This window comes from Streptomyces sp. NPDC048142, assembly GCF_043202835.1.
In the GTDB taxonomy this organism is placed as follows: domain Bacteria; phylum Actinomycetota; class Actinomycetes; order Streptomycetales; family Streptomycetaceae; genus Streptomyces.
The window spans coordinates 1-57,671 of the sequence record NZ_JBIDBC010000007.1; the positions used below are offsets into that span (position 1 = coordinate 1).

The 57,671-nt window shown below is 71.4% G+C and carries 39 protein-coding genes (1 of these 39 running past the window's edge); 20 read left to right on the plus strand and 19 right to left on the minus strand.

Features of this window, described 5'->3' with window-relative positions; genetic code table 11:
• Positions 1-156 precede the first annotated feature (156 nt).
• Together ACGF2Y_RS11605 and ACGF2Y_RS11610 are read right to left on the minus strand one after the other, a co-directional pair.
• The gene (locus tag ACGF2Y_RS11605) at positions 157-1,401 is read right to left on the minus strand and encodes an Ig-like domain-containing protein (protein ID WP_392945359.1); all 1,245 of its coding nucleotides are present in this window, start codon (positions 1,399-1,401) and stop codon (positions 157-159) included.
• Between the two features lie 237 nt (positions 1,402-1,638).
• A complete protein-coding gene (locus tag ACGF2Y_RS11610; RefSeq protein ID WP_392945363.1) occupies positions 1,639-2,880 on the minus strand; it encodes an Ig-like domain-containing protein in 1,242 nt (413 codons plus the stop codon).
• A 153-nt stretch (positions 2,881-3,033) separates the two neighbouring features.
• Here ACGF2Y_RS11610 and glgX point away from each other — a divergent pair, with 153 nt between their 5' ends.
• The 3 genes from glgX (at position 3,034) to ACGF2Y_RS11625 (ending at position 9,284) form a co-directional block, all read left to right on the plus strand.
• Positions 3,034-5,313, plus strand: a complete 2,280-nt coding sequence (glgX, locus tag ACGF2Y_RS11615) for a glycogen debranching protein GlgX (protein ID WP_392945365.1) — start codon at positions 3,034-3,036, stop codon at positions 5,311-5,313.
• A 159-nt stretch (positions 5,314-5,472) separates the two neighbouring features.
• The gene (locus tag ACGF2Y_RS11620) at positions 5,473-7,407 is read left to right on the plus strand and encodes an ABC transporter ATP-binding protein (RefSeq protein WP_392945367.1); all 1,935 of its coding nucleotides are present in this window, start codon (positions 5,473-5,475) and stop codon (positions 7,405-7,407) included.
• Complete coding sequence (locus ACGF2Y_RS11625) at positions 7,404-9,284, plus strand: ABC transporter ATP-binding protein (RefSeq protein WP_392945369.1); 1,881 nt, start codon at positions 7,404-7,406, stop codon at positions 9,282-9,284. Before ACGF2Y_RS11620 ends, ACGF2Y_RS11625 begins: the two co-directional genes overlap by 4 nt.
• A gap of 112 nt (positions 9,285-9,396) precedes the next feature.
• On the opposite strand, the gene ACGF2Y_RS11630 is transcribed toward ACGF2Y_RS11625, so the two are convergent.
• Complete coding sequence (locus tag ACGF2Y_RS11630; RefSeq protein ID WP_392945757.1) at positions 9,397-10,632, minus strand: IS701 family transposase; 1,236 nt, start codon at positions 10,630-10,632, stop codon at positions 9,397-9,399.
• A gap of 593 nt (positions 10,633-11,225) precedes the next feature.
• On the opposite strand from ACGF2Y_RS11630, the gene ACGF2Y_RS11635 reads away from it, so the two are divergent.
• Positions 11,226-12,197, plus strand: a complete 972-nt coding sequence (locus tag ACGF2Y_RS11635) for an alpha/beta hydrolase (RefSeq protein ID WP_392945371.1) — start codon at positions 11,226-11,228, stop codon at positions 12,195-12,197.
• 233 nt (positions 12,198-12,430) lie between these two features.
• Here ACGF2Y_RS11635 and ACGF2Y_RS11640 read toward each other — a convergent pair whose 3' ends face one another.
• A complete protein-coding gene (locus tag ACGF2Y_RS11640; protein WP_392945373.1) occupies positions 12,431-12,838 on the minus strand; it encodes a hypothetical protein in 408 nt (135 codons plus the stop codon).
• A 270-nt stretch (positions 12,839-13,108) separates the two neighbouring features.
• Here ACGF2Y_RS11640 and ACGF2Y_RS11645 point away from each other — a divergent pair, with 270 nt between their 5' ends.
• On the plus strand, positions 13,109-13,318 hold the full coding sequence (locus tag ACGF2Y_RS11645) for a helix-turn-helix domain-containing protein (RefSeq protein WP_392945375.1): 210 nt from the start codon (positions 13,109-13,111) through the stop codon (positions 13,316-13,318).
• 135 nt (positions 13,319-13,453) lie between these two features.
• Here ACGF2Y_RS11645 and ACGF2Y_RS11650 read toward each other — a convergent pair whose 3' ends face one another.
• Positions 13,454-14,083, minus strand: a complete 630-nt coding sequence (locus tag ACGF2Y_RS11650; protein ID WP_392945376.1) for a TetR/AcrR family transcriptional regulator — start codon at positions 14,081-14,083, stop codon at positions 13,454-13,456.
• 104 nt (positions 14,084-14,187) lie between these two features.
• Between ACGF2Y_RS11650 and ACGF2Y_RS11655 the strand changes: the two genes are divergently transcribed.
• Together ACGF2Y_RS11655 and ACGF2Y_RS11660 are read left to right on the plus strand one after the other, a co-directional pair.
• Positions 14,188-14,553: a hypothetical protein gene (locus tag ACGF2Y_RS11655; protein WP_392945378.1), complete on the plus strand. Its 366-nt coding sequence runs from the start codon at positions 14,188-14,190 to the stop codon at positions 14,551-14,553.
• A gap of 441 nt (positions 14,554-14,994) precedes the next feature.
• A complete protein-coding gene (locus ACGF2Y_RS11660) occupies positions 14,995-17,040 on the plus strand; it encodes a M4 family metallopeptidase (protein WP_392945380.1) in 2,046 nt (681 codons plus the stop codon).
• Between the two features lie 310 nt (positions 17,041-17,350).
• On the opposite strand, the gene glgP is transcribed toward ACGF2Y_RS11660, so the two are convergent.
• Complete coding sequence (gene glgP, locus ACGF2Y_RS11665; RefSeq protein WP_392945381.1) at positions 17,351-20,020, minus strand: alpha-glucan family phosphorylase; 2,670 nt, start codon at positions 20,018-20,020, stop codon at positions 17,351-17,353.
• A 770-nt stretch (positions 20,021-20,790) separates the two neighbouring features.
• Between glgP and ACGF2Y_RS11670 the strand changes: the two genes are divergently transcribed.
• The 4 genes from ACGF2Y_RS11670 (at position 20,791) to glgB (ending at position 28,762) form a co-directional block, all read left to right on the plus strand.
• Positions 20,791-22,809 (plus strand): alpha-1,4-glucan--maltose-1-phosphate maltosyltransferase, encoded by a 2,019-nt coding sequence (locus ACGF2Y_RS11670; protein WP_392945383.1) that lies wholly within the window; start codon positions 20,791-20,793, stop codon positions 22,807-22,809.
• Entirely contained in the window at positions 22,806-24,512 is a 1,707-nt protein-coding gene (gene treS, locus ACGF2Y_RS11675) for a maltose alpha-D-glucosyltransferase (RefSeq protein ID WP_392945386.1), read from the plus strand. Before ACGF2Y_RS11670 ends, treS begins: the two co-directional genes overlap by 4 nt.
• A 221-nt stretch (positions 24,513-24,733) precedes the next feature.
• On the plus strand, positions 24,734-26,176 hold the full coding sequence (locus tag ACGF2Y_RS11680) for a maltokinase (RefSeq protein WP_392945388.1): 1,443 nt from the start codon (positions 24,734-24,736) through the stop codon (positions 26,174-26,176).
• 168 nt (positions 26,177-26,344) lie between these two features.
• Complete coding sequence (glgB, locus tag ACGF2Y_RS11685) at positions 26,345-28,762, plus strand: 1,4-alpha-glucan branching enzyme (protein ID WP_392945390.1); 2,418 nt, start codon at positions 26,345-26,347, stop codon at positions 28,760-28,762.
• Between the two features lie 161 nt (positions 28,763-28,923).
• Here the strand turns inward: glgB and ACGF2Y_RS11690 are convergent, their stop codons facing one another.
• Positions 28,924-29,814, minus strand: coding sequence for an NAD(P)-dependent oxidoreductase (locus ACGF2Y_RS11690; RefSeq protein WP_392945392.1), 891 nt, complete (start codon positions 29,812-29,814; stop codon positions 28,924-28,926).
• A 374-nt stretch (positions 29,815-30,188) separates the two neighbouring features.
• A complete protein-coding gene (locus ACGF2Y_RS11695; protein WP_392945394.1) occupies positions 30,189-31,568 on the minus strand; it encodes a cation:dicarboxylate symporter family transporter in 1,380 nt (459 codons plus the stop codon).
• A gap of 155 nt (positions 31,569-31,723) precedes the next feature.
• Here ACGF2Y_RS11695 and ACGF2Y_RS11700 point away from each other — a divergent pair, with 155 nt between their 5' ends.
• The 3 genes from ACGF2Y_RS11700 to ACGF2Y_RS11710 all read left to right on the plus strand — a co-directional run bounded on the left by ACGF2Y_RS11700 (position 31,724) and on the right by ACGF2Y_RS11710 (position 35,067).
• The gene (locus ACGF2Y_RS11700; RefSeq protein WP_392945396.1) at positions 31,724-33,499 is read left to right on the plus strand and encodes an ATP-binding protein; all 1,776 of its coding nucleotides are present in this window, start codon (positions 31,724-31,726) and stop codon (positions 33,497-33,499) included.
• On the plus strand, positions 33,496-34,170 hold the full coding sequence (locus tag ACGF2Y_RS11705) for a response regulator (protein ID WP_030079200.1): 675 nt from the start codon (positions 33,496-33,498) through the stop codon (positions 34,168-34,170). Before ACGF2Y_RS11700 ends, ACGF2Y_RS11705 begins: the two co-directional genes overlap by 4 nt.
• A gap of 273 nt (positions 34,171-34,443) precedes the next feature.
• Positions 34,444-35,067: a helix-turn-helix domain-containing protein gene (locus ACGF2Y_RS11710; RefSeq protein ID WP_392945759.1), complete on the plus strand. Its 624-nt coding sequence runs from the start codon at positions 34,444-34,446 to the stop codon at positions 35,065-35,067.
• 51 nt (positions 35,068-35,118) lie between these two features.
• Here ACGF2Y_RS11710 and ACGF2Y_RS11715 read toward each other — a convergent pair whose 3' ends face one another.
• Positions 35,119-36,144, minus strand: coding sequence for an ATP-dependent 6-phosphofructokinase (locus ACGF2Y_RS11715; RefSeq protein WP_392945399.1), 1,026 nt, complete (start codon positions 36,142-36,144; stop codon positions 35,119-35,121).
• 519 nt (positions 36,145-36,663) lie between these two features.
• On the opposite strand from ACGF2Y_RS11715, the gene pta reads away from it, so the two are divergent.
• The 3 genes from pta to pyk all read left to right on the plus strand — a co-directional run bounded on the left by pta (position 36,664) and on the right by pyk (position 41,546).
• The gene (gene pta, locus ACGF2Y_RS11720) at positions 36,664-38,745 is read left to right on the plus strand and encodes a phosphate acetyltransferase (RefSeq protein ID WP_392945401.1); all 2,082 of its coding nucleotides are present in this window, start codon (positions 36,664-36,666) and stop codon (positions 38,743-38,745) included.
• Positions 38,742-39,992: an acetate kinase gene (locus tag ACGF2Y_RS11725; RefSeq protein WP_392945403.1), complete on the plus strand. Its 1,251-nt coding sequence runs from the start codon at positions 38,742-38,744 to the stop codon at positions 39,990-39,992. Before pta ends, ACGF2Y_RS11725 begins: the two co-directional genes overlap by 4 nt.
• Before the next feature lie 123 nt (positions 39,993-40,115).
• Entirely contained in the window at positions 40,116-41,546 is a 1,431-nt protein-coding gene (gene pyk, locus ACGF2Y_RS11730) for a pyruvate kinase (RefSeq protein ID WP_392945405.1), read from the plus strand.
• Positions 41,547-41,606: 60 nt separating this feature from the next.
• On the opposite strand, the gene ACGF2Y_RS11735 is transcribed toward pyk, so the two are convergent.
• From ACGF2Y_RS11735 to ACGF2Y_RS11765, 7 genes are all read right to left on the minus strand, one after another.
• Positions 41,607-41,840 (minus strand): hypothetical protein, encoded by a 234-nt coding sequence (locus ACGF2Y_RS11735; protein WP_392945407.1) that lies wholly within the window; start codon positions 41,838-41,840, stop codon positions 41,607-41,609.
• A gap of 5 nt (positions 41,841-41,845) precedes the next feature.
• Positions 41,846-43,135, minus strand: coding sequence for a hypothetical protein (locus ACGF2Y_RS11740; protein WP_392945409.1), 1,290 nt, complete (start codon positions 43,133-43,135; stop codon positions 41,846-41,848).
• Positions 43,136-45,556, minus strand: a complete 2,421-nt coding sequence (locus tag ACGF2Y_RS11745) for a hypothetical protein (protein WP_392945411.1) — start codon at positions 45,554-45,556, stop codon at positions 43,136-43,138.
• A gap of 361 nt (positions 45,557-45,917) precedes the next feature.
• Positions 45,918-47,267, minus strand: a complete 1,350-nt coding sequence (locus ACGF2Y_RS11750) for a hypothetical protein (RefSeq protein ID WP_392945413.1) — start codon at positions 47,265-47,267, stop codon at positions 45,918-45,920.
• Positions 47,257-47,811 carry a DUF6114 domain-containing protein gene (locus ACGF2Y_RS11755; protein ID WP_392945415.1) on the minus strand — a complete coding sequence of 185 codons (555 nt, stop codon included), beginning with the start codon at positions 47,809-47,811 and terminating at the stop codon, positions 47,257-47,259. Before ACGF2Y_RS11755 ends, ACGF2Y_RS11750 begins: the two co-directional genes overlap by 11 nt.
• A 94-nt stretch (positions 47,812-47,905) precedes the next feature.
• The gene (locus ACGF2Y_RS11760; RefSeq protein WP_392945416.1) at positions 47,906-48,559 is read right to left on the minus strand and encodes a DUF6230 family protein; all 654 of its coding nucleotides are present in this window, start codon (positions 48,557-48,559) and stop codon (positions 47,906-47,908) included.
• A gap of 653 nt (positions 48,560-49,212) precedes the next feature.
• On the minus strand, positions 49,213-50,184 hold the full coding sequence (locus ACGF2Y_RS11765) for a tetratricopeptide repeat protein (RefSeq protein ID WP_392945418.1): 972 nt from the start codon (positions 50,182-50,184) through the stop codon (positions 49,213-49,215).
• 390 nt (positions 50,185-50,574) lie between these two features.
• Here ACGF2Y_RS11765 and ACGF2Y_RS11770 point away from each other — a divergent pair, with 390 nt between their 5' ends.
• Positions 50,575-51,201, plus strand: a complete 627-nt coding sequence (locus ACGF2Y_RS11770) for a TetR/AcrR family transcriptional regulator (RefSeq protein WP_392945420.1) — start codon at positions 50,575-50,577, stop codon at positions 51,199-51,201.
• Between the two features lie 66 nt (positions 51,202-51,267).
• Here ACGF2Y_RS11770 and ACGF2Y_RS11775 read toward each other — a convergent pair whose 3' ends face one another.
• Positions 51,268-52,287 carry a GDP-mannose 4,6-dehydratase gene (locus ACGF2Y_RS11775; RefSeq protein WP_392945422.1) on the minus strand — a complete coding sequence of 340 codons (1,020 nt, stop codon included), beginning with the start codon at positions 52,285-52,287 and terminating at the stop codon, positions 51,268-51,270.
• Positions 52,284-53,618: a glycosyltransferase gene (locus ACGF2Y_RS11780; protein ID WP_392945424.1), complete on the minus strand. Its 1,335-nt coding sequence runs from the start codon at positions 53,616-53,618 to the stop codon at positions 52,284-52,286. The genes ACGF2Y_RS11775 and ACGF2Y_RS11780 overlap by 4 nt, the downstream gene beginning before the upstream one ends.
• 63 nt (positions 53,619-53,681) lie before the next feature.
• Here ACGF2Y_RS11780 and ACGF2Y_RS11785 point away from each other — a divergent pair, with 63 nt between their 5' ends.
• Positions 53,682-54,404: a response regulator transcription factor gene (locus ACGF2Y_RS11785; RefSeq protein ID WP_392945426.1), complete on the plus strand. Its 723-nt coding sequence runs from the start codon at positions 53,682-53,684 to the stop codon at positions 54,402-54,404.
• Positions 54,401-55,942: a sensor histidine kinase gene (locus tag ACGF2Y_RS11790; protein WP_392945428.1), complete on the plus strand. Its 1,542-nt coding sequence runs from the start codon at positions 54,401-54,403 to the stop codon at positions 55,940-55,942. The genes ACGF2Y_RS11785 and ACGF2Y_RS11790 overlap by 4 nt, the downstream gene beginning before the upstream one ends.
• Before the next feature lie 52 nt (positions 55,943-55,994).
• Here ACGF2Y_RS11790 and ACGF2Y_RS11795 read toward each other — a convergent pair whose 3' ends face one another.
• Positions 55,995-57,671, minus strand: the 3' portion of a protein-coding gene (locus ACGF2Y_RS11795; RefSeq protein ID WP_392945430.1) for a methylmalonyl-CoA mutase. Its footprint extends 24 nt past the window's final position; 1,677 of the gene's 1,701 nt are visible here — the last part of the coding sequence; its start codon lies off the right edge, out of view; its stop codon occupies positions 55,995-55,997.

Genomic DNA, 57,671 nt, shown 5'->3' on the forward strand with positions numbered 1-57,671 from the left:
CCGTGCCGCGTGTGCCCCGGATACTCGGGCCCCACCGAATTGCTATGTGTTTTGGGCGCCCCCCCCCCCCGGGGGGGGCCCCCGCCGGGGGGGGGGCGGGGGGCGGGGGGCCCCCCCCCGGCCCCCGCCGGGTCGATCGGGGAGCGGAGGGAAGTCCTACTTCTTCCACTCCTCCCAGTCCATGTTCCAGCCGTTGAGGCCGTTGTCCGGCTGGATCTGCTTGTCCTGGGAGTTCTTCACGACGACCACGTCGCCGATCATCGACCTGTTGTAGAACCACGCCGCCGGCGTCTGGTTGTCGTAGCCGCCGCGCACATCGCGCAGACCGACACAGCCGTGGCTGGTGTTGGTGTTGCCGAAGATGGAGGACGCGCCCCAGTAGTTGCCGTGCAGGAAGGTGCCCGAGGTGGACAGCCGCATGGCGTGCGGCACGTCCTTGATGTCGTACTCGCCGCCGAAGCCGACGGTGTCGCCGTTCATCCGGGTCACCTTGAGCTTCTCGCTGATGACCATCTGACCGTTGTACGTGGTCGTCGCCGGGGCGCCCGCGGAGATCGGGATGTCCTTGATCTGCTTGCCGTCGCGGACCACCGTCATCCGCTTCGCGTCCGCGTCGACGGTGGAGACCTGGCTGCGGCCGATGGTGAACGTCACCGTCTTGGCCTGCTTGCCGTAGACGCCCGGCCGGCCCTCGACGCCGTCGAGGTTGAGGTCGACGGTCACCTTGGTGCCCGCCGCCCAGTACTTCTCCGGGCGGAAGTCGAGGCGGTCGTTGCCGAACCAGTGGCCCTCGATCTCGACGGCCGGTTCGGCCGTCACCTTGATCGCCCGCTCCACCGCGTCCGGATCGGTGATGCCCCGGGTGAAGTTGAGGGAGACCGGCATGCCGACCCCGACGGTGGAGCCGTCCTCCGGCGTGTAGTGCCCGATGAAGGTGTTCGCCGGCACGAGCGTGGTGAAGGTGGTGTCCTTCGCCGACTCACGGCCCTTGGCGTCCTTGGCTACCGCGTGCACCGTGTACTTGGTGGCGGCGGCGAGGTGCCGCTCCGGTGTCCAGCTCGCGCCGTCCGCCGCGATCTCGCCCTCGACCTCGTTGCCCTTGGGGTCGGCGACCTTCACCGTGGTGAGCTTGCCCTGCTCGGCGCCGATCTTCAGCGCGCCGCTGGTCGCCACGGAATCCGCACCGTCCTTCGGCGCGATGGTCACCACCGCCTGCGAGGCTGTCGTGTCCTCTTTCTTCGTACTGCCCGCCGGGTCCTTCTTCTCCCCCGCGTCGGCGCTGCCGCCGCACGCCGTCACCAGCAACAGCATTGCTCCCAGAACCAGGGCCAGGAGCCCCGGTCCGCCGCGCCGCTTCCCGCTCGCCCCGGCCGATGCCCCCGATATCGGCTGCCCGTTCACTGTGGTCGTCTCCCCTCACACGGCCTGGCCCCGCCAAGGCCCGCACCCCCACGCGCCGAATCATGCGCGCCACTGCAAGATAATCACATCGCGAGCGGGGTGAACTCCCCCCGGAATGTCACTGTTCGGTCCCAAGTGGTCCGGGGAGCTGTGCAGGTGGCGCGGGGGGCAGGGGCATACCCGGGGGGACGACGACCGGAGGCCCGGATACCCGGACAGGCGGGGCGTCCGGGGGCCTCAGCGCAGGGCGGAGCCGGCCTTCCACTTCTTCCAGCCGAGGTTCCAGCCGCTGAGCCCGTTGTCCGGCGCGACCTTCTTGTCCTGGGAGTTGACCACCTCGACCACGTCGCCGATCAGGGTCCGGTCGAAGAACCAGCCGCCGGGGGTGGTGGTGCCGCCGCCCTTGGCGTCGCGCAGTCCGATGCAGCCGTGACTGACGTTCTCCTCGCCGAAGACGGACTCGTCGGCCCAGTAGTTGCCGTGCAGGAAGGTGCCGGACTCGGTGAGCCGGATCGCGTGCGGAACGTCCTTGATGTCGTACTCGCCCTTGCCCTTCTCGTCCGTGAAGCCGACGGTCGCCCCGTTCATCCGGGTCACCTCGTGCATCTCGGTGACCACCATCTTCCCGTTGTACGTGGTCGTCTTCGGGGCCCCCGCGGTGATCGGGACCGTCACGACGGGGTCTCCCCCGCGGCGCACCTCCATCGTCTTGTCCTCCGCGTCGACCCGGGAGACCTGGGAGCGGCCGACCGTGAAGACGACGGTCTTGTCCTGGCTGCCGTAGACGCCCGGGGCGCCCTCGACGTCCCGCAGCCCGATGTCCACGGTGACCTCGGTGCCGGGCTTCCAGTACGCCTTCGGGCGGAAGTCGAGCCGGTCCTCGCCGAACCAGTGGCCGGCGACCTCCACCACCGGATCGGACGTCACCCGGATGGCCTTCTCCACCGCGGCGCGGTCGGCGACCGGGCGGTTGAAGGAGAAGGAGACGATCATGCCGGTGCCCACGGTGGACCGGTTCTCCGGTTTGAAGTAGCCGATGAAGCGGTGCTCGGGGACGAGCGTGGTGAAGGTGGCGTGCCGGGCGGAGCGGCGCCCGGCCCCGTCCACGGCCACCGCGTCGATGCTGTACTTCGCGGCGAGGGCGAGCCGGGCCACCCGGGACTCCGGGGCCCAGGAGCGCCCGTCCTCGGCGATGCGCCCCGCCACCGTCTGCTGCTGCGCGTCCTCGATCCGCATGACCTTCACGCTCTCCAGCCGCCCGTCGGGGACCTTCACCGCGATGCGGGTCTCCTCGTCGACGTCCTCGGCGCCGTCCTCGGGGAAGACGCTGATCGCGTCGCCGGGGGATCGCGCCTTGCCGTTGAGCAGGGCCCCCCGGGTGTCGGTGCAGCCGGTCAGAAGGGCCAGCACGGTCAGCAGTCCTGCCCAGGTCAGCACGGCGGCCGAGCCGGCCCGTGCGCTCTTCGCTGTGTGGTTCACGCTCCCCCAACGACCAGGGCCGGTCGGGGGAAACGTGAGTGTGGGCCCACCGGTGGGCAGAACAGAGGGGAGGACTACTGCGACAGGGGCCGCGGCCGGGACGCCGCGCGCCTCTTCTCCGGTGCCCGTCCCACGAGCCGCGGGAGGCTACACATGTCGAGCGCAGCCGAGCAGGAGGCAGTACAGGATCCGGCGGGGATCGGGGTGGAGACCGGGGAACCACCGGGCCGGGCCGGGCCCGGCACCCGTGGGGACGTCACGGAAGCCCTGCGTGCCGGGCCCCGCTTCCCCGGCGCCTGGCCCGGGGCCCCGATGCCGCTGGGGGCCCGCTTCCGGGTCGGCCCGGACGGGGTGGCGGGGACCAATTTCGCGCTGTGGGCGGGCGGGGCCGAGGCCGTCGAGCTGTGCCTGTTCGACGAGCGGGGCGCGGAGACCCGCTGCCCGCTGACCGAGCTGACCCATGAGATCTGGCACGGCTTCGTGCCCGGGGTGCGGCCCGGTCAGCGTTACGGCTACCGGGTGCACGGCCGCTGGGACCCGTGGACGGGGGCCCGGTGGAACGCGGCGAAGCTGCTGCTGGACCCGTACGCCCGTGCGGTCGACGGGACCTTCACCCTGCCGCCCGAGGTCTACGGGCATGTACGGGACTGGCCGGACCAGCAGGTCGCCGACACCGTGCGCGACGACCGGGACTCGGCGCCCTTCGTGCCCAAGGGCGTGGTCGTCCACGATGACGACGACTGGGTGGAGGACCGCCGGCCCAAGACCCCGTGGGCCGACTCCGTCATCTACGAGCTGCACGTGCGCGGCTTCACCAGGCTCCACCCGGGCATCCCGCCCGAGCTGCGCGGCACGTACGCGGGGCTCGCGCACCCGGCCGCGGTCGAACACCTCACCCGGCTCGGGGTGACCGCCGTCGAACTGCTCCCGGTGCACCAGTTCGCCCACGAGGACCACCTCCTGCGGCGCGGGCTGCACAACCACTGGGGCTACAACTCCATCGGCTACTTCGCCCCGCACGCCGGCTACTCCGCCTCCGGCACGGCCGGCCAGCAGGTCGGCGAGTTCAAGCGGATGGTGCACGCGCTGCACGACGCCGGGATCGAGGTGATCCTCGACGTCGTCTACAACCACACCGCGGAGGCGGGCGAGCTGGGCCCGATGCTGTCGCTGCGCGGCATCGACAACCGGGGCTACTACCGGCTGCGGGACGACCCGCGCCGCTACGCCGACTACACCGGCTGCGGCAACACCCTGCACGTGGTGCAGCCCCAGGTGCTGCGGCTCATCACCGACTCGCTGCGCTACTGGGTCACCGAGATGGGCGTCGACGGGTTCCGCTTCGACCTGGCGGCGGCGCTCGCCCGCTCGATGCACGATGTCGACATGCTCTCCCCGTTCCTCGCGGTGATCGCCCAGGACCCGGTGCTGCGCCGGGTCAAGCTCATCGCCGAGCCGTGGGACGTCGGCAACGGCGGCTATCAGGTGGGGGCCTTCCCTCCTCTGTGGACCGAGTGGAACGACCGCTACCGCGACGCGGTGCGCGACTTCTGGCGCGGCGCACTCCCCGACGTACGGGATCTCGGCTACCGGCTGACCGGCTCCAGCGACCTGTACGCCTGGGGCGGCCGCCGCCCGTACGCCTCGGTCAACTTCGTCACAGCGCACGACGGTTTCACCCTCCGCGACCTGGTCAGTTACGAGCAGAAGCACAACGAGGCGAACGGGGAGGGCAACCGGGACGGGACGAACGACAACCGGGCGTGGAACTGCGGGGCGGAGGGCGAGAGCGACGATCCGGAGATCAACGCGCTGCGCCGCCGCCAGCTCCGTAACCTGCTGACCACCCTGCTGCTGTCCACCGGGGTGCCGATGCTGGTGGCGGGCGACGAGATGGGCCGGACGCAGGGCGGCAACAACAACGCCTACTGCCAGGACAACGAGACCGGCTGGCTGGACTGGTCGCTGCTCGACCAGCCGGAGTGGCGGGAGCTGACCGAACTGACGGCCCGGGTGCTGACGCTGCGGCGGACCCATCCGGTGCTGCGGCGCCGCGCGTTCTTCTCTGGCCGGGCGCAGGCCCCGGACGGGCTGCGGGACCTGGCATGGTTCGCCCGGGACGGCCGGGAGATGACGGAGGGCGACTGGTACGCCCCCGCCGCCACGCTCGGCCTCTACCTCTCGGGCCGGGACATCCCGGGGCGGGACGCGCGGGGCGAGCCGGTGACCGACGACAGCTTCCTGGCGGTGCTGCACGCGGGCGCGGAGCCGACGGCCTTCGCGCTGCCGGGAGCGCCGTGGGCGAACGCCTACGAACTGGTCCTGGACACCTCGCGGGAGGAGCAGGCGGAGGCCCCCGGCACGGTCGTCGACGGCGGTACGGAGGTGACGGTGCCGGCCCGCTCGGTGCTGCTGCTGCGGGTGACGGCCTGAGAAGGGGGAGTACGGATCGGCCGGGGCTGCCCCGGTCGTAGCCGACGGCGACGGCCGCGGCCCGGTCCCCGGCGGCCGGGGCGGCGGCCGGCGAAGGCGGCGGGGTCCGGCCGAAATAGGGAGGACCGATGTCAGTGGTGAACCGTAGGGTCGGCCCTGATGCCCGCGAAGCCTGCAGAGCCCACGGACCGGTCCGCCGTGCGCTCCCTCCTGCGTCTGAGGCCCTACGTCCGACCCGTGCGGGTGCGCCTGTTCACCGCCGCCTTCGTGGCGATCCTGGCGTCCTGTCTGGGGCTGGTGATCCCCTTGGTCCTGAAGTGGATGGTGGACGGTCCCGTCGCCGACCGCGATCCGGGCGGGGTGTGGCTGGGGGCGCTGTATCTGCTGCTGCTCGGCATCGCGGAGGCGCTGCTGTTCGGGTTCCGGCGGTGGCTGGTGGCGCGCCCGCTGGCCGGGGTCGAGGCGTCGATGCGGGCGGACCTGTACCGCCATCTGCAACGGCTCCCGGTCGCGTTCCACGACCGCTGGGCCTCGGGTCAGCTGCTGTCGCGCGGGACGACGGACCTGATGCTGCTGCGGATGTTCCTGGCGTTCCCGCTGACCTTCCTGGTCGTGAACGCGACGACGATCCTGGTCGGGTTCGTCCTCCTGTTCGCCCAGGACTGGGCGCTCGGGCTGGTGCTGCTGGCCCCCGCCGTGCCGCTGATGGTCCTGTGCTCGCTGTTCGAGACGAAGTACTCGGTGGTCGCGCGCCGGGCCCAGGACCAGGTCGGCGACCTCACCACGGTCGTCGAGGAGAGCGTGCTCGGCATCCGCATCGTCAAGGGCTTCGGCCGGCACCGCAGCCAGGCGCAGGCGTTCCGGGCGCTGTCGCACCGGCTGCGCACCGTGGAGCTGGGCAAGGCCCGGCTGCTCGCCGGGATCTGGGCGCTGATCACCGCCATCCCGGAGCTGGCGATCGGCGCGGCGCTGGTGCTCGGCACGGTCCAGGTGGCGGACGGATCGCTGTCCGCGGGCACGCTGGTGGCGTTCCTCGCCACGGCGCTCGCCCTGCGCTGGCCGGTGGAGTCGATCGGCTTCCTGCTGGCGATGAGCCAGGAGTCGGCGACCGCCACCGACCGGTACTTCGAGGTGATGGACGTGGCGGAGGAACCCGGGGCCGCCGCCGTCGCCGTACGCGAGGACGCGCCGGCCACCGCCGCCGGGATGGTGTTCGAGGGCGTCGAGTTCCGCTACCCGGACGCGGATCCGGAGGCTCCGCCGGTCCTCGCCGGGATCGACCTGCACATCCGGCCCGGCGAGACACTGGCCCTCGTCGGGGGTACGGGATCGGGCAAGACGACGCTCACCGCTCTGGTGCCCCGGCTGCACGAGGTGACCGGCGGGCGGATCACGCTGGACGGCGAGGACATCGCCACGATGGAGCGCTCGGGGCTGCGGGAGCTGGTGTCGGTGGCGTTCGAGGAGCCGACGCTGTTCTCCGCGACGGTCGGCGAGAACGTGACGATGGGCGCGGCGGACGCGGACGGACGGCAGGTGCGCCGGGCGCTGTCGGTGGCCCAGGCCGACTTCGTGCACGAGCTGCCGCAGGGGCTGGACACCGAGGTCGGCGAGCAGGGGCTGAGCCTCTCCGGCGGCCAGCGCCAGCGCCTGGCGCTGGCCCGCGCGGTGGTCGGGGAGCCGCGCTTCCTGGTGCTGGACGACCCGCTCTCCGCACTGGACGTGCACACGGAGACGCTGGTGGAGGCCGCGCTGCGGCAGGTCCTGGAGCGGACGACGGCGGTGGTCGTGGCGCACCGGCCCTCCACGGTGATGCTGGCCGACCGGGTGGCGCTGCTGTCCGGGGGCCGGATCACCGCGGTCGGCACCCATCAGGAGCTGATGCGCGACAACGCGGAGTACGCCTGGCTGATGTCGGGCGCCGAGCGCGGCGATCCGGCCCGTACGGGTCGGGGGCACGGGAGCGCCGGGTCCGCCGGCACCGAGCACGAGCACGAGCACAAGGACGAGCACGGCACCGGGCACAGCACCGGGCACGAGGACGACCGGGGCGCCGTCCGGCAGGTCCCCGCCGAGGAGGGCAGTGCCCGATGACCACGACCACCGACGACGCCTCGCTCCCGGCGGCCGGGGACGAGGTCCGGCCGCAGAGTCCGGCCGCGCCCGGACGACAGCTCTCCGACGACCCGTTCGACCAGGACGACCTGCCCGCGCCGCCCGGGGCGACGAGGGCGCTGCTGTTCTCGCTGCTGGCCCCGATGCGCGGCCGGGTCGCGGTGGCGGCCCTGCTCCTGCTGGTCCAGCAGCTCGCGATGCAGGCGGGCCCGCTGCTGGTCGCGTACGCGATCGACAGCGGGGTTCCGGCGTTCCGGGACCACGACTACGGGCCGCTGATGGCGGTCGCGGTCGGCTACGCGCTGTGTTCCGTCGGCGCGGGCGTCCTCCAGTACGGCTTCATCCGGGCCTCCGCACGGATCAACCAGGACGCGCTGCTCGATCTGCGCGGCCGGATCTTCCGGCACGCGCAGGCGCTCAGTGTCGACTTCCACGAGCGCTACACCTCGGGCCGGCTGATCTCGCGCTCCACGACGGATGTGGAGTCGCTTCAGGAGCTGCTGAGCGAGGGGCTCCAGGAACTGATCGGCGTGGTCCTGTCGTTCGTGTCGATCTCGCTGGTGCTGCTCTGGCTGGACCTGGGGATCGGCGCGATCGCCACGCTCTCCTTCGTACCGCTGTATCTGATGGTCCGGATGTACCGGCGGCGGGCGTCCGTCGCGTTCACGGCGCGGTCGACGGCCATCGCGGCGGTGATCGTGAAGTTCGCGGAGACGATGAACGGCATCCGCCCGGTCCAGGCGTTCCGCCGGGAGCGGAGCAACGACGCGGTGTTCGGCGCGCTGAACAGCCACCACGAGCGGAGGAACGGCGACGCGATCCTGGAGATGGCGCGCTATGTCGTCGGCTCGCGGCTGATCGCGAACACGGCGGTGGCCGGCATGGTGCTGTGGGGCGCCTACCGGGTGGCGGACGGCACGCTGGCGCTCGGGGTGCTGGCGGCGGCGGTGCTGTATCTGCGCCGGCTGTACGACCCGATCGACCGGCTGGGGATGTTCCTCAACTCCTACGAGTCGGCGGCCGCCTCGCTGACGAAGATCGCCGGCCTGCTGGCCCAGACGCCGAACGTCCCGGAGACCGACCGCCCCAGGCAGCTGCCGCCGCGCTCCGGCCGGCTCCCGGGCCGGGACGTCACGTTCGAGGGGGTGCGGTTCGCCTACCGTACGGGCGGCGAAGTCCTGCCCGCCCTCGACCTGCACATCCCGGCGGGCCGGACGGTGGCGGTCGTCGGCTCGACGGGCGCGGGCAAGTCGACGCTCGCCAAGCTGCTGGCCCGCTTCTACGACCCGACCGAGGGCCGGGTCCTGCTGGACGGCACGGACCTGCGCGACCTGGACACCGCGGAGCTGCGCCGGGGCGTGGTGATGGTGACGCAGGAGGCGTTCCTGTTCTCCGGGACGGTCGCGGAGAACATCGCGATCGGCCGCCCGGACGCCACCCGTGAGGAGATCGAGCACGCCGCGAAGGCGATCGGCGCGCACGACTTCATCGCCTCCCTGCCCGACGGCTACGACACCGACGTACGCAAACGGGGCGGACGGATCTCGGCGGGCCAGCGGCAGTTGGTGGCCTTCGCCCGGGCCCTGCTGGCAAACCCGGCGGTACTGATCCTGGACGAGGCGACCAGTTCCCTGGACATCCCCGGCGAGCGGGCCGTGCAGCGGGCCATGGACACGGTGCTGCACGGCCGCACGGCGGTGGTGATCGCGCATCGGCTCTCCACGGTGGAGATCGCGGACCGGGTACTGGTGATGGAACACGGCCGGATCGTGGAGGACGGCGCGCCCGCCGAACTGATCGGCGGGACGGGGAGGTTCGCGGGTCTGCACCGGACGTGGAAGGACAGCCTGGCCTGAGCGGAGGGGCTTGCAGGTTCCGCAGTTGGGTGCGCACCGAATGCGCAATTCCAAGAATCTGTGCGCACTGACTTCGTAGGGTAACTAATACTCCAGCTGTAGATCGCAATCTTCATGTCTGGGCGGCTTGTCGCTGATAGTGGCTGGCCTGGGATCGGGCCTGGTGGCGGCGTCGCCAATGGGACCAGTCGAGCCGGTGGGTCGCGTCGTGGACGGGCCGGACGGCGAGCGCGGTGAACAGGTGCTGGATCTCGTTGCAGGTGAGCGGTATCAGCCCGTCCGGCTTCGAGTGGCGGGCGTGTTCGTCGGCGCGGACGACGGTGAGGAAGGCGTGGGCGAGCATCGCGAGGGTGACCCAGCGGTGCCAGGACGTCCAGCGTCTGACCTGGTGCTCGTCCAGTCCGGCCAGGCCCTTGCCGGACTGGAAGGTCTCCTCGACCGTCCATCTGCGCCCGGCGACCCGCACCAGGGTGGACAGCGGAACCCGGACTGCTGAGTAGCAGCGGTAGAAGGCAAGTTCACGGGTGCGCCGGTTGCGGCGGACGAGCAGCTGACGGTGGCCCGGCCGGTCGTCGGCGATGTCGGCCAGGGCCCAGTCGTAGAAGCGGTGCCCCTTGGCGCCGTCGCTGGCGGAGAGTTTCTGCCAGGCCCGCTTCGGCAGCATCTTGACCAGGACGTCGGCCCGGAAGTTGCCAGCTCGGGTGGTGATCTGGTGGTCACGGGCCACGGCGAGCACGTAGCCGGTCTCGCGTCTCTCCAGCTCGGTCCGCAGGTGCGGGTTGCCTCCGTAGACCTCATCGCCCGCCACCCAGGATGCGGCAACGCCGGCGTCCAGGGCGCGGCCGATCATGCGGGCGGCGAGGGCGGGTTTCGTGGCGAAGCCGACGGCGTCGGGTATCCCGGCGGCCCGGCAGCGGGCCGGGTCCTCGGTCCAGGAGCGCGGAACATACAGCTCCCGGTCGATCGCCGCGTGCCCGAGCGGGGTTGAGTAGGCGAGGTAGACGGCGACCTGGCTGTTCTCGATGCGGCCTGCGGTGCCGGTGTACTGGCGCTGCACGCCCACCGTGCCGGTGCCCTTCTTCAGGTCGCCGGTCTCGTCCACGACCAGCACCGCGTCCTCGTGGTGCAGGTGCTCAACGACGAAGCCCCGGATGTCATCGCGTACCGCGTCGGCGTCCCATCTGGCCCTCGACAGCAGGTGCTGCAGACCATGCGGATTCGCGTCCCCGGCATGCTCGGCGAGCGTCCAGCAGTTCTTGCGCGGCAGGCCCGACAACAACCCGAGGACGAACGCCCTCGCCCGGCGACGGGGTTCCACCCGGACGAACCGTCCCGCGATACGGCCCATCAAGGCCTCGAACGCCTCCTGCCAGCGAGCAGGATCTATACTGTGACCCGCGGCCACCGTCTGATCTTCTGTCTTCACACACCGATGATCACCGGTGGCCGCACCCGTTCCCGGACCAGCCCCGCCCAGCAAGATCGCGATCTACAGCTGGAGTACTAATTCGCCATCTCGGCAAAGTCAAAGCCGCCCGCTGGTTCGCCAGCGTGGCGGCTTTGGCCGCCGTCATCATCGCAGGCCTCTTCCTATACCAGCCCCACGAGCGTCAAACCGATGCCGAGAAGTCGACAACGCCGAAACCGTCGACGCCCCGGGCATGCGCCGGTAAAACTGTTCGTTGCCACCTACTCTCCACAGGAATATGGGCGGTCATTTACGCGCCACTTCAGGGCGCGGAGGAATCGCAAGCCTCGGCCGGTCCGATACCTGAACAACGAGCTGGATTGGTCTTTTGGGACCCTGGAGGCCCCGGACTAAGCCCGCTCGACGTAGGACTCACGAGGTCGCTGCTCCCTTCTTGGCTGAAGAATGCGACCGTAGCGATGCTCGTAGAGCCTTGGGCCGTACACGAGGTCAGCCCAGGCTGCCTCAAAAGCTTGGCGAGCGTATCCGCAGGCGGCGAGCTTTCCGACCAGCAGGTAAAGGAATGGCCTGATCAGTTCAAGGACTCTTGTGATGCTGACCTATACCGTCTCGATCGCACGGAGTATGTAAAGTCCTTCAAGGAGCTGGGCAGGAAAGAAGGAAGTATTTCAGGCATCTATGCACAGTCGTTCGGCGCAGTCCGGGCGAGTGCTGTAATACCGGAGCTGAAGCGAACTGGCGGCTGGGCAGTTATGGACGCACCTGCCCCACCACCGGGCACGCACGCAACCATCTTGATGTCCGAGCGAAGCCTTGCACTGGAAGAAGGCTTGCAAGACATAATGGGGTGCACAAGCAGCGATGCGTCCACCGATTGCCAGAAAGACCTTCACCGGAAGCTACGAGAGATGGGGAGCGATATTACGACTCCGACCGGCCTCGCCGGCGGTGCCGAAGAGTACGAGCGGATGACCGCCCTCTTCTCGCTGTCCAATAACATGGAGAGCAACGAGAAGCCGCTTCGCGGAATCTTGACTAACTGGCCGAAGCTCAGCACCATCGACCAAGAAGTCATAAATTCAGGAAGTTACGCGTTCACTCGACGCCACGGCGACAATCAGGTTCTGCCAGATTTCGCCGGGTACATTGCCAATCTCTGCCCAGCGTATAACGGATGGGGAGCCGGGGCGGGTTCGCAGGAGAAAAACCCTCTCGGGGCGGCACTGTCCCGCATGCACTATGCGTGCTCGGTAATGCCAGGCGATGAAGACTCTTCGTGGACGCTACCGGAAGCAAAGGATGCGCCGAGCCTGCTTCTGCTGGAAAACTCTCGTGACCCGGTCACTCCGCCGAGCGCGGCAAGCGCCTGGGCGAAGAAGTATCCCGACGCTGATCATTTGAAGTACGAGTACTTGGGACATACCAAAGCACCCGAGAAGCTCAGCGAAGATATTTCCGCTTGGGTTGCAGGAGCGAGCAGCTAGGAGCGGACCGATTGGGGCGCTTTCGGTCATGCGACCTTGGGCGCCCCTCGTCGGATTCCCCTGGCAGCCAACTTTGAGAACCCGGGATACCACCGCCCGCGACACGAACGCGGTTCGGTTACGCGCTGGAGGTGGGCGCACATGCGGCAGGTGTCATGCGGATGGAGAGGGCCCCAGTTTCGCCAAGTAGGGATCAGGGAGAGCGAATCGACAGGCACGGGGCCTCGATATGATCAGCTTGCGTTGACACCCTGGGGAACACCCATTTTGCGACAGTACGAGAGGTATACCCGAAGTCGTTCCTCCCGGGTGCCGGTGCAGCGGGTCTGCGAGTGGTGCCTCCCAGCCTCCAGCTGGTGGTATTCATGCCAGGCGTCCCGGATGTCGGGGCCGGCTTCCTCGATCATCACCAGGACCCAGGCCAAGAGGGCCTCCATGGTGTCGTCGGCGATGCGGGGGGTCTTGTTCTCCCGCTCAGTTCCTGCCGGTGCCCCGACGACCTCTTTGGCGGTCCGGCCGGCCCAGGGGAAGTCCCAGTCGAGGCGGCACTGGGCGGGCATGCGCTCGCTGAAGAGCCACAGGACGCGCAAGGCGGTGATCAGGTCCGACTTTCGCCGCCCGTTGCGGTCCAGGCCCAACACGTAGATGCGGAAGGTCTCCAGGTCGGCGTCGCGTAGCCGCGCTCGGAGGCCCTTAAGCCCGGTGTGGGTGTACAGCGGCGTGTCGGTGGTGTGGTCACTGCTGGCCGCACAGGCGTACGCACGGGGCCTGACGGTGCCGAACTGCGGCTGCTTCGGGATCTACCTCACGCAGCGTCTGAACTGGTTCGTACTGCTCCAGGCCGGCCTGTTGCTGCTGTACGCCGTCGTGCTGATCCGCCGCCGGCCGGCGGCGGGGGCGTCGGCCGACGCGTGGCTGATCACCGCCCCGGACGCCTGGCCGATGCCGGCGCGCACCTGGACGCCGCCCCGGCCGTACTGGACGCGGCCCGCGCCGCCGGCACCTCCCGCGAAACCTGCACCAAAGTCCTGCACGACTACGCCGACCACGGCCTGCTCCGCCTGGCCCGCGGCCGCATCACCGTCCTGGACCCCGAACGGCTCAAGGACGCCGCGAGCTGACGTCACCAGCCGTAAGGCCCCGGCCTGCCGCCTGCCGCCTGCCGCCTACTGCCCGCCCGAGCCGCCGCTCGCGAAGTCACGCTTCCTACAGTCAGTGCTGAGGGTTCCCGGGTACACGGCGGTCGAGGCCGCGCGTCAGGGTTGACGAACGGCCGCGGCCTCCGCCCGGATGCCGGCCAGCAACAGCCGCAGCCCGAACCGGAACTGTTCGTCACCCCCGACGACGAACAGTTCGTCCCCGGCGGCCTCGGCGCCGGGCAACGCGTTGACCATGTCCCGCACCTGGTCCCAGCGGCGGTCCCGTGACCCTGCCTGTACAGCCATCGCCAGGGAGGAGGCCAGGTGGGCGACGAGCGCCTGGAAACTCCGTACGGCGGCGGCGGGCGGCAGTCCAGCGGCGACGAGCGCGCCCAGCATCCCCGCGGCGAGCCGCCGCCCGTGCTCCCCCAGGGGCGGGCGTGCGGCCATGTGCGCGGTGATCCCGGGGTGTTGAACGGCGGCGCCCCGGAAGGCTGCTGCCGTGGCCTCGATCCGCTGGTCCCAGGGGAGGGACGCGTCGGGGTCCGCGACTTCCGAGAGGGCCAGATCGGCGACGGCGTCGAGCAGTGCGTCGCGGTTGGAGAAGTGGCGATAGAGCGCCATGGGATCACAGCCGAGCTCACCGGCGATCCGGCGCATCGTCATGGCGTCGGCGCCGTCACGGTCCCCCATGTCCAGAGCGGTGCGGACGATCAGTCCGGGATTGAGGAAGCGCGTCTTGCCCATGCCTGGCATTCTGCCACGCCCCACGTCTACGCTGTAGACATGGCGCTGTCTACAGCGTAGACATAGTGACCGCCACTCTCTCCCCACCCGAAAGAGGCAGGACCGTGCGCATCACCACCCTCACCTCCGCCGCCCGCTGCACAGCCGCTTTCATCGCCCTCGGGACCTTGCTGAACCTCTTCGTACGCGGCGTGGACACGGCCTTCATCGGCCCCGACATCCTGGTGACGGCCGCCCTCACCGCGACAGCGGCCCTGCCGGAGCGGCACGCGGGCCCGGCGCTGATGTCGGCGTTCGGCCTGGCGTCAGGGGTCTTCACCGTGGCGTTCTTCGCGTACATCGCCAGGGGCGGGTTCGGGGCGGGAGTCCTGGTCTTCGACCTCGTCTGCCTGACCATGACGGTCCTGCTGTCCTGGCGCCCCGGCCCGCTCCCCCGGCACGACAGGCAGGCCGCCGGGACGCACGCCTGAGCCCCGACGGCGCACGGACTCCGGACCGGCGACGTCGGGACACGCCGCGCCGACCTGAGCCCTCCACCCGCCCTCTGTCCGCGTTCTGACGGACCGACACATTCCGGCGTGCGGATCTGGCCAGAACCCGACGCCGTCTCATCAGGCGGTCATCACACCCCTCCCGCCCTCGGCGGCGCGGCGTCCGTGGCGCACGAAACCTGTGACCACCCTGTGAGTACAGGGCTCCGCAACGCCAGGTAACACCGCGGCAATGACCGGTGAAACGTCCGCTTAACGAACATGACCTTTCTGGCAACGAACGAAAATCGGCCAAGTTCTTGACGCGCCCCTGACAGGCACGGTCTTCTCCTGACACTCTTCACCCGTTCTGCGCACCGCCTGCATTGTCCGGACGGCCCGTCAAGCGCCGCCGGTACCCCCCTCGCAGAAGGAGACCGCGTGAGATCCACGCCCAGCCGTCGCGCCACCGCGACCGGCGCTCTGATAGCCGCAGCAGCCCTCATAGCCGTCGCCGTCCCTTCCGGCGCCGCGACCGCCACCTCCGCCCCCGCCTCGGCCCCGCTCGGCGGCATCACCGCCGGTACGAAGGCCGACCCGGGCGCCCTGCCCGCGAAGCTCTCCCCCGCCCAGCGCGCCGAGCTGCTCAGCGAGGCGAACGCCACCAGGGCGGCCACCGCCAAGGAACTCGGCCTCGGGTCCACGGAGAAGCTCGTGGTCCGCGATGTCACCCTGGACCGCGACGGCACGACGCACACCCGCTACGAGCGCACCCTGAACGGGCTCCCCGTCCTCGGCGGCGACCTCGTGGTCAAGGAGTCCGCGTCCGGGGCGGCCGAGGGCGTCAGCAAGGCGTCGAAGGCGACCAGTGCGCAGCTGAAGGCCGTAGGCCTCACCGCCGACGTGGCCCCGGCCGCAGCCGAGAAGCAGGCGCTCGGCGCGGCGAAGGCCGAGGGCTCGAAGGCGACGAAGGCCGACGAGGCCCCGCGCAAGGTGGTGTGGCTGGGCAGTGGCTCGCCGCAGCTCGCGTACGAGACCGTGGTCGGCGGACTCCAGCACGACGGAACCCCGAACGAGCTCCACGTGATCACCGACGCCACCTCCGGTGAGAAGCTCTACGAGTGGCAGGCCGTCCACAACGGCACCGGCAACACCCAGTACAGCGGCCAGGTGACGCTGGGCACCGCGCCCTCGTACACCCTGACCGACACCACGCGCGGCAACCACAAGACGTACAACCTCAACCGGGGCAGCTCCGGCACCGGGACCCTGTTCTCCGGGCCGGACGACATCTGGGGCAACGGCACCCCGCAGAACGCCGAGACCGCGGGCGCCGACGCCCACTACGGGGCCGCGCTCACCTGGGACTACTTCAAGAACGTGCACGGCCGCAGCGGCATCCGGGGCGACGGCGTCGGTGCGTACTCCCGCGTCCACTACGGCAACAACTACGTCAACGCCTTCTGGCAGGACAGCTGCTTCTGCATGACGTACGGCGACGGCGAGGGCAACGCCAAGCCGCTGACCTCCATCGACGTGGCCGCCCACGAGATGACCCACGGCCTCACCTCGAACACGGCGGGCCTCCGCTACAGCGGTGAGTCCGGCGGCCTCAACGAGGCGACGTCCGACATCTTCGCCGCCGCCGTCGAGTTCCACGCGAACAACTCCGAGGACCAGGGCGACTACCTGGTCGGCGAGAAGATCGACATCCGTGGCAACGGCACCCCGCTGCGCTACATGGACAAGCCGAGCAGGGACGGCAACTCCAAGGACTACTGGTACTCGGGCATCGGCAACGTCGACGTCCACTACTCCTCGGGCCCGGCCAACCACTGGTACTACCTGCTCTCCGAGGGCAGCGGCGCCAAGACGATCAACGGTGTCAGCTACGACTCCCCGACCTCCGACGGGCTGCCGGTCACCGGCATCGGCCGGGACAAGGCGTCGCTGATCTGGTTCAAGGCGCTCACCACCAAGTTCACCTCGACCACGAACTACGCGGCGGCCCGCACCGGCACGCTGGCGGTCGCCAGTGAGCTGTACGGGGCAACCAGCCCCGAGTACGCGGCCGTGGCGCACGCCTGGGCCGGGATCAACGTGGGCGACCGCCCCGGCGGCGGCGACCCCGACCCGGGCGACAAGGTCTTCGAGAACGACACCGTCGTGAACATCCCGGACGCCGGTGCGGCCGTCACCAGCTCGATCACCGTCTCCGGTGTGGCCGGCAACGCGCCGAGCGACCTCAAGGTCGGCGTGGACATCACGCACACCTGGCGCGGTGACCTGGTCATCGACCTGGTGGCCCCGGACGGCAGCGCCTACCGGCTGAAGAACTCCTCCGGCGGCGACTCCGCGGACGACGTGGTGGAGACCTACACGGTCAACGCCTCGTCCGAGGTGGCCAACGGAGTCTGGAAGCTGAAGGTCCAGGACCGCGCGCGGTACGACATCGGGCGGATCAACAGCTTCAAGCTCACCTTCTGATCCCACCGGGCCCCCGGCCCGGAGGGAGCGCACGAGGGAGCACATACGGAACGGCCCGGGAGGAGTACGCCCCCTCCCGGGCCGTTCGCCATGGCGTGTACGGGCTCCGCCGGGCCAGTCGCTCGGGCCGGGGGGAACCAGAATCCGCACTCGTCAGGTGCAGGTACAGGTACAGGTCAGGGAGGCGTACGCGCTTCCCGCCGTCCGGCCGTGGGCACGCGCGACGCCCCGCCCGCGCACAGGGTCCGGCACGCGCAGGGACCCGGCACCGCGCGGGTGCCGGGTCCCTCGGGTCCGCCGTGGCGCGCGCTCAGCGCATCAGCACGCCCGCGCCCTCCCCCGTCGCCTCGGTCGGCAGCGCGACCAGGCCCAGTTCGGCGCTGGTGGCCAGCAGCTTGTGGGCGGGCAGGACGCGCACGGTGTAGCCGTACGGTCCCGTCCGGTCCAGGGCGAGCGGCCCCTCGTACAGCCAGCGGTCCTCCAGGTCCTGGCCGCCCGCCGGCTTCAGCGGGAAGGTCTGGGCGTCCGCGATGGCGTCGCCGGAGTCGACCCGGCCCGCCACCACCTGGACCTCCACGTCGTCCGGGTCCAGGCCGCCGAGCGCGACCCGCACCCGCAGCGCCAGGGTGGCGCCGAGCTCCGCCGAACCGCCCGCCGCGGTGTCGGTCACCGACTCCACATGGTCGACGGAGACCCCCGGCCAGGCCGCCCGGACCTTGGCCTTCCACCGGGCGAGATCCCGCGCGGCCCCGGGCTCCAGGGCCCGCCGGGACCGCGCGGCCGGAGCGTACAGGCGCTCGGTGTACTCGCGCACCATCCGCCCCGCGAGCACCCGTGGCCCCAGGGTGACCAGGGTGGAGCGGACCATCTCGATCCAGCGGTCGGGCAGTCCCCCGGCCCCCCGGTCGTAGAAGCGCGGGGCGACCCGGTCCTCGATCAGGGCGTACAGGGCGTTCGACTCCAGCTCGTCGCGGCGGTCCTCGTCGACCGCCGAGCCGTCCGCGGTGGGGATCTCCCAGCCGAAGTCCGGGTCGAACCACTCGTCCCACCAGCCGTCGCGCACGGACAGGTTGAGGCAGCCGTTCAGCGCCGCCTTCATCCCGCTCGTACCGCACGCCTCCAGCGGGCGCAGCGGGTTGTTGAGCCAGACGTCACAGCCCGGGTAGAGCTTCTGCGCCATGCCCATGCCGTAGTCCGGGAGGAAAACGATGCGGTGGCGCACCCGTGGGTCGTCCGCGAACCGCACCAGCTCCTGCACCAGCCGCTTGCCGCCGTCGTCGGCGGGGTGGGCCTTGCCCGCGACGACGATCTGGATCGGGTGCGTCGGGTGCAGCAGCAGCGCCCGCAGCCGGTCGCGGTCGCGCAGCATCAGCGTGAGCCGTTTGTACGAGGGGACCCGCCGGGCGAAGCCGATCGTCAGGACGTCCGGGTCGAGGACGCCGTCGATCCAGCCAAGCTCGGCGGTGCCCGCACCGCGCCGCCGCCAGGAGGCGTAGAGCCGGCGGCGGACCTCGGTGACCAGCTGCCCGCGCAGCTCCCGGCGCAGGTCCCAGATCTCCTGGTCGCCGATGCCGGTCACCGCGTCCCAGCGGCGGGGGGTGCCGCTCCCCGTGGCGGCCTCGTCGGCCACCGGGCCGCCCGCCAGCACCTGGTGGGCGCGGTCCTCGCCGACCCGGCCCGCGCCGAGCCGGAACACCTCGGGGGCCACCCAGGTCGGCGCGTGGACGCCGTTGGTGACGGAGGTGATGGGCACCTCGGCGGGGTCGAAGCCCGGCCAGAGCCCGGCGAACATCTCCCGGCTGACGGCCCCGTGCAGGGTGGAGACGCCGTTGGCGCGCTGGGCGAGCCGGAGGCCCATCACCGCCATGTTGAACAGCTCCGGCTCGCCGCCGGGGTAGGTCTCGGTGCCCAGCCGCAGGATCTTCTCGACGGGCACGCCGGGCAGCTCGCCGTCGTCGCCGAAGTGGCGGGCGATCAGCTGCCGCTCGAAACGGTCTATTCCGGCGGGCACCGGGGTGTGGGTGGTGAAGACGGTCCCGGCCCGGACCACTTCGAGGGCGGCGTCGAAGTCGAGTCCGGCGGCGCCCAGTTCACGGATGCGCTCCAGACCGAGGAAGCCGGCGTGGCCCTCGTTGGTGTGGAACACCTCCGGCTCCGGGGTGCCGGTCAGCCGGCACCAGGTGCGCACGGCGCGCACCCCGCCGATGCCGAGCAGCATCTCCTGGAGCAGCCGGTGGTCGCTGCCGCCGCCGTACAGCCGGTCGGTGACGTCGCGTTCGCCGGGGGCGTTCTCCTCGACGTCGGAGTCGAGCAGGAGCAGCGGCACACGGCCGACCCGGGCCAGCCAGACGCAGGCGTGCAGCGAGCGTCCGCCGGGCAGGGCGAGCACCACCCGGGCGGGGGTGCCGTCGGCCTCGCGGACCAGGTCGAGCGGGAGCTCGTTGGGGTCGAGGACGGGGTAGTGCTCCTGCTGCCAGCCGTCGCGCGAGAGGGTCTGGCGGAAGTAGCCGTGCCGGTAGAGCAGGCCGACGCCGATGAGCGGGACGCCGAGGTCGCTGGCGGCCTTGAGGTGGTCGCCGGCCAGGATGCCTAGGCCGCCGCTGTACTGGGGCAGCGCCGCGGTGACGCCGAATTCGGGTGAGAAGTAGGCGATGGCGGAGGGGAGTTCGGCTCCGGCCGCGCGCTGTTCCTGATACCAGCGGGGGCCGTCCAGATACTCGGCCAGGTCGGCGGACGCCTCGGCGAGGCGGGCGAGGTATTCCTCGTTCCCGGCCAGTTCGGCCAGCCGCCCGGCGGACAGCGAGCCGAGCAGGCGTACGGGGTCGGCGTCCGCGGGCCGCCAGCCCTCGGGGTCGGCGGCCCGGAAGAGCTCACGGGTCTCGGTGTGCCAGGACCAGCGCAGGTTGCGCGCGAGGTCGTGGAGGGGTCGGAGGGGTTCGGGGAGGACAGGACGCACGGTGAATCGACGAATGGCCTTCACGTACTCCACCTTTACAGGGGACTTGCGCATCCGGGCGGACGCACCACGGTGTGCGTCCCTTCCGTCACCCCTGACGGTAGCGGCCGTCCGTGGCGGGCTGCCACGGCGCGCGGACGGCTCACCGGGGCCGGGGGCGGCCGCCGCACGCCACCCCACAGGCGCTCCACGAGCGCTCCACGGACGGCCACAGGCGCTCCACGGGTGCCCCACAGCCGCTCCACGGGCGCCCCACGGGCGTCCCACGGGTGCCCCACCCGCCTCGCCCGTGACCCTCCGTCACTCCGTTCACCTGGGGGTTTGGCCGATTTCCCTCCCGTACGCAGCCTTGTGGACCTCCCTGCCACAGGGAAGGCTGCCGTGTGGCGCCGCAGAACGGGTCTCCGGATCCCGTCGGGGCGCCTCGAGTCCCCGCGCCCACCGGAGCGTGCGCGCCGCGCCCGGCGGTTCCCGAGCGGCCCGCTACGACCGAGTAGTTAACACAGCGTCGGATTTCCCACCCGCGGACGCGGGGAAGGCTTCCCCGGTACGCGGCACGACCCGGCCCGCACACGTCTCCCCGCCCCCCGAAACATGCGCGAAACCCCCGCGACCCACCCATTCGAGTGCCATTCGAGTGAACGCGGACAGGAGCGGCCATGCCCACAGCCCGTCAGCAGACAGCTGAGCAGCTACAAAGGACAGATCCCCGTCTTCGCGGTACACGCGGTCGGTCCTCCGCGCCCGTGCCGTCCCCCGTGCACCCCGAGCTCCTCCAGCCCTCAGGTGATTCCATGATCGGTCGTATTCCCGTCCTGGACGTCCGTCCTCTCGTCGACTGCGGCAGACGAGCGGCGAAGGCCGTCACCGGTGAGACCTTCCAGGTCACCGCCACCGTCTTCCGCGAAGGCCACGACGCGGTGGCCGCCAATGTCGTGCTGCGCGACCCGAGCGGACGGGTCGGACCGTGGACCCCGATGCGCGAGCTGGCCCCGGGGACGGACCGGTGGGGGGCGGAGGTCACCCCCTCGTCCGAGGGCCGCTGGACGTACACGGTCGAGGCCTGGAGCGATCCGGTCACCACCTGGCGGCACCACGCCGCGATCAAGATTCCGGCGGGCATCGACACGGACCTGGTGCTGGCGGAGGGCGCGGCCCTGCTGGAGCGCGCCGCCGCGGGCGTACCGAAGAAGCACGGCCGCGAGGCGGTGCTGGCGGCGGTGGACGCGCTGCGCGACACCGCTTACCCGCCGGCCGCCCGGCTGGCCGCCGCCCTGACCCCGGCCGCCGAAGCCGTCCTGGCCCGGTATCCGCTGCGCGAGCTGGTCACCCGCGCCAAGCCGCTGGCGGTGCGGGTGGAACGCGAACGGGCGCTGTTCGGGTCGTGGTACGAGCTGTTCCCGCGCTCGGAGGGGGCGCGCCGGGAGCCGGTGGACCCGGCCGACACCTCGCCGGACGCGGCGACCCGGCTGGTCAGCGGCACCTTCCGGACGGCCGCCGAGCGGCTGCCCGCGGTCGCCGCCATGGGGTTCGACGTCGTGTATCTGCCCCCGGTCCACCCGATCGGAACGACCCACCGCAAGGGCCCGGACAACAGCCTGACGCCCGGGGAGCACGATCCGGGCGTGCCGTGGGCGATCGGCTCGCCGGACGGCGGGCACGACGCGGTCCACCCGGAGCTGGGCACGCTGGAGGACTTCGACCACTTCGTGTCGGTGGCCCGCAATCTGCGGATGGAGATCGCGCTGGACTTCGCGCTCCAGTGCTCACCGGACCACCCGTGGGTCAAGGAGCACCCGGACTGGTTCCACCACCGCCCCGACGGTTCGATCGCGTACGCCGAGAACCCGCCGAAGAAGTACCAGGACATCTATCCGATCGCCTTCGACAAGGACATGCGCGGTCTGGTGGCGGAGACGTCACGGATCCTGCGCTTCTGGATGGAACGCGGCGTGCGGATCTTCCGGGTCGACAACCCGCACACCAAGCCGGTGGTCTTCTGGGAGAAGGTCATCGCCGAGATCAACGGCACCGACCCCGATGTGATCTTCCTGGCGGAGGCGTTCACCCGCCCGGCGATGATGCACACCCTGGGCGCGGTCGGCTTCCAGCAGTCGTACACGTACTTCACCTGGCGCAACACCAAGCAGGAGCTGACGGAGTACGTCACGGAGCTGTCCGGCGAGGCCGCCTCGTACATGCGGCCCAACTTCTTCGTGAACACCCCCGACATCCTTCCCGGCCACCTCCAGGAGGGCGGCCGCCCGGCGTTCGAGACCCGGGCGGTCCTGGCCGCGACGCTCGCCCCGTCCTGGGGCGTGTACGCGGGATTCGAGCTGTGCGAGAACACTCCGGCCAAGCCGGGGAGCGAGGAGTACCTGCACTCGGAGAAGTACGAACTGCGCCCGAGGGACTGGGAGTCGGCGGAACGCGAAGGCCGCACGCTGAGCCCCCTGATCACCTCGCTGAACCGGATCCGCCGGCGTAACCCCGCTCTGCGGCAGCTGCGCGACGTCCACTTCCACCACACCGACAACGAAGCGCTGATCGCCTACAGCAAGCGCTCCGGAGCGAACACCGTTCTGGTGGTCGTGAACCTCGACCCGCACCACACCCAGGAGGCCACGGTCTCGTTGGACATGGAGCGGCTCGGCCTCTCATGGCACGAGCGCGTACCGGTGCGCGACGAGCTCACCGGCGATACCTATCACTGGGGCAGGGCCTTCTATGTGCGCCTAGAGCCGGGCATCACGCCCGCGCACATCGCCGTCCTGCGACCGTCCCCGCCGACCGGAGGGTCACCCACACCATGATCGTCAATGAGCCTGTCCACGACACGTTCGAGGACACTCCCGCCAAGGACCGCGATCCCGACTGGTTCAAGCGCGCCGTCTTCTACGAGGTGCTCGTCCGGTCCTTCCAGGACTCCAACGGCGACGGAATCGGCGACCTCAAGGGCATCACCGCCAAACTGGACTACCTCCAGTGGCTCGGCGTCGACTGCCTCTGGCTGCCGCCGTTCTTCAAGTCGCCGCTGCGCGACGGGGGCTACGACGTCTCCGACTACACCGCGGTCCTGCCGGAGTTCGGCGACCTCGCCGACTTCGTGGAGTTCGTGGACGCCTCGCACCAGCGGGGCATGCGCGTCATCATCGACTTCGTCATGAACCACACGAGCGATCAGCACGAGTGGTTCCAGCAGTCCCGCACCGACCCGGACGGGCCGTACGGCGACTACTACATCTGGGCGGACGACGACAAGCAGTTCCAGGACGCCCGGATCATCTTCGTCGACACCGAGACGTCCAACTGGACGTTCGACCCGGTGCGCAAGCAGTACTACTGGCACCGCTTCTTCTCGCACCAGCCGGACCTCAACTACGAGAACCCGGCGGTGCAGGAGGAGATCCTCGCGGCCCTGCGCTTCTGGCTGGACCTGGGCATCGACGGCTTCCGGGTCGACGCGGTGCCCTACCTCTACCAGCGCGAGGGCACCAACTGCGAGAACCTCCCCGAGACCCACCACTTCCTCAAGCGGGTCCGCAAGGAGATCGACGCCAACTACCCGGACACCGTGCTCCTCGCCGAGGCCAACCAGTGGCCGGAGGACGTCGTCGACTACTTCGGCGACTACGAGCAGGGCGGCGACGAGTGCCACATGGCGTTCCACTTCCCCGTGATGCCGCGGATCTTCATGGCGGTGCGCCGCGAGAGCCGCTACCCGGTCTCCGAAATCCTGGCGAAGACCCCGGCGATCCCGAAGAACTGCCAGTGGGGCATCTTCCTGCGCAACCACGACGAGCTGACCCTCGAGATGGTCACGGACGAAGAGCGCGACTACATGTACGCGGAGTACGCCAAGGACCCGCGGATGCGCGCCAACATCGGCATCCGCCGGCGCCTGGCCCCGCTGCTGGACAACGACCGCAACCAGATCGAGCTGTTCACCGCGCTGCTGCTGTCGCTGCCCGGCTCCCCGATCCTCTACTACGGGGACGAGATCGGGATGGGCGACAACATCTGGCTGGGCGACCGGGACGCGGTCCGCACCCCGATGCAGTGGACGCCCGACCGCAACGCCGGGTTCTCCTCCAGTGATCCGGGGCGGCTCTACCTCCCCACGATCATGGACCCGGTCTACGGCTACCAGGTCACCAACGTCGAGGCGTCGATGGCCTCGCCGTCCTCGCTGCTGCACTGGACCCGCCGGATGATCGAGATCCGCAAGCAGAATCCGGCCTTCGGTCTCGGCGAGTACACCGAACTGCCCTCCTCCAACCCGGCGGTGCTGGCGTTCACCCGCGAGTACGGCGACGACCTCGTCCTGTGCGTGCACAACTTCTCGCGGTTCGCGCAGCCGACGGAGCTGGACCTGCGGTCGTTCGGCGGACGTCATCCGGTGGAGCTGATCGGTGGGGTGCGCTTCCCGGCCATCGGCCAGTGGCCCTACCTGCTGACCCTCGCGGGACACGGCTTCTACTGGTTCCGGCTGCGCAAGGACGCGCCGCCGGCCTGATGCCGGACCCGCCCCGTGCGGGACGGTTTCCGCCGTCCCGCACGGGGCACTCTGACCCACATCGGGCCTTCGCGGCTCACCGTTCGAGGCTTCACGGTTCCGCCGTTCGAGTCCGTAAGGACCCTCCTCTCCCGACACGTCCCGCACAGCCGGACAGCCGTTGCCGCAATCCGGGACACTCTTCGCATCCTGTGGTGTGCCCGGGGAAAGGACGCGATGCCATGTCGGAGGCTGCATCCACTCACGTCGCCCTGGCGAAGAGCACGAGGAACAGCGCACCACCCAGCAGTACGAGCGCACCACCGGGCAGTACGTCGGACGGGGCCCTGCTCCCGTCCCTCGCCCCACTGCTCCACGCATGGCTGCCCCGGCAGCGGTGGTTCGCCGGCAAGGGCCGGCCGGTCACCGGCTTCTCCCTGGTCTCCGCCACGGAGATGCTGCCGCTGGACGGCACGGCGGGCCCGGGACTCCTGCACCTGCTCCTGCGCGTCGAGCAGCCCTCCCAGCAGGCCCGCCCTGCCGAGGACTGCTACCAACTGCTCCTGGGCGCAAGAACGTCACTGCCGCCGCTGCTCGCGGGCGCCCTGATCGGCCGGGTGGAGCGGGGTCCGCTCGCCGGGCGGACCGTCTACGACGCGCTGCACGATCCGCGGCTGGCCGATCTGCTGCTGGAACGCCTCCGCCGCCCCGGGAGCCTCGGCTCGCTCCGCTTCGAGCGGACCGCCGCGATCCCGGCCGGTCTCACGCCCCGGGTACTGGACGCCGAACAGTCCAACTCCTCGCTCGTCTACGGGGAGGCGTTCATCCTCAAGATCTTCCGGCGCGTCTTCCCGGGCACCAACCCGGACCTGGAGCTGCCCCTCGCACTCGCCGGCGAGGGGTGCGCGCGGGTACCGGCCCCGGTCGCCTGGTTCGAGGCTCCAGGACCCGAACCGCTCACCCTCGGCGTCCTCCAGCCCTTCCTGCACGGCGCGCGCGACGGCTGGCAGCTCGCGCTGGCCGCGCTCGCCGCGGGCCGCGACTTCCTGCCGGAGGCGCGGGCCCTGGGCCGGGCCACCGCCGAGGTGCACACCGCGCTCGCCGCCGCGCTGCCGACCCCGGCGCTGCACGGCACCCAGACCCGGCAGCTCGTCTCGCAGATGATCCACCGGCTGGAGGCCGCCGCCCAGGCGGTCCCTGCGCTCGTGCCGTACGTCCCCGGGCTGCGCGCCGCGTTCGACGCGGTGACGGACCTCGGGGTCCGGGGCACCGGCTGGGCCCAGCAGCGGGTGCACGGCGATCTCCACCTCGGGCAGACGCTGCGTTCCCCCGACGGCTTCTGGTCGCTGATCGACTTCGAGGGCGAACCGGCCCGCCCACTGCCCGAGCGCCGCAGCCCCGCGCCTCCGGTGCGCGATGTCGCGGGCATGCTGCGGTCCTTCGACTACGCGGCCCGCTCGCACCTCCCGTGGAACCCGGAGTGGGCGGCCCGCTGCCGTGCCGCCTACTGCGAGGGCTACACGCAGGTGTCGGGCAGCGATCCGCGCGGCGAACCGGAGCTGCTGCGCGCCCACGAGACCGACAAGGCCGTGTACGAGGTGCTGTACGAGGCCCGGCACCGCCCCGACTGGCTGCCGGTCCCGATGGCGGCCATCCAACGACTGGCCCAGTCCGCCGCAGCCTGAACCGGGCCGCTCCCGCCCCCTTCCCCCCCGTACCTCCCCGCCTCTCCACCCCTCCCCGCCTCTCCGCTCCCCGTACCTCCCGCTCCCCGCTTCCCCTCTCCCCGTACCTCCCCGTGTGTCTCCCCCGCCCCTGCTTCTCCCCCTTCACCCTCCGAGGAGGCAGTCCCTGTGACCGCCCGCAAGCCGTCCCGCAAGGCATCCCGCAAGACCGCCGAAGTGCCTGCCGAGGTCCCCGTCGAAGCTGTCATCGACGGCGCCGTCGAAGCCGCCGCGTTCGTATCGGCCGCGCCGGCCCCGACGTCCGCGCCCGCCACGCCCCCCGCCGGGGCCGGGCCCGCCGAGCGCGCCCGGCCCCGGCGCGCCGACGCGGGCCCGCCGCGCCCCCGGCGGGCCGGCGACGGCCGGGGAGTGCGTCCCGCACCGGCCCTGGACGGCGCGGACCGCGGCCGGCTGCTGGCCGGCGACCACCACGCGCCGCACGACGTGCTCGGCGCGCACCCGATCCCCGGCGGGGTGCTCGTACGGGTGCTACGGCCGTTCGCGCGGTCGGTCACGGTGCTGACGACCGGGCTGCGGGCCGAGCTGCACGACGACGGCGACGGCTTCTTCTCCGGTGTGCTGCCGGTGCCGGAGGTCCCCGCGTACCGGCTCGAAGTGGCGTACGACGACACCACCGTCGAGGTGGAGGACCCGTACCGCTTCTGGCCCTCGATCGGCGAACTCGATCTGCATCTGATCGGCGAGGGCCGCCACGAGGAGCTGTGGCGGGCGCTCGGCGCGGAGCCGATGGAGCACCAGGGGGTGACCGGGACCCGGTTCACCCTCTGGGCGCCGAACGCGCGCGGCGTGCGGATCACCGGTGACTTCACCTACTGGGACGGCACGGGCTTCCCGATGCGTTCGCTCGGCTCGACCGGGGTGTGGGAGCTGTTCCTGCCCGGGGTCGGCGAGGGCGCGCTGTACAAGTACGACATCTGCCGCCCGGACGGTTCGCACACGGTGCGGGCCGACCCGATGGCCCGGCGCACCGAGGTGCCGCCCGCGACCGCCTCGATCGTCACCGCCGCGCACCACGAGTGGCAGGACGCGGACTGGATGGCACACCGGGGCGACCGGCCGGTCCACGAGGCCCCGTTCTCGGTGTACGAGGTCCATCTCGCCTCCTGGCGGCCTGGCCTGACCTATCGTCAGCTCGCGAAGCAACTCCCCGCGTACGTCAAGGACCTGGGCTTCACGCACGTCGAGCTGATGCCGGTCTCCGAGCACCCCTTCGGCGGCTCCTGGGGCTATCAGGTCACCGGGTTCTACGCGCCGACCTCCCGGATGGGCACCCCGGACGACTTCCGGTTCCTGGTGGACGCCCTGCACCGGGCGGGCATCGGTGTGATCATGGACTGGGTTCCGGCGCACTTCCCGCGCGACGACTGGGCGCTGGCGGAGTTCGACGGACGCCCGCTGTACGAACACTCCGACCCGCAGCGCGCGGCGCACCCGGACTGGGGGACGCTGGAGTTCGACTACGGCCGCACCGAGGTGCGTAACTTCCTCGTCGCCAACGCCACGTACTGGTGCGAGGAGTTCCACATCGACGGGCTGCGGGTCGACGCGGTGGCCTCGATGCTCTACCTCGACTACTCCCGCGAGGACGGCCAGTGGTCGCCCAACGAGTTCGGCGGCCGGGAGAACCTGGACGCGGTCGCCTTCCTCCAGGAGATGAACGCGACCGTCTACCGCCGCAACCCCGGCGTCGTCACCATCGCCGAGGAGTCCACCGCCTGGGACGGCGTCACCCGGCCCACCGACGGCGGGGGTCTGGGCTTCGGGCTGAAGTGGAACATGGGCTGGATGCACGACTCGCTCCAGTACATGGCGAAGGAGCCGGTCCACCGCAAGTACCACCACGACGAGATGACGTTCTCGATGGTGTACGCGTACAGCGAGAACTACGTGCTGCCGATCTCGCACGACGAGGTGGTGCACGGCAAGCAGGCGCTGGTGGCGAAGATGCCCGGCGACTGGTGGCAGCAGCGCGCCAACCACCGCGCCTACCTGGGCTTCATGTGGGCCCACCCCGGCAAGCAACTCCTCTTCATGGGCCAGGAGTTCGCCCAGGGAGCGGAGTGGTCCGAGGGGCACGGTCCGGACTGGTGGCTGCTGGACCCGGCGTACGACGCCTCCGGCGACCACCGGGGGGTGCGCACGCTCGTCGGTGACCTGAACGCGGTGTACGGGGCGGTGCCCGCGCTGTGGCAGCGGGACTCCGTGCCGGAGGGGTTCAGCTGGGTGGACGGCGGGGCGGCCGAGGACAACGTGTTCGCGTTCCTGCGGTACGACGCGGACGGCTCCCCGCTGCTCGCGGTCTCGCACTTCTCCCCGGCGGTCCGCGGCGACTACCGTCTCGGGGTGCCGGAGACCGGCACGGAGGGCTGGGTGGAGGTCCTGAACACCGACGCGGCCCGTTACGGCGGCGGCGACGTGCGCAACGAGGAGCCGCTGAAGGCGGAGGCGGTTCCCGCGCACGGCCGCCCGTCCAGCATCTCGGTGACGCTGCCGCCGCTGGCGACGGTGTGGTTCCGCCCGGCGTAGCCCGCCCGGCGCACAGGGCCGGTCGAGCAAGGCCGGTTGAGCAGGGCCGTTTGTGCAAAGCCGTTTGTGCAAAGCCGGTATGCGTGGCCGGTTGTGCGTGGCCGGGGCCCGTACCGCGTCGATGGTGGACGCGGTGCGGGCCCCTCCCCCGTTCGCGGCGGTCAGTGCTCGGCGGCGAGCACCTCGACGATGCTCGACCAGGACTCGCGGCCGTGGCCCTTGGCGATGGCCCGGTCGGCGATCCCCTTGATCGCGGACAGTTGCGAGACGTCCAGGCGGTGGTCCTTCGCGGTGTGCAGGATGTGGTCGACACCGGCCGTCATCATGGCGAGGTTCGCGCCCTCGGCAACGTAGTCACGCGAGTCGACCTCGACCGCCGTGTACGCGGCGATCGGCGGCAGGATGCCCGCGATCGTGTTGAGGTACGGGGCGAGCGACGCGCCGTCGATGCCCTCCGCACGGGCCAGCGCGAAGGCGTGCACGAGACCGCCCATGGCTCCGTAGAAGAAGTCCAGCATCGCCATGTCGTAGGCGGCGGCGAGCCCGTGGTCCTCGCCGAGGAAGGTGGCGGGCTCGCCGAGCGCCTTGAGTGTGGCCTCGTGCGCCTCGTAGGCGGCCCGGTCGCCGGAGTGGAAGACCAGCGCCTCGGCCGAGCCGACCACGTCGACCGGCACCATGATCGCCCCGTCGAGGTAGGCCAGGGAGTGCTTCTCGGCCCAGGCGGCGGCCTGCCGCGAACGGGCGGGGGTGTCCGAGGTGAGGTTGACCAGGACCCGCCCCTCCAGAGCCCCTGCCAGCGGCTCCAGGAGCGCGTCGGAGGCGTCGTAGTCGACGAGGCAGACGACCACGAGCCCGCTCGCCCGCACGGCCTCCTCGGCGGACGCGGCCCGCACCGCGCCCCGGGACACGAGGTCCTCGCCCTTTCCGGGGGAACGGTTCCAGACGGTGGTGGGGTGACCGGCGGCCAGGAAGGCGCCGGCCAGGGCGCGGCCCATGTCGCCGAGGCCGAGAACGGTGACAGGTGCGGGATTCGGTGTGTTCGCTTGCGTCATGAGAACCATGCTGGACGAGCGAACGGGCCTTGCCCAGCACCCACTTGACTGTCAGGTACGCACTTGGGGGAAAGGATCCAGCTCAGGGCGTTTCACCTGGTCAGGATTGGTTCGCCGGGGCCCGTCAATTCCCTGTGCGGCGGACCGCCGGTGGAACCGGAGGAGCCGGAGGCACCCGAGCGCCCACCCGTGTCGACCACGATATGCGCGCGGTGCCGCTCCAGGACCCCTGCGGAACAAGAGGGTCGCAACGGCCGGCCGGACCGTGACGCGGGAACGACGCAAGAACACCCGCACCGGGGGGATACGGGTGTCCTTGCGTGGGGGAGCCGCCGGCGGCCCGGGGGGGGTGCCGCGACGGCCGTGGGGGGAGGTCAGACCTTGGCGGGCTGCTCGGCGGCGATGTCCCGCTGTTCGGGGACCTCGTCGGAGCCCGCCGGGTCCCCGGCGGGGCCGTGGCCGTCGTCGACGAGGGTCTTCTCGTCGAACGGCACACGGCCGGCCAGCACCTCGTTCACCCGGTCCTTGTCGATCTCCTTCGTCCAGTGGCCGACCAGGACCGTGGCGACCGCGTTGCCCGCGAAGTTGGTCAGCGCCCGCGCCTCGCTCATGAAGCGGTCGATGCCGACGATCAGGCCGACGCCGTCGACGAGTTCGGGGCGGTGCGACTGGAGTCCGCCGGCCAGGGTCGCCAGGCCCGCGCCGGTGACGCCCGCCGCGCCCTTCGAGGCGATGATCATGAAGACCAGCAGCGAGATCTGCTCGCCCGCGCTCAGCGGGTCGCCCATCGCGTTGGCGATGAACAGCGAGGACATCGTGAGGTAGATCGCGGTGCCGTCGAGGTTGAAGGAGTAGCCGGTCGGCACGGTGATGCCGACGACGGGCTTGCTGACGCCCAGGTGCTCCATCTTCGCGATCAGCCGCGGCAGGGCCGACTCGGAGGAGGAGGTGGACAGGATGAGCAGGAACTCGCGGCCCAGGTACTTCAGCAGCGAGAACAGGTTCACCCCGGCGACCAGGCGCAGGAGCACACCGAGTACCACGAAGACGAACAGCGCGCAGGTGACGTAGAACCCGATCATGATGATCGCCAGCGACTTCAGGGCGTCGAGGCCGGTCTCGCCGACCACCGCGGCGATCGCGCCGAACGCGCCGACCGGGGCGACCCACATGATCATGGCGAGGATACGGAAGACGAGGCGCTGGATGTGGCCGATGCCGCGCAGGATCGGCTCGCCGGACGAGCCCATCGCCTGGAGCGCGAAGCCCGCGAGCAGGGCGACGAGCAGGGTCTGGAGAACCTCGCCCGCGGTGAAGGCGGAGACGATCGTGGTCGGGATGACGCCGAGCAGGAAGTCCACGGTGGACTCGCTCGCGCCCGAGGCCTGCGCCTCGCCCGCGGCCCGCGCCTGTTCGGTGATGTGGAGGGTGGAGCCGGGCTCCAGCACGTTGCCGACCAGCAGGCCGATGGCGAGGGCCACGGTCGACATGACCAGGAAGTAGCCGAGCGCCAGACCGCCGACCGCGCCGACCTTGGCGGCCTTGCGCACCGAGCCGACGCCCAGGACGATCGTGCAGAAGATGATCGGAGAGATCATCATCTTGATCAGGTTCACGAAGCCGGCGCCGATGGGCTTCAGCTCGACAGCCACCCCGGGGGCGACGAACCCGACCAGGATGCCGAGCGCGACGGCACCGATGACGGCGATGTACAGATAGTGGGTTCGGTCCCGCTGCTTGGCTGCCACTGCCACGGCTGCCTCCTCGGCTCGGTCATGCGCCCCCGTCCCTGGGGGCTCCGGTGACTATCCACCGCCCTGTGACCCCGGTCACCCTTGCGTTCATATCGTTCACGGTCGCTTTCCGGCCATCCGGGAGACACCCGGCCGGGCCAGGCAGACTGTGGGGCATGTCCCTCCCCCGTACCCTCCCCCGCAGCCTGGCGGGCCAGCTCTTCGCCATGCAGGTCGTGCTCATCGCCGCGGTGGTGGCCGGGTGCGCCGTCTTCGCGTACGTCTCGGGCAGCGCGCAGGCCGAGGAGACGGCTGCCCGGCAGGTGCGGGTGGCGGCCCTCGCGGTGGCCGATTCCCCCTCCGTACGGGAGGCCATCCGCACCCCGGACCCGTCCGCCGTGCTCCAGCCGTACGCGGAGCGGGTGCGCGAGGACACCGGGATCGCCTTCGTCACGATCATGGACACCGAGCGGGTGCGCTGGACGCATCCGGACACGGCGCAGATCGGGGACACCTTCCTCGGGAACACCGCGAAGGCCCTGCGCGGGCAGACCTTCACCGAGACGTACACCGGCACGCTGGGCCCCTCGATACGGGTGGTGACCCCGATCCGCGACGACGGGCGGATCGTCGGCCTGGTCAGCGCGGGCATCACCGTGGACCGGGTCTCCTCGCAGGTACGGGACCAGCTCGGAGCCCTCGCGCTCGCGGCGGGCGGAGCGCTGACGCTCGGCGGGATCGGCACGTACGTGGTCAACGCCCGGCTGCGACGGCACACCCACGGGATGAACGCGGCCGAGCTGAGCCGGCTGCACGACTACCACCAGGCCACGCTGCACGCGGTGCGCGAGGGGCTGCTGATGCTGGACGGGCGGCGGCGGATCGCGCTGATCAACGACGCCGGGCGGGAGCTGCTGGGCCTGGGTCCGGACGCGGAGGCGGTCGGCCGTACGGTCGACGAGCTGGCCCTGCCCGCGCCGCTGACCGGGGCGCTGCTGGCGTCGGAGGCACGCGTGGACGAGCTGCACCTGACGGCGGAGCGGGTCGTCGTGGTCAACACCCGTCCGGTGGTGGGCGGTGAGCGGCGCGGCACGGTGGTGACCCTGCGGGACCACACCGAGCTGCAGGCGCTGACCGGCGAGCTGGACTCCGAGCGCGGTTTCACCCAGGCGCTGCGCTCCCAGGCCCACGAGGCGGCGAACCGGCTGCACACCGTGGTCTCGCTGATCGAACTGGGCCGGGTGGAGGAGGCGGTGGACTTCGCGACGGCGGAACTGGAGCTGGCCCAGGTGCTGACCGACCGGGTGGTGGGGGCGGTGGAGGAGCCGGTGCTGGCGGCGCTGCTGCTCGGCAAGGCGGCCCAAGGACACGAGCGCGGTGTGGAACTGGTGCTCGCGGAGGACAGCCTGATCGACGACGGGGCGCTGCCGCCCTCACTGGCCCAGCGCGACCTGGTGACGATCCTGGGCAATCTGATCGACAACGCGGTGGAAGCGGCTTCGGACGGCCCCGAGGGCGGCCTCGACGACGGCTCCGACGACGGCCCCGGGGTGGTTCCCGCGCCCCGAGGGGCCGGGGCCGGGGGCCCGGCGCGGCGGGCCCGGGTCACGGTGACCGCGCTCGCGGGCGAGCGGGAGCTGTTGCTGCGGGTCGCGGACACGGGGGCGGGCATCGGCCCGGAGGCGGCGGACGAGGTGTTCCGGCGCGGCTGGTCGACGCACGGGGCGGGGCGCGGGCTCGGCCTGGCGCTGGTGCGGCAGGCGGCGTACCGCAACGGGGGCACGGTGGAGCTGGACGCGGGTCCGGACGGCGGCGCGCGGTTCACCGTACGGCTGCCGTTGCCGGCCCGTACGCCAGGACCGCGTCCCGGGTCCGAGCCCACGCCCACGTCGACGTCCACATCAGCGTCCAGATCCCCGTCCGCGTCCGCGTCCGGGCAGGTGACGGCATGATCCGGGTCCTGGTGGTGGAGGACGATCCGGTGGCCGCCGACGCCCACCAGATGTACGTGGAGCGGGTGGAGGGCTTCACGGTGACCGCGGTGGCGCACACCCGGGCGGCGGCGGTGCGGGCGCTGGAGCGGACGCCGGTGGATCTGCTGCTGCTCGACCTCTATCTGCCCGACGGGCACGGGCTCGGGCTGCTGCGCTCGCTGCGGGCCTCCGGGCACGGGGCGGACGTGATCGCGGTGACCTCGGCCCGGGATCTCGCGGTGGTGCGGGAGGGGGTGTCGCTCGGCGTCGTGCAGTACGTGCTGAAGCCGTTCACGTACCCCACGCTGCGGGACCGGCTGGTGCGGTACGCGGAGTTCCGGGGTGCCGCAGGCGAGGCGAGCGGGCAGGAGGAGGTGGACCGGGCGCTGGGCGCGCTGCGGGTCGCGCATCCGGCCGCGCTGCCCAAGGGGCTCAGCGGCCCGACGCTGGAGGCGGTGACCCGGGTGCTGAAGGAGTCGCCCGAGGGGGTGACGGCGGCCGCCGCCGGGGAGCGGCTGGGCATCTCCCGGATCACGGCCCGGCGGTACCTGGAACATCTGGTGACCGTCGGCAGCGCCGCGAGGCGTCCGCATTATGGGCAGGTCGGCCGACCGGAGCTGCACTACAGCTGGCTGGCCGCGGGGCGCTGACGGGATACCGCCGCAGGGGTCGGCAAGCGCTTGCCGGTCGGCTTCGCCGCCTCGGCGGGCTTCGGTGGACCTCGGTGGTGGCGGAAAAGAAAGCGCTGATGGGACGGCATTCGCGTACCGCCCGCGCGGTTCGCAGCTGGAGGTTCCTACGAAGCGTGATCTTTGGGGAACGTACCGTAGCCAGGGCGGATACGGGCTCCTACGGTGGGGCGCGTGCACCCCACCCCGCCATTCAACGCCCCCGCCGCGCGCCGTCTCCGCGAGGCTCTGGGGATGGCTCCCGGCCATGTCGCCTACGGGCTCGCCGCCCAGTACGGACTCCGGATCAGCGCAGAGACCGTCATCGCCTGGGAACGCGGCCTCGCGGCCCCCGGGGAACGCGAGCTGACCGCCCTCGCCGGTGTCCTCTGGTGCGCCCCCGGAGAGCTGCTGGCCGCCGCCGCCACCCTGCGCGAACACCGGATGACCCGGGACCTGGCCGTGGACGACCTGGCCCGCCGGCTGGGGATGACGGGCGCCGCGTACCAGCGGATGGAGGATTCGGGGCGCTGGCGGGGCAACGAGAAGCAGTCGGCGGCGCTGTGCCGTGCGCTGGATCTGTCGGCGGCGCAGTTCCTGACGGCGACGGGCCGCGACGAGGAGCTGGCGGAGCTGCTGAGCAGCGCGGTCACCACGCGCTGGCAGGCGTACGTCCGGCCGGTGGCCAAGCTCGTCCCGCTGGACCGGGCGCTGATCCAGGACGTGCTGGAACAACTGCACACCGACTACCAGGCCCTGATGGTCTCCACCCTGAGCTGGAGCAGCACGGGCCAGGAACGCTCCGGATCGACGGGCGACGCGGGCCGGGCGTTCCTGTCCCGGGTGGTGGAGCGGTTCTGGCAGACCGCCGGGGTGTGACTCCGCACGGGCCGCCCGTGCGGCCCGTGCGGTTCCGGCGGGCTCCCCGTACTAGAAGACCGACTCGGCCTCGTACATCCGCTCGGCGGGCACCCTCTTCAGCTGGGTGATGGCGTCGGCGAGCGGGACCATGGCGATGTCGTTGCCGCGCAGGGCGGTCATCCGGCCGAAGTCGCCGCGGTGCACGGCCTCCACGGCGTTCCAGCCGAAGCGGGTGGCGAGCACCCGGTCGTACGCGGTCGGCGTGCCGCCGCGCTGGACATGGCCGAGAATGACCGGCCGGGCCTCCTTGCCGAGCCGGGTCTCCAGCTCGACGGCGAGGCGGTTGCCGATGCCCTGGAAGCGCTCGTGGCCGTACTGGTCGATCGCGCCCTTGGCGTACGGCATGGAGCCCTCGGCCGGGTGCGCGCCCTCGGCGACGCAGATGACGGCGAACTTCTTGCCGCGCGCGAACCGCTCCTCGACCATCTTGACCAGGTCGTCGACCTGGAAGGGGCGCTCGGGCAGGCAGATGCCGTGGGCGCCGCCGGCCATCCCGGACTCCAGGGCGATCCAGCCCGCGTGCCGGCCCATGACCTCGACGACCATCACCCGCTGGTGGGACTCGGCGGTGGTCTTGAGACGGTCTATGGCCTCGGTCGCGACGCCCACCGCCGTGTCGAACCCGAAGGTCCGGTCGGTGGCGGAGATGTCGTTGTCGATGGTCTTCGGGACGCCGACGACCGGCATGCCCGCGTCGGAGAGCATGCGGGCCGCGGTGAGCGTGCCCTCGCCGCCGATCGGGATGAGCGCGTCGATGCCGTAGCGGCGGGACAGCTCCTCGCAGTTCTCGGCGGCCTCGCGCAGCCGGTCGCGCTCCAGGCGGGCCGAGCCGAGGATGGTGCCGCCGCGGGCGAGGATGCCGCTGACCGCGTTGAGGTCGAGGGGACGGAAGTGGCCGTCGAGCAGCCCCTTGAAGCCGTCCTCGAAGCCGATGACCTCGTCGCCGTGACCGACGACGGCCCGGTGGACGACCGACCGGATCACTGCGTTCAGGCCGGGGCAGTCGCCACCCGCGGTGAGAATTCCGATGCGCATCGAGGTGTGTCTCCTGCTCGTGAGTTACCGCGCTTTCCGGGGCCGGCCGAGGGCCGGTCCCCGTGCCCTGAACCACCACGATTCTCCCACGCCTCGCACGGACCCCGCGCTTTCGGCCGGGCCGGGGCCGGGAGCGGGCAGCCGGAAGCGGGGAGGAGAAGCCCGGAGGGCGGGCCTCCGGGCGGGGTCTTCGGGCGGGGTCTTCGGCGGGCGGCCTAAGGGCTGTCCCGTCATCCCTGGCGGGCGCACGACGACAGCTACGGCACCTCGCCGCGTTGTCGGAACGCCCGAATACATCCAGTATGCGGACGTCCCTCCGCCTTGCGACGCACCGCATCCGACGCCGCGCGCTGATCCACCAGGGATGACGGGACAGCCCTTAGCGGCCCCCGCAGGTATCGTCAAGAGGCAATGCAGGCCAATGCCGCACCCGACGGGACACCGGTCGGGCACGGGGGCACCACCGCACGTCCGGACGCCCCGCGGGTCGCGGCACCGAACATGGACGGGAGAGCACGCGTGGCGCGCAGCGTGTACGTGACCGGGATCGACCGGGGGGACGGCCGTCAGGTCGTCGAGCTGGGAGTCATGGAGCTTCTGACGCGTCAGGTGGACCGGGTCGGGGTCTTCCGCCCGCTGGTCCATGACGGCCCCGACCGGCTCTACGAGCTGCTGCGGGCCCGCTACCGGCTCTCGCAGAGCCCGGCCTCCGTCTACGGGCTGGACTACCACGAGGCGTCCGCCGTGCAGGCGGAGAAGGGTACCGACGAGCTGGTCTCGCGGCTCGTCGAACGCTTCCACCAGGTGGCCCGGGAGTACGAGGTGGTCCTCGTCCTGGGCAGTGACTTCGCCGCCACCCAGCTCCCCGACGAGCTGGCGCTGAACGCCCGCCTCGCCAACGAGTTCGGGGCGTCGGTGATCGCGGTGGTCGGCGGCAAGGGCCACACCGCGGAGTCCGTCCGCGCCGAGACCCGCAACGCGTACCGCGCCTACGCCGGCCTCGGCTGCGACGTGCTGGCCATGGTGGTGAACCGGGTCGCCGCCGAGGACCGCGCGACGATCGCGGAGCGGCTCGCGGCCCGGCTGCCCGTGCTGGTGTCCGTACTGCCGGACGATCCGGCGCTCTCGGCCCCCACGGTCGCCCAGATCACCGCGGCGCTGGACGGCACGGTGCTGCTCGGCGACGATTCGGGGCTCGCGCGCGACGCGCTGGACTTCGTGTTCGGCGGGGCGATGCTGCCGAACCTGCTGAACGCGCTGACACCCGGCTGCCTGGTGGTCACCCCCGGGGACCGGGCGGACCTGGTGGTGGGTTCGCTGGCCGCGCACAGCGCGGGCACCCCGCCCATCGCGGGCGTACTGCTGACCCTGGACGAGCGCCCCGGCGAGGAGATACTCACGCTGGCCGCCCGGCTCGCACCGGGGACCCCGGTCGTGTCGGTGGCCGGCGGATCCTTCCCCACCGCTGCCGAACTCTTCACGCTCGAAGGGAAGTTGAATGCGGCGACGCCCCGCAAGGCGGAGACCGCCCTCGGCCTGTTCGAGCGTCATGTCGACACCGGCGCGCTCCTGGAGCGGATCTCGGTGGCCCGCAGCGGACGCGTCACGCCGATGATGTTCGAGCACGAACTGCTGGAGCAGGCCCGCAGCGACCGCAAGCGCGTGGTGCTGCCGGAGGGTACCGAGGAGCGGGTGCTGCGCGCCGCCGACGTCCTGCTGCGCCGGGACGTCTGCGACCTCACGCTGCTCGGCGATGTGGACGTGATCCGCAAGAAGGCCGCCGACCTCGGCATCGACCTCGCGGACACCCAGCTGATCGACCCGCACACCTCGGAGCTGCGGGGGGTCTTCGCCGAGCGGTACGCCGAACTGCGCGCGCACCGCGGGGTGACGGTGGAGCTGGCCGTCGACGTGGTGGCGGACGTGAACTACTTCGGCACGCTGATGGTCCAGGAGGGCCTGGCCGACGGGATGGTGTCCGGGTCGGTGCACTCCACCGCCGCGACCATCCGCCCGGCCTTCGAGATCATCAAGACCAAGCCGGACGCCTCGATCGTGTCGTCCGTCTTCTTCATGTGCCTGGCCGACAAGGTGCTCGTGTACGGCGACTGCGCGGTCAACCCGGTCCCGAACGCGGAACAGCTCGCGGACATCGCGGTGCAGTCGGCGGTGACGGCGGCCCGCTTCGGCGTGGAGCCCCGGATCGCGATGCTGTCGTACTCCACCGGGACCTCCGGTTCCGGCGCGGACGTCGACAAGGTGCGCGAGGCCACCGAGCGGGTCCGGGCGGCACGGCCTGAGCTGCGGGTGGAGGGGCCGATCCAGTACGACGCGGCGGTCGAGCCGTCCGTCGCGGCGACGAAGCTGCCCGGCTCCGAGGTGGCGGGCCAGGCGACCGTGCTGATCTTCCCGGACCTGAACACCGGCAACAACACCTACAAGGCCGTGCAGCGCTCGGCGGGCGCGGTGGCGGTCGGCCCGGTGCTCCAGGGTCTGCGCAAGCCCGTCAACGACCTCTCGCGCGGCGCGCTCGTCCAGGACATCGTCAACACCGTGGCGATCACGGCGATCCAGGCGCAGAGCGAGGAGCGCCCCGCATGACGAACCCCGCCCCCGACCACGAAAGCACGGCAGCCCCTGTGGAACCGCACCGCGTGCTCGTCCTCAACTCCGGCTCCTCGTCGGTGAAGTACCAGCTCCTCGACATGCGCGACCGCTCCCGGCTCGCCTCGGGGCTGGTCGAGCGGATCGGCGAGGAGACCTCGCGCCTCGTGCACACGCCGCTGACCGGCGGCGCGGAGCCCCGTGAGCGTACGGGCCGGATCGCGGACCACACGGCTGCGCTGGAGGCGGCGGCCGAGGAGCTGGCGGCGGACGGCCTCGGCCTCGACTCCCCCGAGCTCGCCGCGATCGGGCACCGGGTGGTGCACGGCGGGCTGAGGTTCAGCGCGCCGACGGTGATCACCGACGAGGTGCTGGAGGAGATCGAGCGCCTCGTCCCGGTCGCGCCGCTGCACAACCCGGCCAACATCACCGGTATCCGTACGGCACAGGCGCTGCGGCCGGACCTGCCGCAGGTGGCGGTCTTCGACACGGCGTTCCACACGACGATGCCGGAGGCGGCCGCGCGGTACGCGATCGACGTGGAGACCGCCGACGCGCACCGGATCCGCCGCTACGGCTTCCACGGCACCTCGCACGCGTGCGTCTCGCGGAAGACGGCCGAGCTGCTGGGCAAATCGCCGGAGGAGGTGAACGTGATCGTGCTGCACCTGGGCAACGGGGCGTCGGCCTCGGCGGTCGCGGGCGGGCGGTGCGTGGACACCTCGATGGGGCTGACGCCTCTGGAAGGGCTCGTGATGGGGACGCGCTCCGGGGACATCGATCCGGCGGTCACCTTCCATCTGAAGCGGGTGGCGGGCATGTCGACGGACGAGATCGACGTCCTGCTGAACAAGAGGAGCGGGCTGGTCGGCCTGTGCGGCGACAACGACATGCGGGTGATCCGCCGCCGGATCGACGAGGGCGACGAGCGGGCCGCGCTGGCCTTCGACATCTACATCCACCGGCTGAAGAAGTACATCGGCGCCTATACGGCGGTGCTCGGCCGGGTGGACGCGGTGGCGTTCACGGCGGGGGTCGGCGAGAACGCGGCTCCGGTGCGGGAAGCTGCCATCGCGGGCCTGGCGGAGCTGGGCATGGCGGTGGACGCCTCGCTCAACGCCGTACGGTCCGCGGAGCCGCGGCTGATCTCGCCGGAGTACGCCCGGGTGGCGGTCGCCGTGGTGCCGACGGACGAGGAGCTGGAGATCGCCGACCAGACGTTCGCGCTCGTCGGCCGGCCGTAGCCCGCCCGGCCCGGCCCCTTCCCCGGGGCTCGGAGGGGTCGACAACTGAGCACCCTCGCGCCCCTTTGTATCTTCCACCAGACGGAATATTCCGTAGCGAAACAAACCGATAGGATCCGCCTCATGCGCCGTTCCAAAATCGTCTGCACCCTCGGTCCCGCCGTCGACTCCCATGAGCAGCTCGTCGCTCTGATCGAGGCCGGCATGAGCGTGGCCCGTTTCAACTTCAGTCACGGCACCCACGAGGAACACCAGGGCCGTTACGACCGTGTCCGCAAGGCGGCCGCCGAGACCGGCCGCGCGGTGGGCGTGCTCGCCGACCTCCAGGGCCCGAAGATCCGGCTGGCGAAGTTCGCCGAGGGCCCGGTCGAGCTGGTCCGCGGTGACGAGTTCACCATCACCTCCGAGGACGTCCCCGGCGACAAGTCGATCTGCGGCACGACCTACAAGGGTCTGCCCGGCGACGTCGTCAAGGGCGACCCGATCCTGATCAACGACGGCAACGTCGAGCTGAAGGTCGTGGCGGTCGAGGGCCCCCGGGTGCGGACCATCGTCATCGAGGGCGGTGTCATCTCCGACCACAAGGGCATCAACCTGCCCGGCGCGGCGGTCAACGTCCCGGCCCTGTCCGGGAAGGACGTCGAGGACCTGCGCTTCGCGCTGCGGATGGGCTGCGACCTGGTCGCCCTCTCCTTCGTCCGGGACGCGGACGACGTCAAGGACGTCCACAAGGTGATGGACGAGGAGGGCCGCCGGGTCCCCGTCATCGCCAAGGTGGAGAAGCCGCAGGCCGTCGAGCACATGGAGGGCGTCGTCATGGCGTTCGACGGTGTGATGGTGGCCCGCGGCGACCTGGCCGTCGAATACCCGCTGGAGAAGGTCCCGATGGTGCAGAAGCGCCTGGTGGAGCTGTGCCGGCGCAACGCCAAGCCGGTGATCGTGGCGACCCAGATGATGGAGTCGATGATCACCAACTCCCGCCCGACCCGCGCCGAGGCGTCCGACGTCGCCAACGCGATCCTGGACGGCGCGGACGCGGTCATGCTGTCCGCCGAGTCCTCGGTGGGCGCGTATCCGATCGAGACGGTCAAGACGATGGCGAAGATCGTCGTCGCCGCGGAGGAGGAGCTGCTCTCCAAGGGCCTCCAGCCGCTGGTCCCCGGCAAGAAGCCCCGCACGCAGGGCGGTTCGGTGGCCCGCGCGGCCTGCGAGATCGCGGACTTCCTGAACGGCAAGGCCCTGGTCGCCTTCACCAAGTCCGGTGACACCGCCCGCCGCCTCTCCCGCTACCGCACGGCCCAGCCGATCCTGGCCTTCACCACGGACGAGTCCACCCGCAACCAGCTCGCCCTGAGCTGGGGCGTCGAGGCCCATGTCGTCCCGCACGTGGACAACACCGACGCCATGGTCGACCTGGTCGACGCGGAGCTGCTGAAGCTGAACCGCTACAACGACGGCGACACGATGATCATCACCGCCGGCTCGCCCCCCGGCATCCCCGGCACCACCAACATGGTCCGGGTGCACCACCTGGGCGGCGGCGAGCGGGACTGACCTGCACACCGCACACGTACGGCCCCGGGCGTTCATACGCCCGGGGCCGTGGTCGTGCTGTCAGGTGGTGACCTCCACGCCGTCCGCGTTCCAGGCACGGACATAACCCGTGCCCCGTGCCGAGACGGTCACCAGGCCGGGGGCGTATTCGATGTCTCCGGTGACGGCCCCGGGATCACCGACCGGCGGCCATGCGACGCACATGTGCTCTCCCGGGGACAGGTCGTACTCCATTCCCGATGGTTCGAACTGAAGGGTCAGCGGCGCGTCGAAGGCCGCGATGCGGATTCTCATGGGCTCTACCAGTTCTTGAGGAGGTACTCCATCAGATCGGCACGCGGCCCCGCGCTGGGGTTCTGCGGCGTCACCTTGCGGACTTTGTCGTAGTACTTGAACACGGTCTCGATCTGGCTCCGAGTGAAGCCGGCCTGCTTGACCTTCGCCACATGCCCCGCGTTCATGTACGTGAGATTGTCGGCCTTGTTCGCCCACAGAACGCCCTTGCCCAGTCCTGCGGCGTTGGCATAGCCGTGCGCGCGGGCCACGACGTTGACGGCTTCGAGCTCGCCGGCGACGGCAGCCGCTGTCGACGCCGTGCGGACCGCGCCCGTCGTGGCCTCGGCCGCCAGGCCCGCGTCGCGCGCCGCCGCGACAGCCTCGCTCATGCCCGTGCCGGTCACCGCGGCGGTCCGGATGCCCCTGACGAGCTTGGCGGCGACGCCGAGCACCGTCGGAGCAACGATGGCCGTGGCCCACAGGCAGCCGGTGACCTTGCCGTCCCAGCAGTCGGTGAAGTCCTTGACCATGCCCTTGGCGAACGCCTGGAGCATCGACGTGGTCAGGTCGAAACCGTCGATGTGGACCTTGCGCGTCTCGTCGATCTCGATCGGCGCGGAGGCGACGTACTCCACCTCCAGGTCACCGACGCAGTCGTCGAGCGGCGTGTCCGGGAAGGTGCACAGCACGACGAAGTACAGCATGGTGCCGGTGATGCGGTAGTCGACGTTGTAGTCACAGCCGTTCGTTCCGGTGCAGAACCCGTCCGACTCGGCCGTGCCGGTAACTCCGTACGGGACACCGAGAACCTCTGCGGCGCCCGCGGGGCCGCTGACGCTCGCCTGTTCGACCTGCTTCTTGTTCTTCGCCTCCTCCTCGGTGCGGGTGGCCGCTTCCTGCGCCTCGGCCGCGTCCTCCTGGGCCCGTGCCGCCGATGCCTCCGCGGCGGTCGCGTCGTTCTCCGACCGTGTGGCGACACCACGGGCACTTCCCGCGTCCGACTCGGCCGCGTCGGCGGCACTCCGGGCGGCCGCGGCGTCCCGCTCGGCTTCGGTCGCCTCGTCGTTCGCCTGACCCGCGTGTCCGCCCGCCGCTTCTGCCGCGGCCTGGGCGGCATTCGCGTCCAGGACCGCCCGCCCGTGATGGGCGACCGTCGCGGACACGGACTTCTTGGCGGCGGTTGCCGAGGCGTTCGCCGCCGAGGCCGACCGCTGCGCGGATCGCGATGAAGTCGCGGCCTTGGCGGCCCAGTCCGCCGCACGGGCGGCCGCCGAGGCCGCCGCCTTCGCGTCCGCCGCGGCCTGCTCGGCCAACTACCGTGCCTCGACCGCCGCCTTGGCCGCTTGGTCGGCCTTGGCGTCGGCCACGGCCGCCTGCTGTTCGGCGACGGTCTTGGACGCCTGACCGGTCAGTACCGCGAGGCCTGCCGACGCATCGGACTCCGCGTAGGGAGAGCCCAGCTCGATCGCGTCGTTGGCGGGCTTGACGACCTGGGCGGCAGAATCACGGGCCGCCGCGGCCGCTTGTGCCGTGGCATAGGCGTAACCGGCCGTACGGACCGCGTCCGCCCCGGCGAGCGCCGCCTCGGAACGCGCCGTCTCGGCGTCCGACCGCGCGCTGAGCGCCTGTCGCTCGGCTTCGTCGGCCTGGGCCTTCGCCACCGCCGCGTTGCGCTTCGCCTGCCCCGCCGCGTTGATGGCGTCGGCGGCGGCCGCGTGCGCCTTCGCCACCGCCGCCTCGGTGGTCGCCACATCCGCGCGGGCCTTGCCCGCCGCGGTGGTCGCCCCGTCCGCGGCAGTACGTGCCGCCGTCGCCGCGTTCGTCGCGTCGTTCGCGGCGGTACGGGCACGGGTTGCCGCGGCCCGTGACGCCTCGGCCGCGGCCGTGCCCTCGTCGGCGGCCGCCTGTGCCTCCAGCGCAGCGGCTCTCACATTGAGCACGTCCCGGTTACGCTCGGCCGTGAGCGCCGCGTCGCGTGCCGTGGCCGCCCTGGCCTCGGCTTCGAGCGCCTCGTCCTTCTTCGTCGACGCTGTGGAGCCGGCGCTCTGAGCGGCCTTCAGGCTCTCCGACGCCACCTCACGCTGCGACTGCGCCTGGCCGTTGAACGACGTGGCCTTCGCCCGTTCGGTCGCCGCGAGCTCCTTGGCCGCCTTGGCCTTGTCCCGCTCGGCCTCCGCGGTGGCCCGCTTGGCCTTCGCGTCGGCGGCCGCGGTCTTCGCGGCCGTTTCCGCGGCCTTGGCCCTGCCCTCCGCCTTCTTCGCGTCGGACGCGTTCACAGCGGCCTGTGCGGCCTGTGCGGCAGCTCCTTCGGCAGCGGCCTTCGCCTGTGCCTCGGCGGTCTCGGCCGCCTTACGACGGAACTCGGCCGTCGAAGCGTGTGCCTGGGTCTGCGCGAGAGCGTGCAGCGTCTTGCTGTCGGCCGCCGACGCCCGGGTAGCTTCGCTCGCGGTGTCGATCGCCTTCTTGATCGCCTCTGTCGCCGCCGCCGAGGCCAAGGTGACCTGTGCCGCCTGCTGGGCGTGAAGAAGCCCGCGCCCCCGCGGCAGCCCTCGCTCGTCGGCGATCTCGTAGGCCTCCTGCTGGGCCGCGGTGACCAGATCGGCCTGTGCCTGAGCCCCGCCGGCCGCGTTCCCCGCGACAAAGGTCATGAAGCCGGCCCACTCCCGGGCCTGAGCGATCTCGTCCCTGACCTTCTTGAACTCCGCCGGAGTCGGGTAGTCGAGGCCGACCGTGTCCGGGGACTGCTTGAGGAAGTACGCCTCCCAATCGGTCAGCCGGTCCGCGATGAGCGACTGCCCCAGTGCCTGCCCCAGCAGTTCGGCCGCGATCTGGAGCAACCGTGAAGCCTCGGCTTCGGCGCCCAGGATCACACCTCGCGGACCGCTCTGCCCCGCTACCTCGTCCCGCCATTCGGTCGAGGCCACGGCGACCTCCGGCACGAGCACGGCATGCGGGTCCGGAGGGTTGGTGAAAGCACACGAGGCGAAGCGTGCTTTGAGGTCTTCGACGTCGATGCGGAACTCAGGGGAGTCCGGTTCCGGAGCGCTCGTGGGAAACCCGCCGGACTTGAGGAAGAGCCGCGCGTCGTCCGCGTACATGGGGTGCATGAAGGTCATGCCCTGCCATGCCTGCCAGTCGGCCAGATCCCCGAGATCGTCCTCGGAATACCGCTCGGTGGCGATACTCGTGACGGCGTTGACCGAACCGGGGGATGCCGGGGGATGCGGGTCCTTGTAGAAATCGGGTTCGTCCAGCCACATCTGGACCCCGACCCAAGGCGCGATACCCGCCTGGGTGAAGAGGTCGGGGTCTCTCGGCGGCCACTGGAATCCCGTATCCGTGTACCCCGGCGGAATCTGCCGCACCCGCAGGGCGTCCCGCAGGCTGTCCTCGTAGTTCGTGAAGCCTTCCGCCCGGGCGAATGCCGCGTCGCGGTCCGCGTCGAAGGCGGTGGCCAGGGGCGTTGTCTGCCAGTACTTCTGGTCGGCGGCGGCCAGCAACTCCGCGTCGGTGCCGGCGATTCCGTCGCGTGCCACCTTCTTCATCTCGGCGCCGCCCTTACGGAAGGCCGTACCGAGCAGGCACTGTGCCTCGCGGACCCGCTCCGCCTGCGGCAGATCGACCGTGCCGGGCCCGTCGGCCGATCCGGGCCCGTCGGCCTGCTCGGCGGCCGACGACGCGACCGGGCCGAATAGTCCAGCGGCATGAGCGGCATAAGGGGTCTGGTTGGTCACCAGGAATACGCTGAAGGCGGTGGCGATCGCCGTCGAACTGATCAGCCGCGTCCGTCTTCGCAAACCGCGGCGTCGGGAATGTCGACTCATAACGGTGGTTCGACCTCATCTGTCATCGGATACACGAAAAGACAGAGGGCCTGCACAGATCAGCCGCCCCCGGCCTCCGCCGCGGGGAGCTGATCCCAGCTCATTCATCCTAAGTACCGAACGAGGCGGAAGTGAAGATCAGTTCACATCTTCTCCATGCCAACTTCCGTCCCCTTGGGCCATTTTGGGAAAAGCAGGGGACCGCACCGGCTGAGCTGGTGCGGTCCCCTGCTTTGTGCGGCTCCCGGACGGGTTCGGGGGCGGGCGGCTGTCAGCCGTTGCCGCCTTCTAGGTAGTTCTTCAGTCCCGGGACGGTGAGCGTGCCGCCGAACTGGCCCGCCTGGGTCACCTTCACGTTGGTGAAGAAGGCGAAGGGGACGTTCAGCGGCGGCGGGGTCTCCGGGCTGAAGGTGATCGGGATGAGACCGAAGAGGTTGCCCTTCAGCTCCTCCGTGTACATCGTCACCTCGCCGTCGCGGATCGTCGACGTGGAGCCGGGCCGCGACTTCACATGTCCCGTCGTGCCCACCGGACCCACGGTCAGCTGGTGCAGGTCCCTGATGTCGATGGAGTCGGCGGTGAACTTCAGCACCTTCTTGATGCTGCCGTCCGCCTTCTTCACCTCGACGATGCCGTGGTAGTCCAGGCCCCTCAGCGTGAGCAGCGTCGACTCCAGGATCCACGGGTCGGACGGGAGCAGCGGGATGCCGGGCTCCAGTTCGGCTGTCGTGAGCGCGTCCGGGTCGGGCTCGGGGCACGGGAAGCGGGGCTTGGCGCCGTCCGGGATGTCCTCGTCCTTCTTGGGGTCGAGTCCCTTGACGTCCTCGTCGAGCTCCTGGACGTCCTCGCCGGCCTTCTCGGCCGCCTCGCGGATGGCGTCGGCCGTCCTGTCGGACGTCTCCTTCGCCTTGTCCGCCGCGCTCTTCGCCGGGTCCTCCGGCTGGTCTCCCGGCTCGCCCTTCGCCGGGTCCTTCGGCTCGTCGGACGCCTTGGGGGCCTCGGTCGTGGGGCTCGGGGACGGACTCGCCGGCTCCTCGGCCTCGTCGTCCCGTCCGTCGAAGAGGTCCCTGAGCGCGTCGCCGAGCCCGAGCGGGTCGAGCGGGTTCTTCGACTTGGTCGGGGTGGGGGCCGGGGTCGCGGAGGGCTTCTCCCCCGCGGACTGCGCCGACGTGTCCGCGTCCTCGTCCGCGCCGGGCTTCGCACCGGCCGCCGGGTCCTCGTCCGCGTCGGAGGCGGAACCGCTCACCGAGGGCTTCGGGGTCGCGGCGTCGGCCTTGCCGGATGCGCCGCCCTCCTCGTCCTTGTCGTCCTTCGCCGTGGCCGACGGGGACGGGGTGGCCTCCGGCGACTCGGACTCGCTCGGCTCGTCGGACCGGGTGACGCAGGGGCCCGGCGCGAACGGGATGTCGGCACCGTCGTCGGCCAGGGCCAGCTTGGGCGTCAGCCCCATGCCCACGAAGACCGCCGTCGGCATCGCGGCGAGTGCCAGCGCCTTCTTGCCGCTGGGCAGGTGGAGCTTGGTCAGCAGCGACTTCCTGGGGGCCGCGTGACGGGGGCCCTTGCGCTCGCGGAGGTCGTTGCCGGGGGAGGCGTCCATCCGCTGTCCGTCGTCACCCCGCACGATGCCTCCCGGCGTCGGCGTCCGCGTCGGCGTCGGCCGCCGGGGCGGACCCTGCACTCTGCTGCTGGGGCACGGCCGCGGTGTGGAGTTCGCCCTCGGGGCGCTCCTCGTACGGGTGCTCGGCGAGCGGGGCCTCGTCGCTCTTCGGCTCGCCGGGGGCCCAGGAAATGGACAGGGCTCCGCCGATGAGGGCGAGGAGGAAGCCGATGACGAAGCCGCCGATGTTGGCGATGGGTAGGGAGATGAGCGCGAGCAGGATGGCGGCGACACCGGCGAAGACCCGGACGATGTGGTGGAACCACATCGTCAGGCCGAGCGTGATCAGCAGGACCCCGATGATCAGAGCACCGGCGCCGGTGGTGGTGGACATCGTCAGCGTCATGTTGCCGAGGTGCATGTTGGCGTACGGGAAGTAGGCGATGGGTACACCGCCGAGGATGGTGAACAGACCCGCCCAGAACGGCCGGCCACCCCGCCAGGCGCGGAAGCGTCGCCGGGCGACGCGGATGTAGTGCTCGTTCTGCCCTGTGGACTCGGGGCTCATGGAAAACAGCTCCCTGGAACCGGTACTGCCGTAAAGGAGAAGGGGTGGGCGGCCGGAAGACCCGCAGGGGCGTTCCGGCCGCCCGGGCGAGTGCTTAGAAGCACTCCTTGACGCCCGTGTGCAGCCTCAGCTTCAGGTCGCTGAGCTTGAAGGTGCCGGCCGTGGTCGCCCACGCCGTCTGCTTCACATTGGTCAGCGTGGCCTTGTCGGCGCGCTGCGCGAAGCCTCCCTCTTTCGCCTGGGTGCCCGGCTGGATGCCGATGCTCCCCGGCTTGTTCTCCTTCTTCAGCGATCCGGCAGCGACACCGATGTCGATGTTCTCGAAGTCGGCGTCGGCGTCGAGCTGCGCGACGTCCAGGTAGAGGTTGGTCGCCTCGACCGGCTTCTTCGGGTTCGTACCGGCGTTCAGCATGAGGCTGACACTGCCGATGAAGGGGACCTTCGGCGTGACCACCGACTGGCACATGTTGGTGATCGTGGCGCTGCTGAAGCCGGAAACCGCGACCGCGTGTGCCTGGTCCTTCTCGCCCTCGATGTCCTTGCCGACGGCGACGCTGCCGTACTGGACGAAGTCCTCGCCCTCCAGCTTGTCGGTGCTGACCTTGAAGCTCTGCCCCGACACGCTGAACGACGCGGCCAGCGCGCCCTGCGCCAGGCCTATGCCCACCGCGGCCGTCGCGGCGACGCTCGGCACCATGACCAGAGCGAACCGCTTCCATCTCGTCCCACCGCGAACCTGGGAACTCATACCTTGCTCCTTCTTCTCGGACGTACATCTCCGGCCGGGCATCGTGCCCGTCCTGGGATGGGAGAAGTGCTACGTCCTCGGGAAGGAGAGCGCCCGTAGACGGAAACGTGTCCCGCATCCGATCCACCGGCGTTCACCCCCGAGCGACAACCACTGGCCGCGCTTTCGGCGCAGCCGGCCGGACAGGCCCCGCCTGTGGGCGGGAACCCCCCTGTCCGCGGTCGGCGCCACTGCCGCCGACCACTCGGTGGGGACCCAACAGCCCCTCGGACACCGGCTGGAGGCCGGGCTGGAGGTAGTGGACCGAGCGTGGCCGATCGTGGTGCATTCACGGCCGCGGCACAAGAGGGATCGTTACTGGCTAGTAACGCCCCGATAACCGCAGCACGACAGGGCGGCATCGCACGGCGACGCAGGGTGGCACGAAAGGGACAGGGAAATGGCGGGAAACTTCAAGGAAACGGGACAGAATCGCCAGCCCGCCTTACTACGAGTAACAGCTCGCACCATTGTCAAGATTTGGTAAAGCGAGGGCCTCTCGTAGCGGATTCCCGCGTCAGGACGGCAAAACGGCCGCGCTGCCGGGGAGGCAGTGCGGCCGTCTTGTCACAGCGGAACAATCGGGCTCGTCCGGAGCGGACGGCGGGCCGGTGTCAGAACAGGACGCGGGCCAGCGCGGTGCGCGCGGCGGTGACCCTGGGGTCCTCCGGACCGATCACCTCGAACAGCTCCAGCAGCCGCAGCCGCGCGGCGTCACGGTCCTCGCCCGTGGTGCGGCGGACCGCCTCGACGAGCCGGCCGAAGGCGTCCTCGACATGGCCGCCGACCAGATCCAGATCGGCGGCGGCGATCTGGGCGTTCACATCGCCCGGGTTGTCCGCCGCTTCCTTGCGGACCGCCTGCGGGTCCATGTTCTGCACACGGCCGAGCAGCTCCGCCTGGGCCAGGCCCAGCTTGGCCTCCGGGTTGCCCGGGTCGTCGGAGAGCACGTTCTTGTACGCCTGGACCGCGCCGCCGAAGTCATTGGCGTCGAGCGCCGATGCGGCGGCCTCCAGCACGGCGTCGTACGGGCCGGCCGGCGCCTCGGCCGGGACCGCGTCCGCCGGGGCTGCGTCCGGGTCGACGGCGATCCCGGTCAGCCCGAAGCGCTCCTCGCCGACCTGGATCAGCTGGTCCAGCGTCTCGCGGATCTGGGCCTCGGGGGCCGCCCCCTGGAAGAGCGGGAGGGCCTGCCCGGCGACGACGGCGAAGACCGCCGGGATGCCCTGGATGCCGAACTGCTGCATCAGCATCTGGTTGGCGTCGACATCGACCTTGGCCAGCAGGAAGCGGCCGTTGTACTCGGCGGCCAGGCGCTCCAGCAGAGGGCCCAGCTGCTTGCACGGCTCGCACCACTCGGCCCAGAAGTCGATGACGACGGGGACCTCGGCGGAGCGCTGGAGGACATCACGCTCGAAACCGGCTTCATCGACGTCGATCACCAGGGCGGCGGGCGCGACGGCACCGGCTCCCCCGGTACGGGAGGCCTCCGCGCGGGCCTGCTCCGCCTTGGCCTTGGCCTCACCGGCCGCCTTGACAGCGGCGAGGTCGACAACGCCGCTCATGGACATATTCCTAGGCTGCATACGTACATCCTCCCCCCTGAGCACGCCGTTCCGAAAAGCGAGTGCGAGAACCGGCCGGGTCCGCGGCCCCCACCGGCGTGCGGGGGCTGACGGTCCTGGCCGGAACCGACCGGGCCCCTGAAAGACCCGGGGTGGACCTTCCGGATCCCCATCCGGCCGGTCCGTGCGGCTCCGGGTCCCCACCCGGTGCCTGGGGGTTCGGTGAAGAACCCCGGTTTGGTTGTCGCTCGTTCGTTGCGTGGCGTACGGGGGCGGGCCGGCCGCCTTCCTTACGCTACGACCCGTAGCGTAACTGCCGTTCGCCCCGCCGGAACAGGTGATCCCGGTGATCTGTCTCACGGTCACCGGGGCACAACGGTTCTCCCTACCGGCCGGTAGGGTCGCCGCATCATGAGCCACAGCGACCCCAGAGCCACCCGGACAGGACGTCCGCGGAGCACCGCGGCCGATGCCGCGATCCTCGAAGCGACCCGGGCGTCCCTGGTCGATCTCGGCTGGTCGAAGCTGACGATGGGCGATGTGGCGACCCGGGCCGGTGTCGCCAAGACGACCCTCTACCGGCGCTGGGCAAGCAAGAACGAGCTGGTCGTGGACGCGGTCGCCGTCCTCTTCGACGAGCTGGAGCTGCCCGACCTGGGCAGTCTGGCCGCCGATGTGCAGGGCGTCGTGCTCCAGTTCGCCGCCCTGCTGGAGCGGCCGGAGACGCGGACCGCGCTGATGGCGGTGATCGCCGAGTCCACCCGCGACGACTCGCTGCGCCACCGGATCCGTTCGGCCATCGTGGACCGGCAGAAGCGGCTGGTGCTGCTGGGCCGGGAACGCGCCCAGGCCCGCGGCGAGCTGCGGTACGAGGACGACGCCTCGACGGCCGCCCGCAACGCGGACCTGATCTTCGACGTGATCGCCGGAGCGGTGGTGCACCGCACGCTGGTGAGTGCGGAGCCGGTGGACGCGGAGTGGGCGAGCGGCTTCACCTCGCTGCTGCTGCTGGGACTGGCCGGCGCCCAGGCGGCGTAGACCAGGCGTCGTAGACCGGGCCGCGACAGACCAGGCGGCGTGGACCGGGCCGCGCAGCAGAGGCGCTCAGACCTGGTAGCGCCCCGGCGCGAAGAGGTGCAGGTGCTCCGCCACCCAGGCCGAGGTCCGCTCCAGGCCCTCCTCCAGCGTGACTTCGGGCTCCCAGCCCGCCCACGTGCGGGCGCGGGTGTTGTCGGAGAGCAGCCGCTGCACCTCGCTGCCGGAGGGCCGCAGCCGCGCCGGGTCCACGACGATCTCGGCGTCCCGGCCGGAGGCGGCGATGAGCGCCTTCGCGAGGTCCCCGACCGAAATCTCCCGGCCGGTGCCGAGGTTGACGCTCTCCCCCAGGGCCCGGTCGCAGCCGGCCAGCGCCAGGAATCCGGCCGCGGTGTCGGTGACGTACGTGAAGTCGCGGGTCGGGGTCAGCGAGCCGAGCCGGATCTCCCGTGCCCCGGAGTGCAGTTGGGCGAGGATCGTGGGGATGACGGCACGGGCCGACTGGCGGGGCCCGTAGGTGTTGAACGGCCGCACCACCGTCACCGGCAGCTCGAAGGCGTGCCAGTGGGACAGCGCCATCATGTCCGCGCCGATCTTCGATGCGGAGTACGGGGACTGCGGCTGGAGCGGGTGGTCCTCGCCGATCGGGGCGGTCAGGGCGCTCCCGTAGACCTCGCTGGTGGAGGTGTGCAGGAGGCGGCGGACGGAGTGGCGGCGGCAGGCCTCGGCGATGTTCTCGGTGCCGACGACGTTCGTACGGACGTACGCGCCCGGGGAGTCGTAGCTGTAGGGGATGCCGATGAGCGCGGCGAGGTGGAAGACCGTGTCGCAGCCCTCGACCGCGTCCATCACCCGGCCCGCGTCGCCGACGTCCCCGGCGATCATCTCGACCGGACCGTTCGGGTCGTCGAGGTAGCGGGCGAGGTGGCCCTTGTCGGCGTACGGCTTGTAGTGGACGAACGCCCGTACGCGTGCGCCGCGTCGGACGAGCAGGTCGACGAGGGTGGAGCCGATGAAGCCCTCGGCCCCGGTGACGAGGACCGTGCGGCCGTTCCAGTCGGCGAAGCCGTCGGTGGTGGTGTCGATCATGCGGTGAACTCCTTTGCGGTGGAGGGTTGTGCGGCGAGGCGGATGACCGTCTCGGCCAGCAGGTCGGCGGCGCGGGCGTGGTTGCCCGGGTCGGCGGCGCGTCCCATCACGGCGAGCCGGGCCGGGTCGGCGAGCAGCGGGTCGATCAGTCCGGCCAGCCGGTCGGCGGTGGTCTCGGCGTCGGGGACGAGGTGGGCGGCGCCGGCGTCGGAGAGGACCCGGGCGTTGTGGGTCTGATGGTCGCCGGGGGCGTGCGGGTAGGGCACGAGGACGGCGGGCACCCCGGTCGTGGCCAGCTCCGCGATCGTCGCCGAGCCCGCCCGGCACACCACCAGGTCGGCGACCGCGTAGGCGAGGTCCATCCGGTCGAGGTAGGGCACCGCCTGCGCGACGGGCCCCACGCCCGCGCCGACGGGCGGCGGACCGGACACCCCAGGGCCGGACGCCCCCGAACCAGGCACCCCCGAACCAGGCACCCCCGGGCCGGACACCTCTGGGTCGGACACCCCCGGCGCGACCGGCTCCGGCGCGACCGCCCCCGGCGCCACCGCCCCCGGCGCGACCGGCCCCGCACCGGCCCCGGCCTCGGCCTCGGCCAGTTTCCGCCGGGTCTCCGCGAGTGCGGCCGGGCCCGTCTTGATCAGGAGGTGGACGTCCCCGCGCCCCCGCCAGCGGGCGGCGAGGTCCACGGCAGCGGCGGTGAGGCGGGCCGCGCCGAGGCTCCCGCCGTTGAAGAGGACGACCCGCGCCCCCTCGGGTATCCCGAAGGCGCGCCGGGCCTCCTCGCGCAGGGCCGGCCGGTTCAGGGCGGCCAGCGACGCGGCGATCGGCATGCCGACGGTCCGTGCCCGCTCGCCGCCCTGGAGGTGGGCGCGGCTGCCGTCGAAGGCGACGGTGAGGTTGCCGGTGAGCCGGGCGGCGAACTGGTTGGCCCGGCCCGGAACGGCGTTGGACTCGTGGATCACGCTGGGCAGCCCGGCCATCCTCGCGCCGACGATCGCCGGGGCACTCGGGTAGCCGCCCATGCCGACGACGACCTGGGCCTGCTGGGTGCGCAGGACCGAGCGGGCCTGGGCGCCGGAGCGGAGGAGCGCGGCCGGGAGCAGGAAGCGCTTCGCGCCGAGCGCGGGGTCGAAGGGGATCATGTCGACGGTGTGCAGCCGGTAGCCGGCCGCCGGGATCAGGGTCGTCTCAAGACCTCGTTCGGTGCCGATGAAGGAGATGACCGCGTCCGGGTCGGCGCGGCGCAGGGCCTCGGCGAGGGCGAGACCGGGGTAGATGTGGCCGCCGGTGCCGCCCGCACCGATCACGACGGAGAGTGGTGTGCGCATGGCCGCCACTCTCGGCGGGCGGCTTAAGAGGGTTCTAAGAGTCCGGTTTGGCAGTCTTCGGGTATGAGCGGTATGAGCGGCATCGGTGGCACGAGCGGTGTGCGGGGTACGAGCAGGGTTCTGGTGGCCGAGGACGATCCTGACGTGCGGGCCGCCGTCGAGGATGGGCTGAGCGTCGAGGGTTACGAGGTCCGGGGTGTGGGCGACGGGCTGGCCGCGCTGTCGGCGGTGGCCGCCTGGGAGCCGGACGCGCTGGTCCTGGACGTGATGATGCCGGTGCTCGACGGTCTCGCGGTGTGCCGGAGGCTGCGGGCGGTGGAGGACCGGACGCCGGTGCTGGTGCTGACCGCGCTGTCGTCGGTGAGCGAGCGGGTGGACGGTCTGGAGGCGGGGGCCGACGACTATCTGGTGAAGCCGTTCGCGCTGGACGAACTGGTGGCGCGGGTACGGGCGTTGCTGCGGCGGGCCGCGCCGCCCGCCCCGGGCGGGGATCTCGCCTTCGCGGACCTGACGCTGGATCCGGTGACGCGGACCGGGCGGCGTGCCGGCCGCCCGGTGGAGTTCTCCCGTACCGAGGCCGCCCTGCTGGAGCTGCTGCTGAGGCACCCGGGCCAGGTGCTGCCGCGCGAGGTGATCCTGGAGCGGGTCTGGGGCCAGGACTTCGGGCCCGATTCCAACTCGCTGGCGGTGTACGTGGGTTATCTGCGGCGGAAGCTGGAGGCGGGCGGCGAGCCGAGGCTCGTCCACACCGTGCACGGGCTCGGCTACCGGCTGGACGTGGCGTGAGCGGGGTGCGGAGGCTGGGGCGTGCCGGGGCACGCGAGCCCGGTCCGGTCCGGGCGGGAGACCCTCTCTGGCGGCGCAGACGGCCCCTGCGTACGCGGTTGGCGCTGGCGGCCTCGGCGGCGGTGGCGCTGGTCGCGGTCGGGGTGTGCGCGGCGGCGTTCTTCGTCATCCGCTACGAGCTGCTGCACCAGCTGGACCTGTCCCTCACCCAGTCGGCGACCCGGGTGGTCCAGCAGAACCGGGGCGAGGGCCCGCAGATCGTGGCCGGTGAGTGCCGCTACCTCTCCGCGCCCGCCTGCGCCCAGATCGTCCCGGCCGACCCGGCGGCGGACCCGGCGGCGGACTCGGCGGCCGCGTACCCGCTGCCCGTCTCCGCCCCCGTACGGGAGGTGGCGGCGGGGGCACGGGCCCCGTACTACAGCAACGTCACCCGCTTCGGGCAGCCGCTGCGGATGCTGACGACCCGGTTCGGGGACGGGCGGGCGCTCCAGGTGGCGTTGCGCGCGGACCCGGTGGAGAAGGGTGTGCGGCGGGCGGCCGTGCTGCTCGCCGCGGTCGGCGGGGCGGGTGTGCTGCTGGCGGGGCTGCTCGGGTACGCCGTCTCGCGCACGGGCCTGGCTCCGGTGGCCCGGCTGACCTCGACCGCCGAGCGGATCGCGGTGACCCGGGACCCGCGCCACCGCATCGAGCTGCCGCCGGGCCCGCCGGGCAGGCAGGACGAGGTGACGCGCCTGGCGGCCAGCTTCAACACGATGCTCGGGGAGCTGGAGCAGTCGGTGAGCTCGCAGCGCCGGCTGGTCGCGGACGCCTCGCACGAGCTGCGGACCCCGCTGACCGCGCTGCGCACCAACGCGGAGCTGCTGGCCCGTGGGGACCGGCTGACGCCCGCGCAGCGCGAGCGGGCTTCGGGAGCGCTGGGGCGGGGGATCCGGGAGGTGACCGGGCTGGTGAACGACCTGATCGAGCTGGCCCGGGACGAGGAGCCGCTGCCGCTGCTGGAGGAGGTGCGGATCGCGGAGGTGGCGGAGCACACGGTGGCCATGGCCCGGACGCACTGGCCTCGGACCCGTTTTCTGCTGGAGGTGGAGCCGGGCGCGGCGGAGGCGACCCGGCCCGGTGTCCCGGCGCGGCTGGCCCGGCTGCTGACGAATCTGCTGGACAACGCGGCCAAGTTCAGCCCGCCGGGCACGCCGGTGGAGGTGGCGCTGAGCGCGTACGGGACCGGGGGCGGTCGCGGTGGCGGGGGCGGTGACGAAGGCGGGCTCGAACTGACGGTCCGGGACCACGGGCCGGGGATTCCGGCCGGGGACCTCCCGTACGTCTTCGACCGCTTCTACCGTGCCGAGGCGGCGCGCGCCCTGCCCGGCTCGGGGCTCGGCCTGGCGATGGCCCGGCAGATCGCCCGCGCGCACGGCGCGGAGCTGACGGCGGGGGCGGCGCCCGGCGGCGGGGCGCTGTTCACACTGACGTTCGGGCAGGGCCCGTGGACGGCAGGACGCCTACGGGACAGCCCTGGGAGGGGAGGGCCCTGGAGCTAGCGGGGAGGGCCCCTGGAACGTGCCGTCCGGCGGGCCCTCCCCTTTCACGGGCTCAGAAGCCCGGCGGCTCCGTGTAGGTGCCCCACTCCTCGCGCAGCACCCCGCAGATCTCGCCGAGCGTGGCCTCGGCCCGTACCGCGTCCAGCATCGGCGCGATCATGTTGGAGCCGTCACGGGCGGCGGCGAGCATCGCGTCCAGGGCGGCGGTCACCTTGGCGTCGTCGCGGTGGGACTTGCGGTCGGCGAGCTGGCTGACCTGGTCGCGTTCGACCTCGTGGCTGACCCGGAGGATCTCCAGGTCGCCGGTGACCGAGCCGTGGTGGACGTTGACGCCGACGACCCGCTTGTCGCCCTTCTCCAGGGCCCGCTGGTACTGGAACGCGGACTCGGCGATCTCGCCGGTGAACCAGCCGTCCTCGATGCCGCGCAGGATGCCGGAGGTCATCGGCCCGATGGGGTGCTGCCCGTCGGGGTGGGCCCGGGTGCCGCGCTCCCTGATCTGGTCGAAGATCTTCTCGGCCTCGGCCTCGATCCGGTCGGTGAGCTGCTCGACGTACCAGGAGCCGCCCAGCGGGTCGGCCACATTGGCGACGCCGGTCTCCTCCATCAGCACCTGCTGGGTGCGCAGGGCGATCTCGGCGGCCTGCTCGGAGGGGAGCGCGAGGGTCTCGTCGAGGGCGTTGGTGTGCAGCGAGTTCGTGCCGCCGAGGACCGCGGAGAGCGCCTCCACGGCGGTGCGCACCACGTTGTTGTACGGCTGCTGCGCGGTGAGCGAGACGCCGGCGGTCTGGGTGTGGAAGCGCAGCCACTGCGCCTTGTCGGTCTTCGCGCCGTACGTCTCCTTCATCCAGCGGGCCCAGATGCGGCGGGCGGCGCGGAACTTGGCGATCTCCTCGAAGAAGTCCAGGTGCGCGTCGAAGAAGAAGGAGAGCCCGGAGGCGAAGGCGTCGACGTCCAGGCCGCGCGAGAGGCCCAGCTCCACGTAGCCGAAGCCGTCCGCGAGGGTGTACGCCAGCTCCTGCGCGGCCGTCGCCCCGGCCTCGCGGATGTGGTAGCCGGAGACGGAGAGCGGCTTGTAGGCGGGGATGTCGCGGGCGCAGTGCTCCATCAGGTCGCCGATGAGGCGCAGGTGGGGCTCGGGCTGGAAGAGCCACTCCTTCTGCGCGATGTACTCCTTGAAGATGTCGGTCTGGAGCGTGCCGTTGAGCACGCCCGGGTCGACGCCCTGACGCTCGGCGGCGACCAGGTACATGCAGAAGACGGGGACCGCCGGGCCGCTGATCGTCATGGAGGTGGTGACGTCCCCGAGGGGGATGTCACCGAAGAGGATCTCCATGTCGGCGGCGGAGTCGATGGCGACCCCGCAGTGGCCGACCTCACCGAGCGCGCGCGGGTCGTCGGAGTCCCGGCCCATCAGCGTCGGCATGTCGAAGGCGACGCTGAGTCCGCCGCCGCCCGCCGCGAGGATCATCTTGTAGCGCTCGTTGGTCTGCTGGGCGTTGCCGAAGCCGGCGAACTGGCGGATGGTCCAGGTGCGGCCCCGGTAGCCGGTGGGGTGCAGCCCGCGGGTGAAGGGGTACTCCCCCGGCCAGCCGATCCGCTCGAATCCCTCGTACGTGTCGCCGGGGCGTGGCCCGTACGCGGGCTCGACCGGGTCCCCGGAGAGCGTGGTGAAGTCCGCGTCACGCTTGCGGGCCTTGTCGTAACGGGCCTGCCAGCGGAGGCGGCC

What these genes read in the sequence shown, in the direction of transcription:
- glgX (WP_392945365.1), top strand. Translation starts at nt 3,034, where the DNA reads ATGTCGAGCGCAGCCGAGCAGGAGGCAGTACAGGATCCGGCGGGGATC.
- ACGF2Y_RS11620 (WP_392945367.1), top strand. Translation starts at nt 5,473, where the DNA reads ATGCCCGCGAAGCCTGCAGAGCCCACGGACCGGTCCGCCGTGCGCTCC.
- ACGF2Y_RS11625 (WP_392945369.1), top strand. Translation starts at nt 7,404, where the DNA reads ATGACCACGACCACCGACGACGCCTCGCTCCCGGCGGCCGGGGACGAG.
- ACGF2Y_RS11630 (WP_392945757.1), bottom strand. Translation starts at nt 10,632, where the DNA reads ATGGGCCGTATCGCGGGACGGTTCGTCCGGGTGGAACCCCGTCGCCGG.
- ACGF2Y_RS11650 (WP_392945376.1), bottom strand. Translation starts at nt 14,083, where the DNA reads ATGGGCAAGACGCGCTTCCTCAATCCCGGACTGATCGTCCGCACCGCT.
- ACGF2Y_RS11670 (WP_392945383.1), top strand. Translation starts at nt 20,791, where the DNA reads ATGATCGGTCGTATTCCCGTCCTGGACGTCCGTCCTCTCGTCGACTGC.
- treS (WP_392945386.1), top strand. Translation starts at nt 22,806, where the DNA reads ATGATCGTCAATGAGCCTGTCCACGACACGTTCGAGGACACTCCCGCC.
- ACGF2Y_RS11680 (WP_392945388.1), top strand. Translation starts at nt 24,734, where the DNA reads ATGTCGGAGGCTGCATCCACTCACGTCGCCCTGGCGAAGAGCACGAGG.
- ACGF2Y_RS11690 (WP_392945392.1), bottom strand. Translation starts at nt 29,814, where the DNA reads ATGACGCAAGCGAACACACCGAATCCCGCACCTGTCACCGTTCTCGGC.
- ACGF2Y_RS11700 (WP_392945396.1), top strand. Translation starts at nt 31,724, where the DNA reads ATGTCCCTCCCCCGTACCCTCCCCCGCAGCCTGGCGGGCCAGCTCTTC.
- ACGF2Y_RS11705 (WP_030079200.1), top strand. Translation starts at nt 33,496, where the DNA reads ATGATCCGGGTCCTGGTGGTGGAGGACGATCCGGTGGCCGCCGACGCC.
- ACGF2Y_RS11710 (WP_392945759.1), top strand. Translation starts at nt 34,444, where the DNA reads ATGGCTCCCGGCCATGTCGCCTACGGGCTCGCCGCCCAGTACGGACTC.
- ACGF2Y_RS11715 (WP_392945399.1), bottom strand. Translation starts at nt 36,144, where the DNA reads ATGCGCATCGGAATTCTCACCGCGGGTGGCGACTGCCCCGGCCTGAAC.
- ACGF2Y_RS11725 (WP_392945403.1), top strand. Translation starts at nt 38,742, where the DNA reads ATGACGAACCCCGCCCCCGACCACGAAAGCACGGCAGCCCCTGTGGAA.
- pyk (WP_392945405.1), top strand. Translation starts at nt 40,116, where the DNA reads ATGCGCCGTTCCAAAATCGTCTGCACCCTCGGTCCCGCCGTCGACTCC.
- ACGF2Y_RS11735 (WP_392945407.1), bottom strand. Translation starts at nt 41,840, where the DNA reads ATGAGAATCCGCATCGCGGCCTTCGACGCGCCGCTGACCCTTCAGTTC.
- ACGF2Y_RS11755 (WP_392945415.1), bottom strand. Translation starts at nt 47,811, where the DNA reads ATGAGCCCCGAGTCCACAGGGCAGAACGAGCACTACATCCGCGTCGCC.
- ACGF2Y_RS11760 (WP_392945416.1), bottom strand. Translation starts at nt 48,559, where the DNA reads ATGAGTTCCCAGGTTCGCGGTGGGACGAGATGGAAGCGGTTCGCTCTG.
- ACGF2Y_RS11765 (WP_392945418.1), bottom strand. Translation starts at nt 50,184, where the DNA reads ATGCAGCCTAGGAATATGTCCATGAGCGGCGTTGTCGACCTCGCCGCT.
- ACGF2Y_RS11770 (WP_392945420.1), top strand. Translation starts at nt 50,575, where the DNA reads ATGAGCCACAGCGACCCCAGAGCCACCCGGACAGGACGTCCGCGGAGC.
- ACGF2Y_RS11775 (WP_392945422.1), bottom strand. Translation starts at nt 52,287, where the DNA reads ATGATCGACACCACCACCGACGGCTTCGCCGACTGGAACGGCCGCACG.
- ACGF2Y_RS11780 (WP_392945424.1), bottom strand. Translation starts at nt 53,618, where the DNA reads ATGCGCACACCACTCTCCGTCGTGATCGGTGCGGGCGGCACCGGCGGC.
- ACGF2Y_RS11785 (WP_392945426.1), top strand. Translation starts at nt 53,682, where the DNA reads ATGAGCGGTATGAGCGGCATCGGTGGCACGAGCGGTGTGCGGGGTACG.